This is a genomic window from Pseudomonas sp. ESBL9 (genome assembly GCF_036668715.1).
GTDB lineage: Bacteria > Pseudomonadota > Gammaproteobacteria > Pseudomonadales > Pseudomonadaceae > Aquipseudomonas > Aquipseudomonas lundensis.
Genome location: NZ_JAZEVV010000001.1, coordinates 1,434,169 through 1,475,848 on the forward strand (window position 1 = coordinate 1,434,169; position 41,680 = coordinate 1,475,848).

Consider the following 41,680-nt stretch of genomic DNA (forward strand, 5'->3'; position numbering starts at 1 on the left):
GGAACGGAAAACGCCACGCGTAATCAAGGATTTCGGCCGGGGTAAACACCTGCGCCAGCAACGTGGCGGTCAGGGCGCCCAGCAAATAGCCGAAGGTCAGCCCGGCCTGCAAGAAGCCCAGCGCATACCCGCGTCGGCCTGCCGGGGCATGCTCGGCCACAAACACCCAGGCACTGGGCACTTCGCCCCCCACCGCTGCACCTTGCAGAATGCGCAGCGCCAACAGAATCAACGGTGCGAAATACCCGATGTCGGCATAGGTGGGCATGACCCCGATCAGCAGGCACGGCAGCGCCATCATCAAAATACTGAGGCTGAACACCCGTTTACGCCCCAAATGGTCGGCAAAGTGCGCCATCAGAATTCCGCCCAGCGGACGCGCCAGATAGCCGGTCACAAAAATGCCGAAACTTTGCAGCAGGCGCAGCCACTCGGGCATGTCCGGCGGGAAAAACAGCTGACTGAGGGTCAGGGCGAAAAACACGAAAATGATGAAATCGTAAATTTCCAGCGCCCCGCCCAAGGCCGCCAGGCCAAGGGTCCGGTAGTCGGACCGGGAAAATCGCACCGAAGAGGCTTGAGTATCAGCAGGCATAAATACGCTCAATAGGAAGGGGGCACGCCTCAACAGACGCTGCGCTCAGGGGCGCGAGCATAGCAAATCCACACCCCGGTTCTTCAACCCCGACCTCAGCGCTGCGCCGGGGCCGATGCCTCCCAGCCACCGCCCAGCGAGGCATACACGTCCACCAGCGACAGCGACACCGCCGCGGTGCTGTCCACCCACGCCGCTTCGTTGGCCAACAACGCGTTTTGCACGGTCATCACGTTAAGGAAATCCACCGTGCCCTGTGCGTATTGCTGGTGCACGCTGTCCAGCGCTCGCTGGCTGTGCCGCACGGCCTGCTGCAGACTGTCGCGCCGCTGCTGGCTGGCCTGATACGCCACCAGCGCATCATCCACCTCATGCCAGGCGCGTAGCACGGTGTGCTGATACTGGACCGCCGCCTCTTGCTGACGCCCTTCCTGCAACTGCAACGCCCCCTGCAACCGCCCGCCTTCGAACACCGGCAGACTCAGGCCGGGCCCGAACGCAAAACTGCGCGAGCCCCAACTGCCCAGATCCGACAACTGCAGGGCTTGAAACCCGAGGTTGCCGGATAGCGTGATGCGCGGATAAAAATCGGCCCGGGCCACACCTATGGACGCCGTTGCGGCGTGCAAGTGCGCGTCAGCCCCGCGGATGTCCGGGCGACGTTGCGCCAGCTCGCTCGGCACACCAATGGGTACATCGCCCTGGTACGACGGCACTTGCCCAGGGGGTGCCAATTGCGCCTGCAAGGCACGCGGCGCCTTCCCCAGCAACAGGCTCAGGGCATTGATCAACTGCGCGCTGTTTTGCTGCAACGGCGCCAGGCGCGCTTGCATCTCGGCCACTTGCGAGGCGGCTTCAGACACTTCCAAATCCGTGGCGACGCCCTCCTGCACTTGCAGTTGGGTCAGCTCCAGCGTGCGTTGCGCAATCTTCAGGTTCTGCTCCACCACCGCCTGCGCCTGCTGGGTGCCGCGCAACTGGATGTACTGCTGCGCCGTTTGCCGGATCACCAGCAATTGCACGCCGTGCCGGTCTTCCTCGGCCATGCGCACCGAGGCGTCGGCCGCCTCCACTGAACGTTTGACGCGCCCCCACAGGTCAGCTTCCCAACTGAACCCCAGGCCACTGTTCCACAGGTTGAACGCCTGTTTACCGCTGCGGCCCGACGGGTCGTTCAAGCCCCGCTGACTATTACGGCCGCGGCTGTACTCCAGCCCTGCGTCCACCGCTGGCAGTGAATCGGCCGCAATCTGGCGACGCAGGGCGCGGCTTTGCTCAAGCCGACTGGCGGCCCGTTGCAGGTCGAAATTACTGCGCAGCGCGTCACGCACCAACGCCGACAGGTGCGCATCACCAAAACGGTCCCACCAACGCGGGTCGACCTCCCCTTCAACGGCCCGGCTGTGCCCCGCTTCACCGGGCGTGAGCGCCCAATGGGCGGCCAGCGGCGTGGTCGGAGTCTGATAGTCCGGGCCCATCACGCAACCGGTCAGGTTCAAGGCGCAGTAACCGGCCACGGCGCAGGCCAATCCACCGAGCTTCATCGCGCACTCACCTGTTCGGCCGGGGTCGAGGCCGTGTCGATGGCCGCGTCCACCGACATGCCCAAGCGCAGTTGGCTGGCCAGCGGCTGATGGGGATCCAGGGCGATTTTCACCGGCACCCGTTGCACCACCTTGGTGAAGTTGCCCGTGGCGTTGTCCGGCGCGATGGCCGAAAACGTCACGCCCGTGGCCGGGGCAATGCTCTTTACCGTGCCGAGCAGGGTTTCTCCGGGGAAGGTATCGACGTTGATGGTCACCCGCTGGCCAGGGCTCATGCGGGTCAATTGGTTTTCCAGAAAATTGGCCACCACATAGGCCTGCGCCAGCGGCACCACGGCCATGACCGTGTCGCCGGGCTTCACGTAGGCCCCAAGCCGCAGGCTGCGACGCCCGACCACCCCATCAAAGGGAGCCACCACGCGGGTGTGCGACAAGTCCAGTTCGGCGCGCGCCAACACGGCCTGGGCGTGTTGCACCGAAGCCTGGGCGGCGGTGTGTTCGGCCACCAGCACGCGGGTTTGCTGACGCGCCGCCTCCAGCGCGGCCTTGTGTTGCGCCAACAACGCCCGCGCCGTTTGCGAGCGATTTTTGGCCTGCTGCGAATTTTGCAGCGTCCCGGCGCCCTGCCCGGCCAGGTGTTCGTAGCGCTGCAACTCATGGGCCGCAAACTCCACCTGTGCCAGATCCGCGTCCACCGTGGCGTTGGCCTGTTCGATCAGCGACCGCTGACGCTCCATCATGGCCAGTGCATTGGCCTGTTGCGCCTGCGCTGTGGCCACGTTGGCCCGGGCTGCCTGAACCTCAGCTTGGTAGTCCTGCGGGTCGATGCGCGCCAGTAACTGGCCCGCCTTGACCGGCTGATTGTCCTGCACCAGCACCTCGTCAATAAACCCCGCCACTTTCGGCGCCACCAGCGTGAAGTCAGCACTCACGAAGGCATCATTGGTGCTTTGCACCCCGGTGGTGCCAAACACCAGCCGCCACAGGCCATACAGCACCACGACCGCCAGCAGTCCCAGCCCGGCCTTCAGCACAGGCGTGCGCGCACTTGTTGTACTCATTTCATGACTCCACACAGGTTCAGCGTGCGGCCCGTGGCGGGTAAATCCGCGTCGGGCCGAAAGGGATTAGAACGATCAGCAGCACGGCCAGACCGGCCATGCACAGGTAAAGGTCAGACGAGGTCAGCACCATCGCCTGCTGGTGCACGCGGTGCGCCAGATCGGCGCTGTCGCTGACCCACGGCGAATTGCCGAGCCGGTCCACCAGCATCATCGAGTGAAAGTGTTCGCGGTTGACGGTGAGCACCTGCAACAAACTGCCCGCCGCCATGGCCGCGAACCCTTTGACCGTGTTGAACCAGGCCGACGCAAACGGCCCGTCCGCCGGGTTCAGGCTGCCCGTGGCGAGCATCAACAGCGGGATCACCGCCATGGGCTGGGCAATGATTTGAATCGCTTGCAGCGCGTAGAAATTGTCGCGATTCCACACCGACGTCACCTGTGAACCCAGGCCGCAGGCCAGCGCCAACAAGGCCAGGCCGATGGCCAACACCCATCGGCAATCCACCCGACGCAGGTTGCACAGCGCGACCACCAATGGCAGCGCGATCAATTGCGGCACCGCCACCAGCAGCATCACCGGCGCGGTGTCCAACGGTCGGTAACCCTGGATCTGTGCCAGATACGCAGACGGAATCTTGATCACCGCCAGCAGCACGAACAGCACCCCGCCCAAGGTGATCAACGCATGCGCAAGGTTGCGGATCTTGAGCAACTGCAACTTGAAAAACGGCAGCGGGTGCGACCACTCATTGATGAAAAACAGCACCAGCAGTCCCAGCCCGCCGACGATGAACACCCGGATCATCGACGACTCAAACCAGTTCATCCGCTGACCCAGTTCCAGCCCCAGCACCAGCATGATCAATCCCGGTAGCCCCAACAGCAGGCCGCGCCAGTCAAATTGCTTGAAACGCTCAAGGCGCAGCGGGTCTTGCGGCAAGCCCCAGGCGACACAGGCCATGGCCAGCAGGCTCAACGGAATGATTTGCCAGAACGCCCATTGCCACCCGGCGTATTCCACCCACCAGGCCGACAGCGGCGTGCCAAAACTGGGGCCAAACGTGGCGGTCAGCGCGTAACTGCCCAATCCGTACAGGCGAATCCCCGGCGGCAAAAACCGCAGCGCCACCGACATCAGCATCGGCGGCAGAGCGCCCCCGGCGAAGCCTTGCAGGGTGCGCAACAGCATCAGCACCTCGACATTGGGGGCCAACGGGCAGAGGATGCCCAGCAGCAAAAAAGCACCGATCGCACACAGGGTGAAACGCCTCAGGGAAAACGTGGCCGCGCACCACGGCGCAAAGGCCATGGCGCTGATCGAGGTCGCGGAATAGACCGCCAGCAGCCAGGTGCTGTCGTCATAACTGATGCCCATCGCGCCGCGAATATCCGGCATCGCCACCTTGGTGACGTTTTCGTTGAAGCCTGACACCAGCACCGCCAGCAGCACACCCACCAGCCCGGTGAAAATCCGCAGGCCAAACGCCGCGCTGATGGCCGGGGCCGCTGCCGGGGCGGTGGGCACACCGACGTTCAACGCCGTCACTGTCCAGCTCCCGCCGCGCACACCCGCGCACTGTTAACACCGCCGTACATGGCTGACTCCGTCACCTTTAAAGATGACGAAAAGTTTAATCAGCACAAACCGTTATAAAAATTGATCTCTCGGCACGTCTGGATTGCAGCAAACGCAATCCACCACCGCGATTTACGCCGTGGCGTTATCGCACAGGGTTTTGAGGGTGCGTCGCAGCCAGCGGTGGGCGTGATCGTTATCGAGCCGCGGGTGCCACGCCTGAGTGATTTCGACCGGTTTCAACGGGATGGGCAGCTCAAAGGCCCGCAGCTTGAGGCCAAGGGGCTCGAGGGTTTTGAGCAACAATTGCGGCATCAACGGCAGGATCAGCTCCGAATTGGCCAAGGCAAAAATCGCTGAATAGAACGTCGGCGTGGTGAACAGCACCCGACGCTCAAGGTCCATTTCGGCCAGCACTGCATCAATCGGCCCACGGGCGCGGCCCCGGCGCGAGACGCTGATGTGGTCGTACCCGGCAAATCGCTGCGCGGTGATGGCCTGATCGAAAATCGGATGCCCTTCGCGCGCCAGCCCCACAAACGGGCAGGTAAACAGCCGCTGCACCTTGAGGTCCGCACTCACCGGTAGCGTGGCACCGATGGCCAGATCGATCCGCCCTTCACTCAGGGCTTCATCGTCGGTAAACCCTTCGGGCACCACCCGCAGCGCGGCATTGGGCATCTCCAGCGCCATTTGCCGGCGCAACGCACCGCCATAGACCCCGAAGAACACATCGTTGGCGCGGATGCTGAAGGTGCGGTCCAACTGGCTCAAGTCGCTGTTCTGACTCTGGGTAAACACCCCGTGCGCCAGTTCCACCACGCCACGCACCTGCTCGCGCAACTCCAGTGCACGCGGCGTAGGCACCAGCCCGCGCCCGGAGCGCACCAAAATAGGGTCATTCAGGGCGTCGCGGATGCGCGTCAGGGTGCGGCTCATGGCCGGGGCGCTGAGGTTCATGCGCCGCGCAGCGCCCACCACCGAGCCCTCTTCGAGCAGCACGTTGAGGGCCACCAGTAAATTCATGTCAGGTATGTGCATGGGGCCGAAGGTTAGCGCCTAAGCGTTGACGTGAACAGTTGCAGACCGCCCGCGGTGTCCATCCCGTGCTCGAAAACGCACCATTGTTGCGCATCAGGTAAAACTGTTTCGCGCCTCCTTAGCTAGCTAACTAAGTGGCCCATTGATACATTCTCGTCCGTCAGGTCAGTCCTGACGCTCTCTTTGGTTGAGATAGTTGGCCATTACCGGATCCCCATGATGGTAATGGCCTTTTTTACGCCCGCTTGCTCAGCCTCCCCCTGTCTGCTGGTCTTTTCTGCCGCCTTTGTCGTGCACGGACTTTTCCTGCGCTGAACTTAAACCGCCGATTGTGCGAATCGTCCCACGACCGTAGAGTCCCTTTGCACCTCCCTAAAAAGATGCCTGGCCACGCCCGTGCTCAGGCGCGCGATAACAAAAAAGGGCTTGAGATGAATCACATTCCTGCGCAACACCCTGACCCCGACGATCAGGCACTGGACGGGGCTTATCGTAAAACCGCGTGGCGCGTCATGCCGCTGTTGATGGTCTGCTTTCTGGTGGCCTATCTGGACCGTGTCAACGTGGGGTTTGCCAAGCTGCAAATGCTCGATGACTTGGCGTTCAGCGAGGCCGTGTACGGGTTGGGCGCCGGGATATTTTTCATCGGCTATCTGATGTTTGAAGTGCCCAGCAACATCGCCCTGCACCGCTTCGGCGCCCGGCGCTGGATCGCGCGGATCATGGTGACCTGGGGCTTGCTGTCCGCCGCCATGATGTTCGTACAGACCCCCTGGAGTTTTTACGCGCTGCGCTTTCTGATTGGCGTGGCTGAAGCGGGGTTCTTCCCCGGCATTATTTTCTACCTCACCACCTGGTTTCCCGGACACCGGCGCGGGGTGATGGTGGCGCTGTTTATCTGCGCCCTGCCGATTTCCAACCTGCTGGGGTCGCTGATTTCCGGCTACATCATGCAGTACATGAACGGCGTCGCCGGTTACGCCGGCTGGCAATGGCTGTTCGTGATCGAAGGCTTGCCGGCCGTGTTTCTGGGCATGGCCGTGTTCTGCCTGCTGCGCGACCGGATTGCCGACGCCAGCTGGCTGAGCGAAGCCGAAAAGCGCGGTATGCAAGCCGCGATTGACCGCGACAACCAGAGCAAACAGGGGCACTCGGTGCGCGAGGGGCTGCTTAACCCAAAAATCTGGTTGTTGGGCGCGGTGTATTTTTGCCTGGTGATGGGCCAGTACATCATCAGCTTCTGGATGCCCACCATCATCCGCAACAGCGGCATCGACCAACCGTGGGTGATCGGCCTGTTGTCGGCCATTCCCTTTGCCGCAGCCGCCGTGGCAATGGTGCTGGTGGGCCGCAGTTCAGACCGCCATCACGAGTACCGCTGGCACGTAGCGATCTGCGCGACCCTTGGCGCGGCTGGCGTGCTGTTCGGCACGTTGTTGGGTGACAACCTGTGGCTGGCCATGATCGGCCTGACGGTCGGCACCGCGGCAATGATCAGCAGCCTGCCGGTGTTCTGGGGCATGCCGACCGCCGTGGTAGGCGGCGCGGCGGCGGCCGCCGGGATTGCCTTGATCAACTCGATGGGCAACGTGGCGGGCTTCTTCGCCACCATCGTGGTGGGCTGGATGACCCAGCTCACTGGCAGCACTCAAGCGGCGATGTACATGATGGCGGCCGTGCTGGTGATGGGCGGCGCGCTGGGCTTGTGCGTGCCCAAGGCCAGACTCGACCTGCGCAGCGCAGCACCTGTCGCGGCGGCGCAACGCCCTTGAGCGTCAGGTCGGCCCGTTGCTCAACCGGCGACTGCCGGGCCATTGCCCCTGCTCACCCATGCGGTTGACCACCTCCCCGATCAGCGCGGCCACTGCCTCACGCGCCGGGGTCGGCGGCATGCGGGTCGACACGCAGATGCCCAGCGTGCGATACAGCGCCGGGCAATCGACGCGGTGGGCGGTGAGGCGCCCCTCTTCAAGCTCGCGACGGGCCAGGTTGAGCGGCATCAAGGTCGGGCCCAACCCAGCTTGCACTGCACTTTTGAGGATGTGTACCGAGTTGACTTCCAGCGCGGGAGGCGCCGCACACACGCCATGGCGGGCCGCCACGCGCTCGACAATCGCCCGCGTGCAATGGCCGTGGGCCGCGCCCGGCCAGACCAGCGGCCGGGCAAACGCCTGCTCCAGGTCGAGCACCTGACCGGCAGGCCACGGGTCATCCGCGGGCGCGCACAGCCAGTAGAAGTCTTCTTCGAGCAACGGGGTGAACGCGATCTCGGGCGGCAGCTCGGCATCGGTGAACAGCGCCAGATCGATACGCCCGTACAACAGCTGCTCGAACAGGTTGCCGGTCAGCTCTTCATTGAGGTTCAGCCGCACTTGCGGGTAGCGCGTGGCCACCTCGCGCAGCAACGGCAAGGCCAACGGGCTGGCCACACTCTGCGGCAGCGCTACCACCACCGGGCCGCTGACCGCTTGCGCCGAATCCAGCACCGCGTTGCGGGCGTCCTGCAGGTGCTTGAGGATGCCCTGGGCGTATTCGTAAAACACCTTGCCCGGCGCGGTGGCCGTCACACCGCTGTGGCTGCGGTGCAACAGTTGCACCCCCAGCTCTTTCTCAAGGTCGAGGATCTGCTTGCTCAGGGCGGACTGGGCGACAAACACGTCGCGGGCCGCCCCACTGAGGCTGCCGTTGTCGAGAATGGCGACGAAATACTTGAGCTGACGAATTTCCATGCCGCGGATTCTATACACGCCGCGATTGCAGCGTCACCTGACAATCCCGGCGAGCAGCGCGCCCACGCGTCGTGTTAATCGCGCCGGAAAATCTTGCCGGGGTTCATCAGCCCTTTCGGGTCCAGCGCGTGCTTGATCGACTGCATCACATCCACCGCGTTTTGCCCGTGTTCAACGGCCATGTAATCGCGCTTGGTCAGGCCAATCCCGTGCTCGCCGGTGCAACTGCCTTCACAGGCAATCGCGCGCTCGGCCAAACGATGGGCGACCGCCTCGGCACGGGCCACTTCGTCCGCGTCATGGGGGTCCACCAGTATCAGCGCATGGAAATTGCCATCGCCCACATGGCCAAAAATGGGTGCCAGCAAGCCGTTTGCGTGCAAGTCGGCAGCCGTGGCTTCAATGCACTCGGCCAAGCGCGAGATCGGCACCACCGAATCGGTGGTCAACGAGCGACACCCCGGACGCAGCGCCACCGAGGCGAAGTAGGCATCGTGCCGCGCCTGCCATAAGCGGGTGCGGTCCTCCGGGTTGACGGCCCATTCGAAGTCCTGCCCGCCGTGTTCATCGGCCACCATGCGCACGGTTTCTATCTGTTCCTTGACCCCGGACTCGGAGCCGTGCAGCTCGAAAAACAACGACGGGGCTTCGCGCAAATCGGTGTGGCTGTAGGCGTTGATGGCTCGCACCGTCAGGGCGTCGATCAGCTCAATGCGGGCAATCGGCACCCCGAGCTGGATGGTCTGAATCACCGTGCGCACCGCATCGTCCACCGTGGGGAAGGTGCAAATCGCCGCTGAAATGGCTTCCGGCAAGGGGTGCAGTTTGACGGTCAATTCGGCAAACGTGGCCAGCGTGCCGCCCGAGCCCACCAGCAAATGCGTGAGGTCGTAGCCGGCCGACGACTTGCGTGCCCGGCCGCCGGTTTTAATCACCCGGCCATCGGCCAGCACGGCGGTCATGCCCAGCACGTTCTCGCGCATGGTGCCGTAACGCACCGCATTGGTGCCCGAGGCCCGGGTGGACGCCATGCCCCCCAGCGAGGCATCCGCACCCGGATCAATCGGGAAGAACAAACCGGTGCCATGCAACGCCGCATTCAGCTGTTTGCGGGTGACGCCGGGCTGCACCGTGACATCCATGTCGTCCGGGCGAATTTCAAGCACCTGATTCATCCCCGACACGTCGATGCACACCCCGCCCTGCACCGCTTGCAACCAGCCCTCGAGCGAGGTGCCGCTGCCATACGGAATCATCGGCACGTCATGGGCATGGCACAGCCGGGAAACACTGACGATCTCGTCCAGGCTCTGCACAAACGCCACCGCATCCGGCGGTATTGGGCCCAGAGACGAAATGTCGCTGCCGTGGTGCTCGCGCACGCTGGCAGACGTCGACAAGCGGGGGCCCAACAGCGCCTGCAACGATTGCAGTAACGACGCGGGCAAGGGTGGGCGGGTCAGCGGTGCCTGGACAGCATTCATCAGCACTTCCTCTTTTATTTTTTTGGGTCAGTTGGCGTCATCTTATGCGCTGTACACGCGGCCCCGGCCATAGGAAATACAGAACGTGCCATCTGCAACCGGTATGGCCACGCCCGACGCGTGTGGAGGACTGCCCACCCTTGAACTAGGCTCCCTGCCCATTGCGGATCATGGGTGGGAGGCGACATGCACTTGGGCAAAAAGATCTCGACGCTGGAACAGTTGGCCTGTCGCTATTACCGCTGGATTCACGCGACCCGCATCAGCCTGGCGTTTTTAATCACCTTCGCGGGGATCCGCTGGTTCAAGCTCGAAGACGCCTCCTGGGCCTTGATTACCATGCTGATCGTGATGGGCCCGCTGCCGTACTGGGGCAATGTGTTCTCACGGGCCGTGCAACGAACCGGCGGTACGGTGATCGGCGCCGTGTCGGGGCTGGTGGCGCTGTACCTGGAGATGTATTCATTCCCCGCGATGCTGCTGTGGTGCGCGGTGGTGATGTTCGCGTGCGGCTACCTGACCCTGGGCAAACACCCCTACATGGCGCTGCTGATTGGCGCGACCCTGGCCGTGGTCAGTTGTTCGGCCCCCAATGACATGGACGCCGCCGTGTTGCGCAGCGCTTATGTCATGGCCGGCTCGATACTGGCGCTGATCTTCACCAGCATCTATCCGCAACGGGCCTACACCGACCTGCGCATCAAATTCAGCCAGAGCATGGGCACACTCAACGACCTGTATGAAGCCTACTTTTCGCCGCAGGTGCTGGAGCGCCCCCACCTGGACGACACACTCAAAGATGAGCTGGACGCGGTGGTCAAGTTGCGCAGTTACATCGCCGCCGCAAGCAACGAAAGCCACCTCAAGCAGGACGTTTTCAATGGCCTGCAAACGTTGCACCGCAATGTGGTCTCCACACTGATTCTGATGATCGATGCGTACTGGTCTTCCCGCGAAAATCATTTATTGATTAAAAACGAACCGGCCTTAAGTGACTTGCACCGCCTTATACCGTTGGCCTTGCAATCGTTACAAAACAAATTAGTCAGGGGCATTGGCGATAACGAAATCAGTTCACAGTTACGTAAAAGTTCGCACCAGTTACGCGAGTTGGCACTTAAGAGTATTAGCGGCAAAGAAATAGAAACGCCTTTTTATGCCTATGTATGGCTCAGCCTTGAAATGCTCAAACAACTGGCTGAATTGAACGATCAACTGCACGCGGCGCTTTACCATCCGGGACATAAACACTTGTTTAAAAACAACGAGCCGCCTGCGGACCATTGAGCGTCAGTGCGGCACATCCCAGGGTGAGCACGTCGCGACACATTATCGAATACCGATACAAAGACTACATTCAGACAGGAAAATACCTACAGCTAAATATGAAAAAAGAGCCGCGAACATGAAGATTTTTACCTGCCACATGGCCAAATAACATCTCTAAAACCCACCAAAACCCATAATAAAATCACCATAAACTACTGTTTTTAAAGCAATTATATAAATTTGATACGCTTTTAATATTCGTCAAGTGGTCCTGTGCGGCCTTTTTCCCTGCCTGGTAGTTGTTCATCGCTGCAAAATTATCGACTACGCTCTGATCGCGCCCGTCTTGATGGAACTGAACGGAAGAGCACATGACCACTGAACACACTCATACGTTTAAACACCTGATGCGCCGCCCCGTGGCAACGTGCTCAGTGTACGCGTCACATAACGTGCTCACGTTCAATAGCACCCCGAGAACGGTCGCCCTGCATCAACACTGCAAGACAACCGCCTGCGTGATCCCCGCTGTGTTGAATACAACCATTACCGCGTTAAGAAACCCTGCGCCACATTCAACCCGTTGCATCCTTGCCCGTTACCGAATGTTGAAACAAGGGTTTGTCCGTCTGACCGGCACATTGAAACTTAACGATTAAGCGCACTGTGAATAGGAGGGCTTATGCAGCTCACCCCGAGAGAAATCGACAAATTGATGATTTACACCTTGTCGGACGTGGCACTGCGACGCAAGGCGCGTGGTTTGAAGTTGAACTTTCCCGAGGCCGTTTCAATTATTACCGTCACGGCGCTTGAAGGGGCACGGGATGGCAAGTCGGTGGAAGACGTCATGACCGAGGCAGGCAAAGTACTGACCAAAGATGACGTCATGGAGGGTGTGAGCGACCTGATCCCCAACGTTCAGGTGGAAGCGATTTTTACCGATGGCAGCCGTCTGGTCACGGTTCACGACCCGATCAAATAACGGCCGAGCAGTCAAGCCGGTTAACGCCAAACACACCCGTTTGAGGATTCCGTCATGAGCAGCAAAAAGCCAGCATCCCCCCAACCTTCCCAATCACCGCATCAGGACACCCATCCTGACCACCACATCCCCCACGCCAAAAACCCTGGGGGTGTATCCACCGGCAATGAAAGCAATGTGCCGCTGGGCGGTTGCATCTACGCCAGCACGCCGATCACCTTCAACGAAGACCGTGCGGTGACCAAGGTCAAAGTGCGCAACACCGGCGACCGGCCGATTCAAGTGGGTTCGCACTTTCACTTTTTCGAAGTCAACCGAGCGCTGGAGTTCGACCGCGCTGCCGCGTTCGGCAAGCGTCTGAACATCACCGCCACCACGGCCATCCGTTTCGAGCCGGGCGATGAAATTGAAGTGCCGTTGATCCCCTTCGGCGGCAAACAAACCCTGTACGGCTTCAACAACCTGGTGGACGGCTGGGCCCCCGACAGCACGGTCAGCGGCCATGAACGCCCGGAAAAACTGCAAGCCATCCAGCGTGCAGCCGATCGCGGCTTCAAGTTTTCCAAACCATCCAACTAAGCGCCGCATTTCACATTTTGCCTGCGCGTCGTTGCGCCATTGACGAATGCGCCGCATGAAGGAAGGAGCCACCGATGCCAACTATTTCACGCAAAGAATACGCCGGGCTGTTCGGCCCGACCACGGGCGACAAGATCCGCCTGGGCGACACTGACCTGTTTGTAGAAATCGAAAAGGACCTGCGCGGCTATGGCGAAGAAGCCGTGTACGGCGGCGGCAAATCGCTGCGCGACGGGATGGGCGCCAACAACCACCTGACCCGCGATAACGGCGTGCTCGACCTGGTGATCACCAACGTCACCATCGTTGACGCCATTCAGGGTGTGATCAAGGCCGACGTGGGGATCCGCGACGGCAAGATCTGCGGCATTGGCAAAAGCGGCAACCCCGGCACCATGAGCGGTGTGACCAATAACATGGTGGTGGGCGTGAGCACGGACGCCATTTCCGGCGAGCACCTGATCCTCACCGCCGCCGGGATCGACACCCACATTCACCTGATCTCGCCGCAACAGGCTTACCACGGCCTGTCCAACGGCATCACCACGTTCTTCGGCGGCGGCATCGGCCCTACCGACGGCACCAACGGCACCACCGTGACGCCGGGCCCGTGGAACATCCGCCAGATGCTGCGCTCGCTCGAAGGCTTGCCGATCAACGTCGGCCTGCTGGGCAAGGGCAACTCCTTTTCTCGCGACCCGCTTGCCGAACAAATCATTGCCGGGGTTGCCGGGCTCAAAGTCCACGAAGACTGGGGCGCTACCTCCAACGCCCTGCGCCATGCGCTGCGCACCGCCGATGAAATGGACATTCAGGTCTCGGTGCACACCGACAGCCTCAACGAATGCGGCTACGTCGAAGACACCATCGATGCCTTTGAAGGCCGTACTATTCACACCTTCCACACCGAAGGCGCAGGCGGCGGTCACGCCCCGGACATCATCAAGGTGGCCAGCCAGCTCAACGTCCTGCCGAGCTCGACCAACCCCACCCTGCCCTACGGCGTCAACAGCCAGGCCGAGTTGTTCGACATGATCATGGTCTGTCACAACCTCAACCCCAATGTGCCGGCCGACGTGTCGTTTGCCGAAAGCCGGGTACGCCCGGAAACCATCGCCGCCGAAAACGTGCTGCAAGACATGGGCGTGATCTCCATGTTTTCCAGTGACTCCCAGGCCATGGGCCGGGTCGGTGAAAACTGGCTGCGGGTGATGCAAACCGCCCACGCCATGAAAGTCTCGCGCGGCAAATTGCCGGAAGACAGCGCGGGCAACGACAACTTCCGCGTGCTGCGTTACGTGGCCAAAATCACCATCAACCCGGCCATTGCCCAAGGCGTGAGCCACGTCCTGGGGTCTGTCGAGGTGGGCAAGATGGCCGACCTGGTGCTGTGGGACCCGCGCTTCTTCGGGGCCAAACCAAAACTGGTGATCAAGGGCGGCATGATTAACTGGGCCGCCATGGGTGACCCGAACGCCTCCCTGCCCACGCCGCAGCCGGTGTACTACCGTCCGATGTTCGGCGCCTTCGGCAAAACCATGCAAGACACCTGCGTGACCTTCGTGTCGCAGGCCGCGCTGGAAGACGGGGTCAAGGAAAAGGCCGGGCTGGACCGTCAGGTCATGGCGGTGCGCAACTGCCGCACCATTTCCAAGAAGGACCTGGTGCGCAACGACCAGACGCCGCACATCGAAGTCAACCCTGAAACGTTCGAGGTGAAAGTCGACGGCGTGCACGCCACGTGCAAACCGATCGATGTGGCCACCATGAACCAGCGGTATTTCTTCGGCTAAGGCAGACCGCCCGGCCGCCACCCGTGGGTGGATGGCCGGGCATCATGGAAGGAGTTTGCGACGTGATTTTGATTGAACACATTCTGGGCAATGCCAAGAAAGACCCGGTCTGGCAGCGCAGACTCGAAGGCGCTCACATCGACCTGCTGGTGCTCGATCAGCGCGAAGCGCAGAAAAGCCGCTGCCGCCGCACCAGCCTCGGCGGGCGCGACCTGGGTATTTCGCTGGAACGCAACGTGGTGCTGGCCGACGGCGATGTGCTGATGTGGGATGAGGCCAGCAAAACCGCCGTGGTGGTGCAACTGAACCTGCGCGACGTCATGGTGATTGACCTCAAGGAGCTGAAAAAACAGCCCCTCGATGTCCTGATAAAAACCAGCTTCGAACTCGGCCACGCACTGGGCAACCAGCACTGGAAAGCCGTGACCAAAAACAACGAGGTGTACATCCCGCTCACCGTGGAAACCAAGATGATGGACTCGGTGATGCGCACCCACGGCTTTGAACACCTGCCCTACGCCTTCATCGGCGGCGCCGAAATCCTGCCGCACCTCACCAGCTCCGAAGCCCGCCTGCTGTTCGGCGGCGCCGAAGAAACCGACACCCACGTCCACGTCGCCAGCCCTCAGGACAAGCTGGAGGCCGCGGCACTCAAGATTCACGGCGTGCACAGCCATGGCGACGGCATCAGCCACAGTCATAGCCATGACCATGGGCATACGCACCACGACCATAAGCACTGAACCTTGCAGAAGGCGTGACCATGAAGGCAGCAGATCTCATCCGCATCATGCAGTTTGGCGACTCGGTGTTACCGGTCGGTGCGTTCACGTTCTCCAACGGGGTCGAGTCCGCGATCCAGACCGGCATCGTGCACGATGTGGCAACCCTCAAAGGGTTTGTACTCACGGCGCTCAAGCAGGCCGCCAGTTGTGACGGCATGGGGGTGGTCGCGGCGCACCGCGCGGCCATCGCTGATGACCGTGAAGGCATTTTGCGGGCGGACTGGGCGGTCAATAACCGCAAGCTCAACGAAGAAAGCCGCCTGATGGCCACCCGCATGGGCAAAAAACTCGCGCAGATGTCAATCCATGTGGTGGAAACCCCGTTGGTGCGTTGGTGGCTGGAGCAAATCAAGGCCGGCAACGCCGCAGGCACGTACCCCGTGACCCAGGCCGTGGTGATGTCGACCCAGGGCATCGGCGCCCGCGAGGTGGTGGTGATGCACCAGTACGGGGTGGCGATGACCATCCTCAGCGCCGCCATGCGCCTGATGCGTGTCACGCACCTGGACACCCAGCACATCCTGTTTGAACTCAACCACGACATTGAAGCGTTTTGCGACATCGCTGAAATCGGCGACATCGAGCAGATGTCGTCCTATGTGCCCATTGTCGACGTGCTGGCTGCGGTCCACGTCAAAGCCCATGTGCGGCTGTTTATGAACTGACCCGCTGCACCGCGCCGGCCCCCTGCCGGCGCGGTGCCGGCGCGGTGCCGGCGCGGTGCCGGCGCGGTGCCCGATGAAAAGACTGTTTCAGGAGCAAGTCCCGTGAAAAAAATTACACGTATTGGTATTGGCGGCCCGGTCGGCTCGGGTAAAACCGCAATCATTGAAGTGATCACCCCGATCCTGATCCAGCGCGGTTACAAACCGCTGATCATCACCAATGACATCGTCACCACCGAAGACGCCAAACAGGTCAAGCGCACCCTCAAGGGCATCCTCGACGAAGACAAGATCCTCGGCGTCGAAACCGGCGCCTGCCCGCACACGGCGGTGCGCGAAGACCCGAGCATGAACATTGCCGCAGTCGAGGAAATGGAAGAGAAATTCCCCGACAGCGACCTGATCATGATCGAGAGCGGCGGCGACAACCTGACCCTGACCTTCAGCCCGGCGCTGGCCGACTTCTACATTTATGTGATCGACGTGGCCGAAGGCGAAAAAATCCCGCGCAAAAACGGTCCGGGGCTGGTGCAGGCCGACATCCTGATCATCAACAAGATCGACCTCGCGCCGTACGTGGGCGCCAGCCTGGACGTGATGGAAAGCGACACCAAAGTGGTGCGCGGCAACCGCCCGTACATCCTCACCAACTGCAAAACCGGCCAAGGCATTGAAGAACTGGTGGACATGATTGAACACATGTTCCTGTTCGCCCAGAAACCCGCCACCCACGAGGTCACTGCATGACTGCTCAGAGCCTGAACATCGTGAACACCCCTTCACGGCTTCGCGCTCATGCATTGGGTCAGGACGCGCCGGAGCTGGCGGAGTACCAGAATGAACCGCCGCAGATGCACAGCGGCGCGGTCGGCAAAAGCGGTTACTTGCGCCTGGGGTTTGAGCGGCGCGGGGAGCGCAGCATTTTGGCGGATGTCGAGCGGCGCGTGCCGTCACTGGTGCAGCGGGCCTTGTATTGGGACGAAGAAATGCCCGGTCTGCCCTGCGTGACCATGATTTCGACCTCCGGCTGCGTGCTGCAAGGCGACCGCCTGGCCACCGACGTGAATGTGGGGGTGGGCGCCTGCGGGCACGTGACGACCCAATCGGCCACCAAAGTGCATTCGATGAATGCCAACTATGCCTCGCAGATCCAGCAGTTTCGGGTCGAGGAAAACGGCTACCTGGAGTTCATGCCCGACCCGCTGATCCCGCACCGCGATGCACGGTTTATCACCGACACCCGGATCACGATTCACCCCACGGCCACGGCGATTTACAGCGAAATCCTGATGTCCGGGCGCAAATACCACCACGTGGATGAGCGCTTCGGTTTTGACGTGTTTTCCTCGCGGGTCTGCGCCCAAACCCTTGAGGGCCGGGAGCTGTTTGTCGAGAAATACGTATTGGAGCCCAAAAAGGAAAGCCTCGACGCCATTGGCGTGATGCAGACCTTCGACGTGTTCGGCAACGTGGTGCTGCTCACCCCCAAGGCGCATCACGACCGGATTGTCGAACGCATGCCTGCCCTGTTCGATATCAAGGCCGGGCTGGCCAGTGGCGTGACCCGCCTGCCCAATGACTGCGGGCTGATCTTCAAGGTGCTGGGCAATGACAGCGGTGAGGTCAAGGCTCAGGTCCGCGAGTTCTGGAAAGTCGCCCGTGAGGAAATTCTGGGGGTCACCTTAGCGCCGCCGTTTCTCTGGCGCTAGGCGACTCGCACTGCGCAGTAGTGACCGGGGCCGGCTGCGGCGCCGGTGATTGCACACCCTTTGCAGCCCGAATGGAGAAGCATCTATGGATGTCGCCAAAGCGCCCGGTTCCACATGGACCCAACTGGCAAACGGCAATCGGGGGATCGAGTTCATCGACGTCACCCTGCGCGGTTGTGCCCAAGTCATGTTCCAGAACAACCCGTTGACCGGGCTGTTGTTCTTCGCCGCGATCTTTGTCGGCGCCTATGCCGAAGGCATTCCAGCCGTGGCCTGGGGCTGCGTACTGGGCACGGCGGTGGCGACCCTCGCCGGACTAAGCCTCAAGGACCGCGCCTCGTGGAAGTCCGGGCTGTACGGCTACAACGGTTGTCTGGTGGGCGCGGCGTTGCCGACCTTTCTTGAGGTCACACCGGTGCTGTGGCTGTGCATCATCCTTGCCAGCGTGGTCTCGGTGATCGTCATGCTCTGCATTGCCGACATCCTCAACACTTGGAAAGTCGCCGCCCTGACTGCCCCGTTTGTCTTGGTGACCTGGATGATCCTGCTGGCCAGCTACGCCTTTGGCGGCCTGACCAACACGGCGCTGCCGGTGCCCAACCTGCCCCACGATCTGGTCGCCCACAACAGCAACCTGTTCGACGGTATTCACCTGCTCGACGGGGTGTTCAACGGCATTTCCGAAGTGTTTCTGATCAGCACCCTGATCGGCAGCGTGCTGTTTCTCGCCGGGCTCGCGGTGTCCTCGCTGTGGGCGGCGGTGTTTGCCGTCTGCGGTTCGCTGCTGGCGGTGCTGACGGCTACCGTGCTGCAAGCCGAGCATGCCAGCATCAACAATGGCCTGTACGCGTTCAGCGCCGTACTGACCGCCATTGCGCTGGGCTCAACGTTCAACACGCCCAGTTGGCGGGTGCTGATCTACACCCTGATCGGGGTGATTTTCACGGTGTTTGTGCAAGGGGCTTTGAATACCCTGCTGGCACCGGTGGGCATACCGACCCTGACCATGCCGTTTGTACTGGCGTCGTGGTTATTTCTGGTGCCCAACAAAGACGTTATGCCTGCCCACCGCCAGTAGCCTTCATCCTTTTGCGGAGCCCTTACATGACAGCCATCGTCGAACCTCTGGCCCCAGCAGCGCACTCCACGACCCGACGCAATGCGATCTGTTTGCTGACCGGCCTGATCGTCGCCAACGCACTGGCATGGCTCTGGGCCTTCAGTGAATTCGGCACCAACCCGGTGCTGATGGGCACAGCGCTGCTGGCCTACAGTTTTGGCTTGCGCCACGCGGTGGATGCCGACCACATCGCGGCCATCGACAACGTCACCCGCAAGCTGATGCAACAAGGCAAAACCCCGATTGCCGTGGGCACGTACTTTTCCCTCGGGCATTCCACCATCGTGGTCCTGGCGTCGCTGGCCATCGCCGCCACGGCCATGGCGTTCAAAGACGACATGGCGTGGTTTCACGAAACCGGCGGGCTGATCGGCACGTTGGTATCGGCGGTGTTCCTGCTGTTGTTCGGGGTGCTGAACCTGGTGATCCTGATCTCGGTGTACAAGACGTTCAAGCAGGTCAAGGCCGGCAAAACCTTCACCCCGCACGAGCTGGACGGGCTGGTGAGCAACAACGGCGGCCTGTTGGCACGGGTGTTTCGCCGGGTGTTCAACCTGGTCAACAAAAGCTGGCACATGTACCCGGTGGGGTTTCTGTTCGGGCTGGGGTTCGACACCGCCACTGAAATAGGCCTGTTGGGCATCAGTGCCACCAGCGCCTCCCATGGCATCAGCCTGTGGTCGATCATGGTGTTCCCGGTGCTGTTCGCCGTGGGCATGGCGCTGGTGGATTCGCTGGACAACTTTGTGATGATCGGCGCCTACGGCTGGGCGTTTTCCAAACCGGTGCGCAAGCTGTACTACAACATCACCATCACCGCCGCCTCGGTGGTGGTGGCCCTGTTTATCGGCGGGGTTGAAGCCCTCGGGCTGATTGCCGACAAACTGCAACTGACGGGCGGTATCTGGACCCCGATCAACGCCATCAGCGAGCACTTTGGCGAGATCGGCTACTGGATCATCGGCCTGTTCGTGTTGTGTTGGGTGATTTCTGCCTTGAACTACTACCTGCGCGGTTATGACCATTTAGGAGCCAATGCCTGATGAGCAGATTCAGCAAAAGGACGTGCGCGTTAGCCGCTGACCTACACTCCATCCATTCTTTAACTGAGGCGTCGTAGGAACCATGACTTTAAAAGAGGACGTAAAAGCCAGATTCTCCTTTGCCTACGGGGTCGCCCTGCTGGTGGCCATCAACGGTTTTCTCTTGTTCTTACCGGTGTTGCAACGCGGCGTGGCGCACTCCAACGACGCGTCCGGCCTGTTCAGCTCCTGGAAGGAAGCCCTGAGCTTTCTGGCGCTGCTGGAAATCCCCGGCTTCGTGGTGGGGCTGGTGTTGCTGTTGATGTCCATCGGCCTGCTGATCAAGTCGCGCATCAGTTGGTTCTTTTGCCTGCTGTTGCTGGTGGCCACGGTCTGCGTCGACGTGTTCATCCTGAAGCAACCCGATGGCGTGACGTTGTTCTCGCTGTTCACCATTGCCGTGCTGGTGTACTTCTGGCGCCGCTTCGACCACTACAGCCTGGCCACCGGCAGCTTTTTCGCTGTGGTCAGCATCGCCTCGCTGATCGTCTACAGCATGCTCGGCACGCTGTACATGGGCGAACAGTTCGCGCCGCAGGTCACCGACCTGCCGACCGCGTTCTACTTTGCCATCGTGGTGATGTCCACCGTGGGCTTTGGCGACATCGTCCCGCACACCACCGATGCCCGCATGTTCACCCTGACGGTGATCATCCTGGGCATCACCATCTTCGCGATCTCGGTGGCGTCCATTGCCGGTCCGCTGATCAGCAACAACATCCAACGCATTGTTAAGGGCAGGATTTCTCACATGGCGCGTAAAAATCACTACATCCTGGTGGGCATGGGTTCTCTGGCACAAAACGTCTACAAAGGCCTGACAGAACGGGGCGAACACGTGACCGTGGTCTGCCCCCCTGGCAGCCCGCACGACTTGCCGGAAAAGGCCGACATCATCGAAGGCGACACCTCGGCCGTGTCGACCCTGAAGCTGGCCGGCGCCAACGAAGCGAAATACATCGTGGTGCTGTCGGAAAGTGACGCGGAAAACGTGTTTGTGATTCTGGCCGCCAAGGAAGTGGCCGGTGACGACACGCAAATCATTGCGCTGGTCAACGAAACCCAGAACATGGCCAAGGTCAAACGCGTCAACCCGACCATGGTGCTGTCACTGCCCTTGTTGGGCAGCGAGCTGCTGGTGCGTACCCTGCAGGGGGATGCGATCAACAATGACCTGATCACCGAAATGTTCTTCGGCAAGCGTACGTCGCTGGGCTAAGGCACCTAGGCGCAGGCGCGGACCACCCCCGCGCCTGAGCTCGTGCGTTCAGGCTTGGCTATCGTCCGCCGGCCGGGCAGGCCATTTCGCCCCGGCAATCAACCCCAGTTCGACCGCCGCAAAACCGATCACCAGGCTGGCCACCAGGTAGCAGATGGACACAAAGACCCCGGCCGGGTCTTTCATCATTTCAACCGCGCCAAACACGAAGCTGGAAAAGGTTGAAAGCCCGCCCATGATCCCGGTCCCGATCATCACGTGTACGTACTGGTTGATGCGGTTGCTTTTGAACAACGACGTCGCGACGCCCAACAAAAACGCCGCCACGATGTTGGCCACGAAGATATCCATGGGAAAACCGTCGGCCAGGCGTGGCACCGAGAGCATCACAAACTCGCGGCACATGGCGCCAAACGCGCCGCCGACAAAAATCAACATGATCAGATTCAACATGGTTCCTGCTCCTGATTAACGCGCCAGCCAGGCGCCGAACGCGGCAGCCGCCAACCCCAACACCACCGACACCATCAGATACCCGGCAGCCCAGACACGGTCCTTGGCGCGGGCCAGTTTCGAGGCGTCCAGTTGCATGCTGCTGAAGGTGGTATAGCCACCGAGAATGCCGGTGAGCACGGCCGCGTTGAGAAAATCACCGTAACGATCACGCCAGTCGACGCTGAACAGAATGCTCAGGTAACCGATCACAAACGCACCGCTGACGTTGATCACAAACGTACCCAGCGGCAACGGCCCTTTATACAGTTGGCCAACCCGTAAACCGATCCACCAGCGCAGCAGTGAGCCCAGCCCGCCCCCCAATCCGACCCAAAAAACGTCCAGCGCAGTCATGAAAATCCCTCTTGTGTCTGTCAGTGAGTGGGAAGAACTCTAGTTCATATCTGCGTGCCGGACGTTTTGTTACCTGCCGCCGGATTTGCCGCGTCAGCCCGGCGAAAAAGGAGTACCCTGCCGCCCTGTTTTGCATCCTGCCCACACGGAACACTCATGTACCCCAATGCTGACCGCTACAACCCTGACACCGAATACGCCAACAAACTGGTCGACCGCATCGGCCAGACCCCGGCCTGGATTGCTTCGCGCATCGGCGTGACGGAAAAGCGCATGCGCTACATCCTCGCCGGGTCGCGCACGATCAAAAATGACACCACTGAGATTTTCATGAGTTACGCCGAGCAGTTCTGCATGGAGTGCCTGGCCGTCGAAGCCAAGGCCGCCAAGGACCGGGCCAAGTCCAAAGCCCTGGCTGAGGCGTCGGACAAGGCTTAAAACAGGCCCATCTGCCCGCCCACCAAGGCGCTGAAGTCGTCGTCGACGAACACCAGAATCGCATCGGCCACCGGCTGAAGCTGGCGCGTCAGGTAATGTTCGTAATCCACTGCGCCCGTCAGGTTCTCCAGCGGCTGCGGCCCGGCCACGGTGATGATGTAGCTGATGGTGCCGCCGCGCTGGTATTGGCGGGGTCGTCCGTGACGGTCGTTGTATTCATCGGCCAGCCGCGCGGCCCGCACATGGGGCGGCACATTGCGCTCGTAGTCGCTGAGCGGGCGACGCAGGCGCTTGCGGTAGATGAGCAAGTCGTCATGCTCACCGGCCAGCGTACTGCGCACAAAATCACGCACGTAATCCTGATACGGCTGACGCTTGAAAATGCGTTCATACAAGGCCTGCTGAAACTGCTGCGCCAGCGGCGACCAGTCGCTGCGCACCGTTTCAAGCCCCTTGTAGACCATCTCGAACTGCCCGTCGGGGCGCTCCACCATCCCGGCATAACGCTTTTTGCTGCCCTCCTCGGCCCCACGAATCGTGGGCATCAGGAAGCGCCGGTAATGGGTTTCGTATTGCAATTCGAGCGCGCTCGTCAGCCCGTATTCTTCGCGAACGTGGTCTTGCCACCACTGATTGACGTGCTGCACCAGCTCGCGGCCAATGCGGCTGGCGTCGGCTTCGCTGTGTTCACTGCGCAGCCAGACGAAGGTGGAGTCGGTGTCGCCGTAGATCACGCTGTAGCCCCTGGCTTCAATCAGCGCCCGGGTTTTGAGCATGATGTCGTGCCCGCGCAGGGTGATCGAGGAGGCCAGTCGCGTGTCGAAAAACCGGCAACCGCTGGAACCCAGCACACCATAAAACGCGTTCATGATGATTTTCAGGGCCTGGGACAGCGGCGCGTTCTGCTCGCGCTTGGCGGCTTCGCGGCCATTGGCCACGCGCTCGATGATGGCCGGCAGGCAATGCCGGGTGCGGGAAAAACGGGCGCCACGAAAGCCCGGCACAGACGCGGTATCGCTGGGGTCGCGCAAGCCTTCTACCAGCCCCAGCGGGTCGATCAGAAACGTGCGAATGATCGACGGGTACAGGCTTTTGTAGTCGAGCACCAGCACCGACTCGTACAAACCCGGCTGCGACTCCATGACAAACCCGCCGGGGCTGGCCTGGGGCGGATTCTCCCCCAGGTTCGGCGCCACGAACCCCTGACGGTGCATCAGGGGCATGTACAAGTGGTAGAACGCGGCGACCGAGCCCCCGCTGCGATCGGCCTCCAGCCCCGTGACCGACGCACGTTCCAGCAAGAAGGTCAGAAGTTGCGTTTTCTCGAAGATCCGCGTCACCAGCTCGCAGTCCTTGAGGTTGTAACGCGCCAGCGCCGGTTTGTCCTCGACGAACATGCGGTTGATTTCGTCCATGCGCTGGTACGGGGTGCTGATGTCCTTGCCTTCCCCGAGCAACGTTTGCGCAACGTTCTCCAGACTGAACGAGGGGAACGACCAAGTGGCAGAACGCAGGGACTCGATGCCGTCGATAATCAGCCGCCCGGCCGCGCTGGCAAAAAAGTGGTTGTTGCGCGCGCCGTGTTCGCGCCACTGCATCTCACTGCCGTCGCGCCCCAACGCCAACGGGATGCCAAGGCGGCGCGCATGTTCGTGCAGCACCCGCATGTCGAACTGCACCACGTTCCAGCCGATGATGGCGTCCGGGTCGTGCCGCGCAAACCACTGGTTCAGGCGGTGCAGCAGCTCGGCACGGGTGGCGCAGAACTCAAGGTCAAAATCCACCGGGGCATCGGCGGCCGTGGCCTTGCCCAACATGTACACCTGACGCTGGCCGCAGCCTTCAAGGGCAATTGAATACAGGTCGCCTTGCTCGCTGGTTTCGATGTCCAGCGACACCAGCTTCAAGCGCGGCCGGTAGTCGGGATGGGGTTTGATCTGCGCCTCCAGCCACAGGCCGTCCGGTTGCGGGTGCCCGTGAAAACTGACGGGCGCCGTGATGAAACGCTCCATCAGATAGCGTTCCGGGGGGCGGATATCAGACTCGTAAACGTCTACCCCGGCACGCCGCAGACGCTGGGCGATGTCAGTCAACTGGCCGTATTGCTGGCAGTACAGCCCCACCACCGGGCGCGAATGAAAGTCGCACATCGCCAGTGGCCGACATTCGAGCCCGCGCTCAGCCTGCAACAGCGCTTGCGCCTGCTCGCGCTGCTCGGCGGGGATGAACGCGGTGCACGACTGAAGCGGCAGGCGCAGACGTTGCGGCCCGTTGTCGGTGGCCAGCCAGAACTCGACTTCAATCCCCGACGGGGTGTCGCGCCAGTGGCGGGTCAGCACAAAACCGTGGTGCAGGCTCACACGCGCCCCCTCAACCCCGGGACCGCGTAATTACAGACAAGTGGCCATCGCCGCCATTCGGCGCATGGCCACACTGTCATCGGGTTTGGCGGCGTAGTAACTCACCGAGGTGCCCGTGCCCTGGGGCGTCAGGTCGGCAAACGATTCGGCGCCCCGGGTGTAGACCGTCATGCCGCCGTCTTTGGCGGTGTTCATGTAGCCGCTGGCATCCACGCCGAACACCGCTTCGTCCTGCCACGAAAACTGAATGCACTGTGCCACCAACGGCGTGGCTTTACTGGAGGCCAGCACCCGCACCGGCGTCTGGTGACGCGCCTCATTCATCGCAGAGGAAACACAACCGCCCAGCAGGGCCAGGCTCACAGCGCCAATCAGCATTCGCATCGGATTACCCCTCGGAAAAGGGGTGCACGATAGCACGCGGCCAGCCGGGGTTGATGCCTTAAGGGGCTAAGTAAAGCGTACGCACACACTTTGGATCCAAAAAACGAGCAAGCAAAAAAAAGCCCAAGTAGCTGATGGAAACTTGGGCCTTAAAAAATGCATAAACCGTGGTAGGTGAACGCGGGGCGATCTTACCTCAGCGTTACAACTCGTAACAAGATATTTTGCACGTTTTTTTTCAATTCGTTACTGACCTAAGTCATTAAATAACCACATGTTTTTAATAAGATTAAGCCCATAAGGTTATTCCAAATGGCTACAAGCTGAATCTTTTCAGCCGTGGGCCAAAATGGATCCCATTCCACGCCTCATTTCACTTTGCGGCTCAGGTCTTCAACGCTGCGCTTCAACCCTTCCATTGCGCGCTGCTGATCGCTCACTTCGCGCTTGAGGGAAGACAGGTCGGCGGCACTTGAGTTTGAACCGGCACTGCGTTTCACGTCGTCGAGCTGACGCTCCAGTTTGTCCAGGCTGTTGTGATGACTATCGACTTTGTTTTTGAGTGCAGACCATTCACTGGCACCCGAGCTGGAACTGGAACCGGCATTGCGCTTGAGGTCTTGCACCTCCCTGTCGAGCTTCTCGAGTGTACGGGCCTGGCTGTCGAGCGTGTTTTTGAGCGCCGTTACGTCAGTGGCGCCCGCGTTACGCTTGAGCACTTCCACTTGTTGCGCGAGCCTGTCGAGTTCTTTCTTTTGCTCTTCGGTGGTGCGTGTCAGCCGCGACAGCTCGTTGGCGCCGGTGCTGTGAATCGACCCGGTGTCGCGTTTGAGCGCTTCAATCTGGCGCGCCTGCTCACTCACCGTCTGCTTGAGCGACTGCAGTTCAGCGAGGGCCCGGCTGTTGTCGTCGAGGTTTTTTTTCATCTGTTGCAGGTCATTGACGGTGAAACCCGCACTGCGCACGGTGTAGGTTCTGCCCGCCTCGCTGGCACCCGCCAGAATGGCGTCGTTGTACACGGCACTGAACGGCCCCATGACAATACGCGTCGGCTCACTGGCGGCTTGAGCCCCACTCCCTGGCATCAGCAACGCTGCACCCAGGACGGTCATCGCAAAAAAAGGGTGGCGGGCACTGAACATCGAATGACTCCTTTCCAAAGGGCCGATATGGCACATGGCTACGACTGAGCAATCGAATGCCGGTTCCCGCCGCGCGCATCGATAAATGGATCGACCCGGCACCCGAAAGTGCATTGGTGATGGCCTAACCGCCCGGGATTTCGCTAAGCTCTGGCCCCCAGGGTCTGTTGCCACTTCATCGCCGCCGCGACGAAAGCCCACGGGTGCAGGGCAAGGCGCGAGAGGCGTGGTTGGGTTGCTCCCAACACGCGTCGAGCAACGCCGCACTGCGCTACGCGGACGCTCGTCCCTTAGGGTCGCGTATCACCGTTAGCCAGCGACGCGGCTTGCAATGAAACGGCAACAGACCCGCGTTCAGCCCCTGTTGCGTGAGCCGTGCAATGAGAACCGATATGACCTGCCAGTTTGAGACACACGATGCCTTCTGCCCGACCTCCACAAGTGATGCCAGCCATCATGTCCATGCCTTCGGACCCCAGACGGTGAACGCATGATCGAAGTGACTGAAGTATCGATTGCCCACTTACGCGCCGCGCTGGAATCCGGGCAAACCACCGCCGTGGCGCTGGTGCAGGCTTACCTGCAACGCATCGACGCGTATGACGGCCCGGACACCCCCACCGCCCTGAATGCCGTTGTGGTGCGCAACCCGGATGCACTGGCCCAAGCGCGCGCGTCAGATGAACGCCGCGCCGCAGGCCAAACCCTGGGTCCGCTGGACGGCATCCCCTACACCGCCAAGGACAGTTATCTGGTCAAGGGGCTGACCGCGGCTTCCGGCAGCCCGGCCTTCAAGGACCTGATTGCTTATCGCGATGCGTTCACCATTGAACGGCTGCGGGCGGCGGGCGCCATTTGCCTGGGCAAAACCAACATGCCACCCATGGCAAACGGCGGCATGCAACGCGGCGTATACGGCCGGGCCGAAAGCCCTTACAACGCGCATTACCTGACTGCGCCGTTTGCTTCCGGGTCATCCAATGGTGCGGGCACCGCCACCGCCGCCAGCTTCGCCGCGTTCGGTCTTGCGGAAGAAACCTGGTCGAGCGGCCGCGGGCCTGCGTCAAACAATGGCCTGTGCGCCTATACCCCGTCCCGGGGGGTGATTTCGGTGCGCGGGAACTGGCCCCTGACGCCGACCATGGATGTGGTCGTACCGTTTGCCAGAACCATGGCCGACCTGCTCGAAGTACTCGACATCGTGGTTGCCGACGACCCTGACACCCGTGGCGATCTGTGGCGCTTGCAACCGTGGGTGCCTGTCCCGAGCGCCTCTTCAGTGCGCCCCGAATCGTACCTGCAACTGACGGCCGCGCCACAGGCCCTGGCGGGCAAACGCTTTGGCGTGCCCCGCATGTACATCAATGCCGACCCCGACGCCGGCACGTCCGAAAAACCGGGGATCGGCGGCCCGACCGGGCAAAAGATCATCACCCGCGACTCGATCATCGAGCTGTGGCAGCAGGCGCGCCGGGCGCTGGAAGCGGCAGGCGCTGAAGTGATTGAAGTGGATTTCCCGCTGGTCTCCAACTGCGAAGGCGATCGCCCGGGAGCGCCCACGGTGTTCAACCGCGGTTTGGTGTCCGAAACGTTCTTGCATGACGAATTGTGGGAGCTGTCGGCCTGGGCGTTCGATGATTTTCTGCGTGCCAATGGCGACCCGAAACTCAACTGTCTGGCCGATGTGGATGGCCCGAAAATCTTCCCCCATGACCCCGGCACCCTGCCCAACCGTGAAGACGACCTCGCGGCCGGCATGGACGAGTACGTGAAAATGGCCAAACGCGGCATCACGCCCTGGGATCAGATTGCGTCCTTGCCCGATGGCCTGCGCGGGCTGGAAAAAACCCGAAAAATCGATCTTGAAGACTGGATGGACGACCGCCAACTGGATGCCGTGATTTTCCCGACGGTCGCCGATGTCGGCCCGGCCGATGCCGACGTGAACCCCGAGTCAGCAGATATCGCCTGGAGCAACGGCGTGTGGGTGGCCAACGGTAATCTGGCTATCCGACACTTGGGCGTGCCGACGGTCACAGTGCCGATGGGCATCATGCACGACATCGGCATGCCTGTTGGCTTGACCTTTGCTGGCCGCGCCTACGATGACTCGGCATTGCTGACCTTGGCCAGCGCATTCGAAGCCACCGGCTCGAAACGCAAGGTGCCGCCGCGTACTCCACCGTTCAGCAAACCTTAAGCACTCAGGGGTTGGCGTCACCCTCGCCAACCCCTGTTCGTGTGCAGCCTGCTCAAACGCCAGACACGCCAAATCGCTTCGCACAGACAGGGCAAAGTGAGGATCGGTGGTCACGTTTGAATAAGCTGCTTACGCAGAACGCGCGGCAGAAGGATGCGGGAAACACGATGAGAAATGGCAGGGGCGGCTGGATTCGAACCAACGCATGGCAGGATCAAAACCTGCTGCCTTACCGCTTGGCGACGCCCCTGTATCTGTTGCGATGAGTGCCTGGCACTCGACTCCCGTTCGCTCAGCGCAACGCTCATAAATAGCTTTGTGCTGCAGGCCATGTGGCGACCTGTCCGGGAATGCGCGCAAATTTACCAACATTCGTAACATCTGGAAACCCCCAAACGCACAAATTTATTAAAAAACAGCCACTTAGTAGGAAAATTTGATTTCAACGCCCCAAAAGCGCCACGACGACAGTGCTCGCCACGCAAGAAAAATCCATTGCCCCCCAGCAAAGCTTCAACTGGGGGGCAATGCCTGAGGGGTTAATTCTGTGGAATCACGCGCGCATCACTGCCCGCGCCTTCGATATACACGTGCATCCCCGGTGTGAGGACAGGGTTGATTGGCTGGGTAACCGAAACCAATACACCACTTTTAACCCGCACGATGATTTGCTGAACTTGCCGCGGCTGGTCATAGCGCTGCCGTTCGGTGTAGTTGCCGCCCGCCGCACCGGCCAGTGCGCCCGCCACCATCGCCACATCACGCCCGGTGCCGTGACCGATCAAGCTGCCAATCCCTGCCCCGGCAATCCCGCCCAAAATGGCGCCGACCCCGCTGTCATGGTTGGTCTGTGCCTGCGTCAGTTCAATTTGCTCAATGACCCCGGTGCGGATTTCATACTCATTGGGCCCCGGGTTATTAGCGCCGCCATTCACACACGCGGTCAGAACGAGTGCTGCCAATGCGATTGACAGTGTGGACAGTATTTTTCTCATCGCCGTCTCCATGGTCCAGAAAGGGGTTAATCAAGCTGAAAAGGAGCGTAGCACACGGTTTTTTTGACGCTCGGGAGTCGTGCTTTGCGCGGACACCTGAATGAAAAACCCCGCACTAGGCGGGGTTCAGGCGTGCGGGATTGACCGCTGCGAGATCGACGCCGTTATGACACCGCGTCCAGCTCAGCTTTAAGCGCCTTAGCGCTGGAGCGAGCACGCACCCAGCTAAAAGCAATCGCGAGGATGAGGGCAAAACCTACGTAACCCAGCAGTGGGTAAACCGTACCGACCAGCTTGCTAAAGCCACCCAGGCTCAAGGCCAACCCCACACACACCGCGACAGCACTTGTTACCTTGAAACGGCGCGTTTCAGGTTTGGCGAAGCGGGCGCTGAACGCAAAGAACATCCCTACCGCCGTGCTGTACACCATGCAGACCAGGGCCAGAGACATCACCACTGACAGCATCGGCGAGATGCGGCCAGCCAGTGCCAGCGATGGCATTTCAATGCCCTGCAGTTGGTTGATGTTGGCGAACAGGCCAATGTTCAACAGCAGGATCAGCACGCCCAAGCCCAAACCGCCAAGAATGCCGCCCACCGCCGCAGCCTTGGGTTGCTGGGTCATGCCACCGATCACAGCCAACATCGGGAAACCGACCGCGATATTGAACGAGGCATACAACAGAGCCCCGACAAACCAGTTGCCGGACACCGTCTCGTTGTTTTCACGGGCGACTGCGTCGAGGGTCTCGACGGGGGCGTTGTAGCTGAAGATTGAGTAGGTGGTGATAATCAGCACCATGGCCAACAGAAACGGCATGACCGCGCTGATCAAATCAATAATGCGCTTGACGTTCATGCACAAGGTAACCATCACCAGGACCGTCATCAGTACGCCGCCAAACAAAGGGGGCATGTCGTACTGCTGAGCGAAGATCGAACCGCTGCCTGCCAGCATGACCACACCAACGCCATACAAGAAGAACGACAACACCACATCCACGACCCACCCAATGCGTGCGCCGAACAGGCTGTAGAGAACCTCTTTGTGCGATTTTGCTTGCATCTTCGAGCTCATGCGGGCGATTTGCATGCCCAAAAAAGCAAACATCAGGCCGCTCACCAACGTGCCTGCGATGCCGATTAGCCCATAGCCGGTAAAGAACTGCAGTACCTCCTGCCCGGAGGCAAAGCCACCGCCAATAACGACAGACATATATGCAAGGGCAATCTGGATGGATTGTTTATTCATGACACGTTCTCTTTCTTAGACTTATTAGGTGCACGCCACAGGAGAAGCCGCCAACGCCCTCCTCTGTGCGTAAGCGCATCGACAGAGCAGGTTCTCGAATCAGTCAGATAGGAGGTGCTGCGCAGGTAAATAGATGCCGAGCGCAGTATAGGAAGTGTCTTGTAGTCCTTTTCACCATATACACCGCCATATCTGGTGAAAAATGTGGCCTTACTGACTTTGGCCTCATAAAAGTCTGGATCTGGTGTTTATTAACCCGAAAAACAATTGAAATATATTGATACGAGATATTCTTTACAAATCAGACAGTTAGATTATATGTCGCGCGCAAGGTGATTCAGGCGCTGCGGCATAAGGCCAATGGCTTGAGCGATAGGTGGAACATCCACAGGGTGGCTGACTGAATATTCGGGACAGGTGGGCGCCCGCCGCTACTGTCCTGACGAAGGCGTCGAGTTGTCGGCTTTTGGCTTACTTGGCGCAATATCGCACTGAAGGTCGTGACAGCGTCGACTGCCATCCGGATGCGGTAACCACGCCAGGTGCGGGCGCCAGCGGCAAAAAAACCGGTAACCCAGATTCAGTAAGGGCCTCATCACGGGCCATGACAACGGGGTGACCCAAATGCCGAGACCGGCGGCGCGCCAACTCCACAAGGTTGCGTCCAACCCCATCACCCAGTCCCCATCACTGAACCTGGCATGCAAGGATGACTGCATGGCCTCAAGGGAAAACCCCACAGCGCTGGCGTCAAATCCATCTTCACTGATATCGACAAAAAGAAGCCGGGCCGGTGAGGCTTTGGCGCGCAACAGTTTTATTTCTTGGGCGCAGAGCGGGCATGCGCCATCAAAATAAAGCGTGAGCGGCCACTGCGCATTCTTGTACATAGCCTGATTACCTGTATAAGTTTTTTCACACACTATTCTCAAAAAATCAGGCTGACAACCGGCGTGGTCACTCGCTTGAAGGTGCGCATCCGATCAGGGTTCAAACGCCCCGCAACCGTTGCACGCAGCAGTAGCGCGCACTCAAGGTTTTGCACTGACAGCCGATAAATCAGCACTGAAGGTTCGTCCATATTTTAGGAAACGCATCATGCTCAATCTGTTCCGTAAGAACCGTGTACTGGACGTTATCGAAGCGATTGAGCAAACACAGGCCGTCATTGAGTTCGACATACAGGGCAATATTTTGCGTGCCAACCAACTCTTTCTGGACCTCTTTGGGTATTCCATTGAAGAGGTTCAAGGCCGTGCGCATAGCCTCTTTACCAAGGCCAGTGATGCAGACAGTCAGGCATACAGTGATTTTTGGCGGGACCTTCGAAGCGGAAAACCACAGTCAGGCGAGTTCAAGCGCTACACCAAACACGGCACACCGGTCTGGATTCAGGCGACCTACACCCCTGTTTTTCGTCGCGGCAAACTGCAACGCATTATCAAATTCGCCACAGATGTGACTGCCTCCGTTATTGAACATGCGCGCGCGGACGCTCAGATTGCCGCCATTAACCGTGCACAAGCCATTATCGAGTTCAGCCCTGATGGCACGATTCTCGATGCAAACGATAACTTCCTTAAACTCATGGGTTATTCACTCGACGAAATTCGGGGTGAAAAACACTCTATTTTCGTCCCGCCCGCTCAACGTCAGTCGAAAGCCTATGCTGACTTTTGGCAAAAATTGCGGGCGGGCAACTACGAAACGGCCGAGTATCAACGAATGACCAAGCGTGGAGATTCGGTGTGGATTCACGGTAATTACAACCCGATCATTAATTCTGAAGGCAAGGTTGTCCGGGTGATCAAATTCGCAAATGACATCACGGCAGAAGTCATGCGCAACCGCGAATTCAAATTACTGTCACTGGTTGCCAACGAGACCGATAACGCCATTGTCATTACGGATAAAGACGGGCTTATCCAGTATGTGAATCAGGGGTTTACGAAGTTGACGGAATACAGCCTGGAGGAAGTTCGAGGCAAAAAGCCGGGGCATTTCCTCCAGGGCGCCGCCACGGATCCCCACACCGTGGAGCAGATCCGGGATGCCGTCAGTCATCGCCGCCCGATCTATAACGAAATTCTCAACTATAAAAAATCCGGAGGTCACTACTGGATTTCCTTGGCCATCAATCCTGTTTTCAGTGACGCCGGTGAACTTGAGTATTTCATTTCTATCCAGGCCAACATTACCGACACCAAAGAACTCTCCCTTGAGTCGGACAAGCGCTTTAAAGCCATCAGTGTCAGTAACGGCGTCGCGGAATGGGAAACCAATGGCCAGATGAGCACGGCCAACGACTATCTGGTGCATCACTTGGCTCACACCGATTTACCTGAACTCTTGGCCCGTAAACACAACTTGCGCACTCTCCTGAGCCCGGAAATATTCACGAAACTGCTTAAGGGCGAACAATTCGCGGGCGGTTTCGCCATCCCGTCCAAAGACGGTCGGTCCATCCAATTCAGCGGCGCGCTGTGCCCCATTACCGACTCAATCGGCAATATCAAGCGCATCGTAAGTTATGGCGTGGACGAGCAAACCAAGCACGATGCCTCACAAGTCACTGACCGTGAAATGCGACGCGTACAAGAATCCAGCACACAAATTGCCAATATCATCGGCACGATCAATTCCATCACCGAGAAAACCAACTTGCTCGCCCTCAACGCCGCGATAGAAGCCGCACGCGCGGGCGACTCGGGCCGGGGGTTTGCAGTCGTTGCCGACGAAGTGCGCAAGCTGGCCCAACAGTCTGCCGTTTCGGCTAAAGAAATCACTCAACTGGTGAACGAAAGCAGTGGCCGAATCGATCGCCTGAGTGACTCCCTCAACGCACTTCTCTCTTCGTCATAAACAGACTTTTCAAGTTCTGAAGTGGGCACCCCACTGCCCACAGCGACCATATCCCTCTCCACCAATCAACCAAACCCGGCTGAATAAAAACCATCGTGGCCCTTGAAATCAGGTCCATTTCACAGGCTGGCCGTCTTCGTGCGCCAGGCGCTGGCCTTGCTGCAGAGCGAGGTATTCAAAGCCCTCACAACCGAACATTGAACCTAGATGCGCGCGTGCGCTGGCTCACCTGAAAAGGCGGTCTTCAAGGGCATCCCGATTAATAAACCGACTTCGCGTTCAAGCCAGGTACAACAATCACGTCTATAGTATCGGAACTGTTTTTCATTCACTTTCCCGGCATCCTACTGCACAAACACAATCCTTACTGAAAAGGACTGAGTACTGATCCCACTTACCCGATTGAAAGATGATGTCCTGCTGAGTCTTTACCTGATTAAGCACGCTTACGCTTAGTTGATGCGGCCTACTAGCCGTGCAATAAATAATGCCCAAAAGCACATCATCTTGTTATAACTAATGACATCCAGAACTGCTAATTTACCCAAAAAACAATTTCCAGGGCTGATATTTTTCAAAAGAACGGGGTGTATCATGCTATGGCGACTTAGCAACGAATCACGGAACTCGGTTCATTGTCGTGATCACAGCGGTGAACGACTCGCAGGACAGCCAATTTCGAACTATTTTTGCGAGCTTCTACCACCTTGGTATGTCATCGCATTTTTCTTTTCAGTCGGCAACGCGCATGCTGAGAATGGCGAGGTTGTTTTCCTTAACAATCCAAGCGAGCAGCCCTCATCGGGACCCAAAAATTGGGCCTTACAGGTAACGCCCTATCTTTGGCTAGCTCAACTCAACGGGCATGTTTCGCCGTTCCAGCGAGGCCCCACAATCCGCGTTGAGAAATCATTCTCCGACATAGTGGATAACCTGAACCTGGGCGGATTCATAAATATTTTGGGCTGCAGAGACCGTTTTGTCTTCTCAGGCGACATCATGTATGTCGATACGACAGATATTCATGGTGTAGGTCCGTTGCCAGCACTCTCCGTTCCCGGTGTCGGAATGATACCTTCAGGTGGCAACCTCGATGCAAAGGTCGATACCAAACAATTCACTGCAACACTTATGGGGGGCTACCGGATCATAGATGCGCCTAAGCTCGCTTCGACGTCCTAGCCGGGGCGCGCTTTTGGCACATCTCTAATAGCATAAAGGTTACCGGGAGCCACGGAGATATGACCGGATCTGCAAGCTATGATGAAAGCTTCGGCTGGACTGATCCGCTGATCGGTTTCCGGGCATTCATTCCCATAACGCATCAGTTCTCTGTACAGAGCCAAGCTGATATCGGTGGGTTTGGCGTGGGCTCTGACTTTACATGGTCGACGCTGGTTACCGTTAATTATGCCCTTGAAGATAGTTTTTCAGCCTCAATAGGCTATAAATTGCTCGACGTCAATTACGATTACAATGGTCAGGTCTACGACACGCAACTTAGGGGGCCTGCCATAGGAATGACTTATCGATTCTGAACCAACAAAGATTCCGTAAAGCCTCTTAAAATGAGTACTTGGTATGTCTCGATTTGCACTTGCTCTCGCAACATTAACTTTTGCAGGCCTACTTGGCGCCGAAGTCCATGCCTGTACAAGGGCTGTCTATCATGGACCTGACGGGAGGAATATTACCGGCCGCAACATGGACTTCAAGGACCCGATGGTTAGCAACTTTTGGGTCTTTCCCCGCGGTATCAAGCGCAATGGCGCTAGCGGTTCACGCTCACTTGAATGGACATCGAAGTTTGGCAGTTTAGCCGTTTCTGGCTATGACATTTCTACGGTCGATGGAATGAACGAAGCAGGCCTCAATGCCAGCCTACTCTGGCTCAACGACACCGAATTTCCAGAAGATGACGGACATACACCGCGAATGTCGCTCTCCATTTGGGCACAGTTTTATCTTGATCAGTTCGCAACAGTTTCTGAGGCGGTGGCGTATACGCGTCAGAATCCCGTGGAGGTGGTAAGCGGTGAAGTGCCCGGTCGCCCAGGGAGTCTCGCTCCGCTGCATTTGACGCTCTCCGATGCCTCCGGCGACAGTGCTGTGTTCGAGTGGATCGGCGGAAAGCTAAACATTCATCATGACCGTACCTATCAGGTGGTGACGAACGACCCACCTTATGGATACCAACTCGCCAATAAGAAGTATTGGAGCGGGGTCGACCCCCTAAATTTCCTTCCCGGCAGTGGTCGTTCAGAAGACCGCTTTGTACGCGCTAGCTTTTATATTAATGCAGTGACACAAAGCGACGACCCTCGAATCGCCGCCGCCGCTGTGTTCAGTGTCATCCGTAACTCTTCGGTGCCCTATGGTGTAAGTCTTCCTGAAGCGCCGAACCTTTCAACGACTCGCTGGCGTGTGGTGGCCGATCAGAAAAGCATGCTTTTCTATGGTGAATCCGCAACTTCACCTAATGTTTTTTGGGTCGACTTTAAGAAGCTTGATTTCTCTGAAGGTGCACATGTGCGCAAACTGAACCTCGGGGTAGACATGAACCGCGTGCTTACCGGTGAAGCATCGGGGCAATTTGTGCCTGCAGAGCCGTTCGGGTTCATGGCAGTTGAATGAAATTTTCAAAAGTTCAGTCGTAATTCCAGACTCTAAAAAATCCGGCGTGATTCAAATTGCCGATAACAAAATATCACGTAGCCAAGGAACTCGCGTTTATGCATTTAGAGCGGCTCTATTTAACGGCGGGCCAAGGCCTGGACTGGATTTTTGCAGGGTGAACTGCCGCCTTGGTGTCTTGATTTCTGGAACACTTACCCAAAACGCCCTTTCAGCATCACCCTTTCCCAAACCCCAGAAACGACAAAGCCCGTCTAGGACGGGCTTTGTCGGTGTAGGAATATGGCGGAGGCGTTGGGACTCGACGACGCTAAAAACCAGTGACAGTAAGTTCGCTAATGTCTGATAGCCGTCAGTAGAAGTTAAAAGCTTTTTGCGCTCAAGCGGATCAACTTCGCTAGAGCCTTGCACTCGGGGTCAATCTCAGCCTCAACACAAGCGTCCTTCATGGCCAGCTTGGAAACACCACCCCACTCCAGCACAAAACCTGCACGCCGCGCTAACGCATCCAGGTACTCGCGTTGTGTACGACCGTTACCTTCGCGGAAAGGATGAATATAGTTGATACGACCCAGTGCAACCCCAGCCTCGGCAGCGAAACCTTTCAGATCCCCGTTCAAATCCGAAAGAAAGGCACTTTGCTCAAGGCGTAACCACATATCGTGGAAAGCCACCTCAATATTTTGGTGCGCGAGAAATATGGTGTCGTTCTTGGCGATATCGACTTTGCGGCACTCACCTGCCCAAGGGTAAATATCTTGGAACATGAACCGATGAATAGCTTGCAGGTGCTTTAGCGAGAAATCGCCTTCGATGGGCTCTTCCTGGAGCTGAATGATGCGAACCGACGCAAAGTCAGTCTCAGCCTCACCCAAGGTGGCGGTGTCCTGAATGTTCAGGAGGTTGATCAGAACGCCGTTGGGGTAGACGTAAGGGTCGTCTTCGACTGAATAACCCGCGACGTAGTAGTGATCATCACCCCCATCGTGGGTGAGATCACTGGTCATTTGGAGGCGTAGCGGGCTTTGGTAGCAGCTAACAGCTCTGCTGAAGATATCTTGCCTTCACGGTACTCAGCCATTTTGCTCGCAACGAACGCGCTGGTGCGTGCACCTTCTAGGTTATTTGTGGCGACGACGTGGTCGACATTTGCAGTTCGGGCTGTGGATTGGCTGTTGAGCATGGAGCTACCCTCGGAAGATCTACGGCTTACTGTATAGAAGAACGGTATCGGGCTTCAAGGTGAAACCTTGTCAGCTGGTGCAGACCACCCGAAAAATCAACCTCGTAGATACACTGCGCCAACGTCTGCAAAGGCTAGGGATTCGAACGTTTTCTGCGTGCATTGCGCGCCGCTACAGACCGTGAATGCGGAGTATTTGGTGCACTATCTAAAGCCTAAACTGGCCTGATGAGGCCTCACATTTGCCCTAAGATTGCCCTAATTAACGGCCTTATCAAAGTTTGTTATCCGCCTGCCTGGACAGCGGTTCATGGTCGTCAGAAATCGGCCAAATGCGGACGGTCGGATCAGGTCCAGTTTGGCAGTAAAAAAAGCGGTCGATCGACAAACCTCACCTGGAGCCTTAGGTTCAACTACAACACAAATCTTAAAACAAGCAGCGACTGTCGCCGGTAAAAGAAAAGTCGCTTGCCCCAAGGTATTCCAAGGAGTGTTATGGGCATTTTGGATCGGTTGTTTGGTGGGCGCTTTACCATGCCTCCACCCGAGGAAACTAACCTCAGCGCTTCAGCGATCATGAAAGAATTACGGCCCGGGCCACCCGATCCCGCGCAGAAAAAGGCACTCGAGACTTTTGCCCTGGCGCTGTTAGCGGTGGTTCCAGAAAAAGAAGGCGCCAGACTTGTCAGGCGCGTCATGCGCAGATACGCGAAGGGAGATGACGCATGCAGTGCTTTCACAGATGGATTATTGGATGGTTCAAAGGCGCAAAAACTTGAACACCTCGTTTTAATGAGCCTGGATTGGAAAGGTTTTGATGTGTTTGAATATCAAGTTCCTTATCTGGTTAGCGCCAACCAATTGAAAGAGCCCTACGTCTACGTGCGAAACGGTGCCTCATCCATGCCAGAGGTGCTTGATGAATTCGACCGTTGGTTGGTTCGGTTTGGTAAACGTTATCTTCACTTGGACACCGGTAGTGATAATTACGATGGTTTTATTGTTGACGCTGACCGGGTGGAAGAGACCATTGAGTTGGCCAGCCGTGCGGGCATTAAAGTCAGTCTCGAGAACTTCTGATATTGAGCAGTGCATAAGCGAAAATGGGCGGTGTGACGACCGTGGTGTCAGTGTTTACTAAAGGCCGCTGTAGGACGTTTTCAGCCGGTCGCGATAAGCTGAAATCCAGCCAGTAGCACCCGCTCGCAATCGGTAGTTTCCATACCACAGCCGTCAGCCGTCAGCCGTCAGCCGTCGATCTGTAGTGGTCAACTTATCCCGGACACGACTTTAAGTTTTTCCTCGGCCCGCGCTGGGGCCAACCCATCGTTGAATTGATGAGGCCTAATCCAGTTGTAGCGATGCATCAAAAAATGGCTGATATCGCGCTGTGCTTCCTGCGCAGTTCGATAGCCCACGGTCGGTATCCATTCTGTTTTCAAGCTGCGAAATACGCGCTCCATCGGTGCGTTATCCCAGCAGTTTCCTCGTCGGCTCATGCTCTGGCGCATGCGGTATCGCCACAACCGCTGGCGAAAGAGTCGGCTTGCATATTGCGATCCCTGGTCCGAGTGGAATGTAAGCGCTCCATAAACCCCACTTGGCTAAAGATGGGTAAAGCGTTTAGCTGTGAAGTCGAGGTTCGCAGTTCCACGGCAGCAAGGCTTCGTAATCCTCTACCGATGTCGCCGTTGGCAAACGTTCAAGTGCGTGGCGCAGCCACGCATAAGGTTCCTGGCCGTTGGCTTTGGCAGTCTCGACCAGGCTGTACAGTTGAGCACTGGCCGTGGCGCCCTTGAGCGTGTCGCTAAACAGCCAGTTCTTTCTTCCGATCACGAAGGGGCGGATCGCGCGTTCTGCCGCGTTGTTGTCCATCGGCAAATACCCTTCCTCGACGTATCGCTCCAGCTTGCTCAAATTACTTGCGAGGTAACTGATGGCTTTGCCCAAGGCATTCTGAGCGGTGACCTGTGGCTGCGTCTTTTCGATCCAGCTTTTCAACTGAGCCAGTATCGGCAGGCTATGTTCGTGACGGCCGATTTTACGATCAGCGTCGCTACTGGCCTTCAAGTCGCGTTCGATCCCATACAGCTTGTTGATCAGGTTCAGCGCGATATCGGCACGCCCCGTTTTACCTTTGGGCTGCACTTTCTGTGCTTCAACAAACTTGCGTCGAGCATGCGCCCAGCAGCTTAGACGCTCGACTCCGGTTTGGGCGCCCAAGGCGTTGTAACCGGCGTAATCATCGGTCATTACGTAACCGCGATAACCCTCGAGCAGGCGTATTGGCACCTCCTGCGCCCGGCTGGTGGAGTAGTCAAAAAGGATTACCGGCCTATCCGGTGGGCCGCCGGTTTGCACCCACATCCAGGACTGGCTGCTCGGTTCTCGATCTGGTTCTTTCAGCACTTGCACGCGTGTTTCGTCGCAGTGGATGACGCGGCTTTCCAGTAGCCGGTCGCGCATCAAATTCAGCAGCGGCTGGAAGTGTTCGCCGCACTGGATAACCCAGCGCGCCAAGGTCTGGCGTGGGATATCGATACCGTGGCGACCCAACACTTTTTCAAATCGATGAAGCGGTAAACCGTCAACGTATTTGGTAGTCAGCAACATCGCCAGAACGCTGGGGCTGGCCATGCTCTTTTCAATCAGTTGAGCTGGCTTGTCTGCTGTGACGGGTGCCGTTTCGCAGTCGCGGCAGCCATAGACTTTACGAACATGCTTGATGACCCGGATCTGCATCGGCACGATTTCAAGCTGCTCGCTGACTTCCTCGCCAATGGCGTGTTTGCGGCAGCCGCAGACGCAAGTCAGTTCATGCTCGGGAAGTTCGTGGATGACTTCGATGCGCGGCAGGTCGGCAGGCAGTGGCTTGCGTTTGCCACGGCGCTTAGCGGGGGTGACAACCTCTTCTTCAGCATTTTCGTCGATAGCTTCGACGACGCTTTCGGCTTCGTTGAAGAGCGCCAACTGCGGTGTGGCCGGATCGGCTGTTTGCTCGGACTTGCGTCCGAACAAGCGCTGGCGCAGCAATGCGTTCTCTTCTTCTAGAAAACCGACCCGCGACTGCATCTTCGCAAGCATTTGCTTGAGCAGTTGGAGATCGTCGGGAAGGTTATCGGGCATGGATTTCATGCCCTGAATTATACCGAATCAAGCCACGAATCGCGGCGTCAAAACCTGATGGGGACGGTTACGCCAGAGGTCAAAACCGTCGAGCAGCCAGTTCAGTTCCTGAACGTTCAGGACAATCGCCTCGTCGGTGGCATCGGGCGATGTTTTGAATCGCTCCGATTCCAGGCGTTTGAGCCAAAGGCAGAAGCCGTTGCGCTCCCAGTACAAGATTTTCACTCGGTTGCGCGGCTTGTTGAGGAAAACGAAAAGTACCGGGTCGAACACGGCAACCTTGATATCCAGTTCGACCTGAGCAGCCAGTCCGTCGATGGATTTTCGAAAGTCCACAGGTTTGGGGTAGAGGTACACTTTTTCGACTTTGGCGTCGGGTCGCATCATGATCTCAGGGCTCCTGAGAGAATCGGGAGCCCAGCATCTGGCATTAGCTTAGTGCTTTGAATGTGGGGTTCATGGAGCGGTTACCGTACTGCAGGTCGTCGCCATAGCGCACAAACTCCAAGGTAAAGCCCTGCTATCGCGGGATCCCGCCTTGCAGCAGGGCGCTTTGTTCTTCTTCGATATTTTTCAAACACCAGTTGCCACGCACGTCGCCATAGCCGGTGGTCAGGCCCAATGGTTGAAGCTGGGCGCCGATGCCGCGCAGGGTGTCGAGTTGTTTGATGCCGCCTCGCTGGCTGATAGTGGCCGAGCGTACGCGTCGGTTCAGTTCGGTATGTTCTTCTGGTGTAAGGACGATCTTGGTAGTGTTCATCGGCGCTTCTCTGAACGTTGGATGACACTGCAAGTGTAGTCAAAATCGGTGAAGGGTTATTTCGAAAACAGCACACTAGGCATGTGATACTTCGTTAAGTCTGAACACTACCATTTCCACTTCCATCTCTAAGGATGGTCTGAAGTAGGCCGCTATTTTTCGACTGCTGAGCCATAGGTGCTTTCAAAAAACGGCAGCCGTTCAAAACCGATCACGTCTGCCGCCTATTCCATCCATTTTTTCCGCTGAACGCTC

Annotated in this window: 38 protein-coding genes, 1 tRNA gene and 3 pseudogenes (1 of these 42 cut by a window edge); 19 read left to right on the forward strand and 23 right to left on the reverse strand. The window is 58.7% G+C overall.

Translation table 11 applies throughout. The features are described 5' to 3' along the window. The 5 genes from V6F78_RS06255 to V6F78_RS06275 all read right to left on the reverse strand — a co-directional run. On the reverse strand, positions 1-595 hold the start of the coding sequence (locus V6F78_RS06255) for an MFS transporter (RefSeq protein ID WP_169859367.1). Its footprint begins 725 nt before the window's first position; only the first 595 of its 1,320 coding nucleotides appear in the window; its start codon is at positions 593-595; its stop codon lies off the left edge, out of view. Positions 596-690: 95 nt separating this feature from the next. Then, positions 691-2,139, reverse strand: coding sequence for an efflux transporter outer membrane subunit (locus V6F78_RS06260; protein WP_169859368.1), 1,449 nt, complete (start codon positions 2,137-2,139; stop codon positions 691-693). Continuing rightward, on the reverse strand, positions 2,136-3,200 hold the full coding sequence (locus V6F78_RS06265) for an HlyD family secretion protein (protein WP_332726832.1): 1,065 nt from the start codon (positions 3,198-3,200) through the stop codon (positions 2,136-2,138). Before V6F78_RS06265 ends, V6F78_RS06260 begins: the two co-directional genes overlap by 4 nt. Before the next feature lie 19 nt (positions 3,201-3,219). After that, positions 3,220-4,749 carry an MFS transporter gene (locus V6F78_RS06270; protein WP_047276326.1) on the reverse strand — a complete coding sequence of 510 codons (1,530 nt, stop codon included), beginning with the start codon at positions 4,747-4,749 and terminating at the stop codon, positions 3,220-3,222. Between the two features lie 162 nt (positions 4,750-4,911). After that, positions 4,912-5,820 carry a LysR family transcriptional regulator gene (locus V6F78_RS06275; protein WP_047275712.1) on the reverse strand — a complete coding sequence of 303 codons (909 nt, stop codon included), beginning with the start codon at positions 5,818-5,820 and terminating at the stop codon, positions 4,912-4,914. A 431-nt stretch (positions 5,821-6,251) separates the two neighbouring features. Between V6F78_RS06275 and V6F78_RS06280 the strand changes: the two genes are divergently transcribed. Further along, a complete protein-coding gene (locus V6F78_RS06280) occupies positions 6,252-7,592 on the forward strand; it encodes an MFS transporter (protein WP_047294436.1) in 1,341 nt (446 codons plus the stop codon). A gap of 3 nt (positions 7,593-7,595) precedes the next feature. Here the strand turns inward: V6F78_RS06280 and V6F78_RS06285 are convergent, their stop codons facing one another. Beyond that, positions 7,596-8,549, reverse strand: coding sequence for a LysR family transcriptional regulator (locus V6F78_RS06285; RefSeq protein WP_047275713.1), 954 nt, complete (start codon positions 8,547-8,549; stop codon positions 7,596-7,598). A 74-nt stretch (positions 8,550-8,623) separates the two neighbouring features. Beyond that, the gene (locus tag V6F78_RS06290) at positions 8,624-10,033 is read right to left on the reverse strand and encodes an FAD-binding oxidoreductase (RefSeq protein ID WP_047275715.1); all 1,410 of its coding nucleotides are present in this window, start codon (positions 10,031-10,033) and stop codon (positions 8,624-8,626) included. Between the two features lie 186 nt (positions 10,034-10,219). Here V6F78_RS06290 and V6F78_RS06295 point away from each other — a divergent pair, with 186 nt between their 5' ends. The 11 genes and pseudogenes from V6F78_RS06295 to kch all read left to right on the forward strand — a co-directional run bounded on the left by V6F78_RS06295 (position 10,220) and on the right by kch (position 21,239). Beyond that, entirely contained in the window at positions 10,220-11,320 is a 1,101-nt protein-coding gene (locus tag V6F78_RS06295) for an FUSC family protein (protein WP_332726833.1), read from the forward strand. 664 nt (positions 11,321-11,984) lie between these two features. After that, complete coding sequence (locus tag V6F78_RS06300) at positions 11,985-12,287, forward strand: urease subunit gamma (protein WP_047275719.1); 303 nt, start codon at positions 11,985-11,987, stop codon at positions 12,285-12,287. 54 nt (positions 12,288-12,341) lie between these two features. Further along, a pseudogene (locus V6F78_RS06305) lies at positions 12,342-12,761 on the forward strand (urease subunit beta); the annotation flags it as partial. 179 nt (positions 12,762-12,940) lie between these two features. Then, positions 12,941-14,659, forward strand: a complete 1,719-nt coding sequence (locus V6F78_RS06310; protein WP_047294397.1) for an urease subunit alpha — start codon at positions 12,941-12,943, stop codon at positions 14,657-14,659. Positions 14,660-14,721: 62 nt separating this feature from the next. Continuing rightward, positions 14,722-15,402 (forward strand): urease accessory protein UreE, encoded by a 681-nt coding sequence (gene ureE / locus V6F78_RS06315; RefSeq protein ID WP_047276317.1) that lies wholly within the window; start codon positions 14,722-14,724, stop codon positions 15,400-15,402. Between the two features lie 20 nt (positions 15,403-15,422). Further along, positions 15,423-16,109, forward strand: coding sequence for an urease accessory protein UreF (locus V6F78_RS06320; protein ID WP_047294398.1), 687 nt, complete (start codon positions 15,423-15,425; stop codon positions 16,107-16,109). Between the two features lie 102 nt (positions 16,110-16,211). Continuing rightward, positions 16,212-16,856: an urease accessory protein UreG gene (ureG, locus tag V6F78_RS06325; protein ID WP_047276312.1), complete on the forward strand. Its 645-nt coding sequence runs from the start codon at positions 16,212-16,214 to the stop codon at positions 16,854-16,856. After that, positions 16,853-17,818 carry an urease accessory protein UreD gene (locus tag V6F78_RS06330; protein WP_047276311.1) on the forward strand — a complete coding sequence of 322 codons (966 nt, stop codon included), beginning with the start codon at positions 16,853-16,855 and terminating at the stop codon, positions 17,816-17,818. The genes ureG and V6F78_RS06330 overlap by 4 nt, the downstream gene beginning before the upstream one ends. An 85-nt stretch (positions 17,819-17,903) precedes the next feature. Then, a complete protein-coding gene (yut, locus tag V6F78_RS06335; RefSeq protein ID WP_094991341.1) occupies positions 17,904-18,896 on the forward strand; it encodes an urea transporter in 993 nt (330 codons plus the stop codon). A 26-nt stretch (positions 18,897-18,922) separates the two neighbouring features. Further along, positions 18,923-19,981 carry a HoxN/HupN/NixA family nickel/cobalt transporter gene (locus V6F78_RS06340; protein ID WP_047294399.1) on the forward strand — a complete coding sequence of 353 codons (1,059 nt, stop codon included), beginning with the start codon at positions 18,923-18,925 and terminating at the stop codon, positions 19,979-19,981. Between the two features lie 82 nt (positions 19,982-20,063). Beyond that, the gene (gene kch / locus V6F78_RS06345) at positions 20,064-21,239 is read left to right on the forward strand and encodes a voltage-gated potassium channel protein (protein ID WP_047294400.1); all 1,176 of its coding nucleotides are present in this window, start codon (positions 20,064-20,066) and stop codon (positions 21,237-21,239) included. Positions 21,240-21,287: 48 nt separating this feature from the next. Here kch and crcB (V6F78_RS06350) read toward each other — a convergent pair whose 3' ends face one another. Continuing rightward, entirely contained in the window at positions 21,288-21,692 is a 405-nt protein-coding gene (gene crcB, locus V6F78_RS06350) for a fluoride efflux transporter CrcB (RefSeq protein ID WP_047294402.1), read from the reverse strand. Positions 21,693-21,707: 15 nt separating this feature from the next. Next, positions 21,708-22,088, reverse strand: a complete 381-nt coding sequence (crcB, locus tag V6F78_RS06355) for a fluoride efflux transporter CrcB (protein WP_094991343.1) — start codon at positions 22,086-22,088, stop codon at positions 21,708-21,710. A 156-nt stretch (positions 22,089-22,244) separates the two neighbouring features. On the opposite strand from crcB (V6F78_RS06355), the gene V6F78_RS06360 reads away from it, so the two are divergent. Then, complete coding sequence (locus tag V6F78_RS06360) at positions 22,245-22,526, forward strand: hypothetical protein (protein ID WP_047275741.1); 282 nt, start codon at positions 22,245-22,247, stop codon at positions 22,524-22,526. On the opposite strand, the gene V6F78_RS06365 is transcribed toward V6F78_RS06360, so the two are convergent. The 3 genes from V6F78_RS06365 to V6F78_RS06375 form a co-directional block, all read right to left on the reverse strand. After that, on the reverse strand, positions 22,523-24,886 hold the full coding sequence (locus V6F78_RS06365) for a DNA polymerase II (protein WP_332726834.1): 2,364 nt from the start codon (positions 24,884-24,886) through the stop codon (positions 22,523-22,525). The two genes, V6F78_RS06360 and V6F78_RS06365, sit on opposite strands and share 4 nt — an antisense overlap. 30 nt (positions 24,887-24,916) lie before the next feature. Then, on the reverse strand, positions 24,917-25,270 hold the full coding sequence (locus V6F78_RS06370; RefSeq protein ID WP_047276297.1) for a hypothetical protein: 354 nt from the start codon (positions 25,268-25,270) through the stop codon (positions 24,917-24,919). A gap of 368 nt (positions 25,271-25,638) precedes the next feature. Beyond that, positions 25,639-26,412: a hypothetical protein gene (locus V6F78_RS06375; protein ID WP_314400989.1), complete on the reverse strand. Its 774-nt coding sequence runs from the start codon at positions 26,410-26,412 to the stop codon at positions 25,639-25,641. Positions 26,413-26,902: 490 nt separating this feature from the next. Between V6F78_RS06375 and V6F78_RS06380 the strand changes: the two genes are divergently transcribed. Continuing rightward, complete coding sequence (locus V6F78_RS06380) at positions 26,903-28,612, forward strand: amidase (RefSeq protein ID WP_047294410.1); 1,710 nt, start codon at positions 26,903-26,905, stop codon at positions 28,610-28,612. Between the two features lie 175 nt (positions 28,613-28,787). Here V6F78_RS06380 and V6F78_RS06385 read toward each other — a convergent pair. From V6F78_RS06385 to V6F78_RS06405, 5 genes are all read right to left on the reverse strand, one after another. Continuing rightward, positions 28,788-28,862, reverse strand: a tRNA-Gln gene (locus tag V6F78_RS06385). 289 nt (positions 28,863-29,151) lie between these two features. Beyond that, positions 29,152-29,607 carry a glycine zipper 2TM domain-containing protein gene (locus V6F78_RS06390; protein ID WP_047275750.1) on the reverse strand — a complete coding sequence of 152 codons (456 nt, stop codon included), beginning with the start codon at positions 29,605-29,607 and terminating at the stop codon, positions 29,152-29,154. Between the two features lie 164 nt (positions 29,608-29,771). Beyond that, complete coding sequence (locus tag V6F78_RS06395) at positions 29,772-30,860, reverse strand: YkvI family membrane protein (RefSeq protein WP_047294412.1); 1,089 nt, start codon at positions 30,858-30,860, stop codon at positions 29,772-29,774. A 431-nt stretch (positions 30,861-31,291) separates the two neighbouring features. Beyond that, the gene (locus tag V6F78_RS06400; protein WP_047280839.1) at positions 31,292-31,750 is read right to left on the reverse strand and encodes a thiol-disulfide oxidoreductase DCC family protein; all 459 of its coding nucleotides are present in this window, start codon (positions 31,748-31,750) and stop codon (positions 31,292-31,294) included. 38 nt (positions 31,751-31,788) lie between these two features. Then, the gene (locus tag V6F78_RS06405; RefSeq protein WP_169862299.1) at positions 31,789-31,941 is read right to left on the reverse strand and encodes a hypothetical protein; all 153 of its coding nucleotides are present in this window, start codon (positions 31,939-31,941) and stop codon (positions 31,789-31,791) included. A gap of 17 nt (positions 31,942-31,958) precedes the next feature. Between V6F78_RS06405 and V6F78_RS06410 the strand changes: the two genes are divergently transcribed. From V6F78_RS06410 to V6F78_RS06425, 4 genes are all read left to right on the forward strand, one after another. After that, a complete protein-coding gene (locus tag V6F78_RS06410; protein ID WP_047294414.1) occupies positions 31,959-33,722 on the forward strand; it encodes a methyl-accepting chemotaxis protein in 1,764 nt (587 codons plus the stop codon). A gap of 594 nt (positions 33,723-34,316) precedes the next feature. Then, positions 34,317-34,904 carry a hypothetical protein gene (locus V6F78_RS06415; RefSeq protein WP_186350562.1) on the forward strand — a complete coding sequence of 196 codons (588 nt, stop codon included), beginning with the start codon at positions 34,317-34,319 and terminating at the stop codon, positions 34,902-34,904. A gap of 59 nt (positions 34,905-34,963) precedes the next feature. Beyond that, on the forward strand, positions 34,964-35,260 hold the full coding sequence (locus V6F78_RS06420) for a hypothetical protein (RefSeq protein WP_186350561.1): 297 nt from the start codon (positions 34,964-34,966) through the stop codon (positions 35,258-35,260). A gap of 43 nt (positions 35,261-35,303) precedes the next feature. Then, positions 35,304-36,356, forward strand: a complete 1,053-nt coding sequence (locus V6F78_RS06425) for a linear amide C-N hydrolase (protein ID WP_048377456.1) — start codon at positions 35,304-35,306, stop codon at positions 36,354-36,356. Between the two features lie 362 nt (positions 36,357-36,718). Here the strand turns inward: V6F78_RS06425 and V6F78_RS06430 are convergent, their stop codons facing one another. Further along, positions 36,719-37,363: a Fic/DOC family protein gene (locus V6F78_RS06430; RefSeq protein WP_332726835.1), complete on the reverse strand. Its 645-nt coding sequence runs from the start codon at positions 37,361-37,363 to the stop codon at positions 36,719-36,721. Further along, entirely contained in the window at positions 37,360-37,539 is a 180-nt protein-coding gene (locus tag V6F78_RS06435; RefSeq protein ID WP_139145719.1) for a hypothetical protein, read from the reverse strand. The genes V6F78_RS06430 and V6F78_RS06435 overlap by 4 nt, the downstream gene beginning before the upstream one ends. A gap of 495 nt (positions 37,540-38,034) precedes the next feature. On the opposite strand from V6F78_RS06435, the gene V6F78_RS06440 reads away from it, so the two are divergent. Then, complete coding sequence (locus V6F78_RS06440; RefSeq protein WP_070414432.1) at positions 38,035-38,619, forward strand: DUF6630 family protein; 585 nt, start codon at positions 38,035-38,037, stop codon at positions 38,617-38,619. 188 nt (positions 38,620-38,807) lie between these two features. Here V6F78_RS06440 and V6F78_RS06445 read toward each other — a convergent pair. From V6F78_RS06445 to V6F78_RS06460, 4 genes and pseudogenes are all read right to left on the reverse strand, one after another. Beyond that, positions 38,808-39,143: pseudogene (locus tag V6F78_RS06445) on the reverse strand (integrase core domain-containing protein); the annotation flags it as partial. A gap of 19 nt (positions 39,144-39,162) precedes the next feature. Beyond that, positions 39,163-40,674 (reverse strand): IS66 family transposase, encoded by a 1,512-nt coding sequence (gene tnpC / locus V6F78_RS06450; RefSeq protein ID WP_332726836.1) that lies wholly within the window; start codon positions 40,672-40,674, stop codon positions 39,163-39,165. Between the two features lie 18 nt (positions 40,675-40,692). Continuing rightward, entirely contained in the window at positions 40,693-41,052 is a 360-nt protein-coding gene (gene tnpB / locus V6F78_RS06455; protein WP_332726837.1) for an IS66 family insertion sequence element accessory protein TnpB, read from the reverse strand. 133 nt (positions 41,053-41,185) lie between these two features. After that, a pseudogene (locus V6F78_RS06460) lies at positions 41,186-41,344 on the reverse strand (phage tail protein); the annotation flags it as partial. Positions 41,345-41,680: the final 336 nt, after the last annotated feature.

What these genes read in the sequence shown, in the direction of transcription:
- V6F78_RS06260 (WP_169859368.1), bottom strand. Translation starts at nt 2,139, where the DNA reads ATGAAGCTCGGTGGATTGGCCTGCGCCGTGGCCGGTTACTGCGCCTTG.
- V6F78_RS06265 (WP_332726832.1), bottom strand. Translation starts at nt 3,200, where the DNA reads ATGAGTACAACAAGTGCGCGCACGCCTGTGCTGAAGGCCGGGCTGGGA.
- V6F78_RS06275 (WP_047275712.1), bottom strand. Translation starts at nt 5,820, where the DNA reads ATGCACATACCTGACATGAATTTACTGGTGGCCCTCAACGTGCTGCTC.
- V6F78_RS06280 (WP_047294436.1), top strand. Translation starts at nt 6,252, where the DNA reads ATGAATCACATTCCTGCGCAACACCCTGACCCCGACGATCAGGCACTG.
- V6F78_RS06285 (WP_047275713.1), bottom strand. Translation starts at nt 8,549, where the DNA reads ATGGAAATTCGTCAGCTCAAGTATTTCGTCGCCATTCTCGACAACGGC.
- V6F78_RS06290 (WP_047275715.1), bottom strand. Translation starts at nt 10,033, where the DNA reads ATGAATGCTGTCCAGGCACCGCTGACCCGCCCACCCTTGCCCGCGTCG.
- V6F78_RS06295 (WP_332726833.1), top strand. Translation starts at nt 10,220, where the DNA reads ATGCACTTGGGCAAAAAGATCTCGACGCTGGAACAGTTGGCCTGTCGC.
- V6F78_RS06300 (WP_047275719.1), top strand. Translation starts at nt 11,985, where the DNA reads ATGCAGCTCACCCCGAGAGAAATCGACAAATTGATGATTTACACCTTG.
- V6F78_RS06310 (WP_047294397.1), top strand. Translation starts at nt 12,941, where the DNA reads ATGCCAACTATTTCACGCAAAGAATACGCCGGGCTGTTCGGCCCGACC.
- V6F78_RS06320 (WP_047294398.1), top strand. Translation starts at nt 15,423, where the DNA reads ATGAAGGCAGCAGATCTCATCCGCATCATGCAGTTTGGCGACTCGGTG.
- V6F78_RS06330 (WP_047276311.1), top strand. Translation starts at nt 16,853, where the DNA reads ATGACTGCTCAGAGCCTGAACATCGTGAACACCCCTTCACGGCTTCGC.
- yut (WP_094991341.1), top strand. Translation starts at nt 17,904, where the DNA reads ATGGATGTCGCCAAAGCGCCCGGTTCCACATGGACCCAACTGGCAAAC.
- V6F78_RS06340 (WP_047294399.1), top strand. Translation starts at nt 18,923, where the DNA reads ATGACAGCCATCGTCGAACCTCTGGCCCCAGCAGCGCACTCCACGACC.
- kch (WP_047294400.1), top strand. Translation starts at nt 20,064, where the DNA reads ATGACTTTAAAAGAGGACGTAAAAGCCAGATTCTCCTTTGCCTACGGG.
- crcB (WP_047294402.1), bottom strand. Translation starts at nt 21,692, where the DNA reads ATGTTGAATCTGATCATGTTGATTTTTGTCGGCGGCGCGTTTGGCGCC.
- crcB (WP_094991343.1), bottom strand. Translation starts at nt 22,088, where the DNA reads ATGACTGCGCTGGACGTTTTTTGGGTCGGATTGGGGGGCGGGCTGGGC.
- V6F78_RS06360 (WP_047275741.1), top strand. Translation starts at nt 22,245, where the DNA reads ATGTACCCCAATGCTGACCGCTACAACCCTGACACCGAATACGCCAAC.
- V6F78_RS06370 (WP_047276297.1), bottom strand. Translation starts at nt 25,270, where the DNA reads ATGCGAATGCTGATTGGCGCTGTGAGCCTGGCCCTGCTGGGCGGTTGT.
- V6F78_RS06375 (WP_314400989.1), bottom strand. Translation starts at nt 26,412, where the DNA reads ATGTTCAGTGCCCGCCACCCTTTTTTTGCGATGACCGTCCTGGGTGCA.
- V6F78_RS06380 (WP_047294410.1), top strand. Translation starts at nt 26,903, where the DNA reads ATGATCGAAGTGACTGAAGTATCGATTGCCCACTTACGCGCCGCGCTG.
- V6F78_RS06390 (WP_047275750.1), bottom strand. Translation starts at nt 29,607, where the DNA reads ATGAGAAAAATACTGTCCACACTGTCAATCGCATTGGCAGCACTCGTT.
- V6F78_RS06395 (WP_047294412.1), bottom strand. Translation starts at nt 30,860, where the DNA reads ATGAATAAACAATCCATCCAGATTGCCCTTGCATATATGTCTGTCGTT.
- V6F78_RS06400 (WP_047280839.1), bottom strand. Translation starts at nt 31,750, where the DNA reads ATGTACAAGAATGCGCAGTGGCCGCTCACGCTTTATTTTGATGGCGCA.
- V6F78_RS06405 (WP_169862299.1), bottom strand. Translation starts at nt 31,941, where the DNA reads ATGGACGAACCTTCAGTGCTGATTTATCGGCTGTCAGTGCAAAACCTT.
- V6F78_RS06410 (WP_047294414.1), top strand. Translation starts at nt 31,959, where the DNA reads ATGCTCAATCTGTTCCGTAAGAACCGTGTACTGGACGTTATCGAAGCG.
- V6F78_RS06415 (WP_186350562.1), top strand. Translation starts at nt 34,317, where the DNA reads ATGCTATGGCGACTTAGCAACGAATCACGGAACTCGGTTCATTGTCGT.
- V6F78_RS06420 (WP_186350561.1), top strand. Translation starts at nt 34,964, where the DNA reads ATGACCGGATCTGCAAGCTATGATGAAAGCTTCGGCTGGACTGATCCG.
- V6F78_RS06425 (WP_048377456.1), top strand. Translation starts at nt 35,304, where the DNA reads ATGTCTCGATTTGCACTTGCTCTCGCAACATTAACTTTTGCAGGCCTA.
- V6F78_RS06430 (WP_332726835.1), bottom strand. Translation starts at nt 37,363, where the DNA reads ATGACCAGTGATCTCACCCACGATGGGGGTGATGATCACTACTACGTC.
- V6F78_RS06435 (WP_139145719.1), bottom strand. Translation starts at nt 37,539, where the DNA reads ATGCTCAACAGCCAATCCACAGCCCGAACTGCAAATGTCGACCACGTC.
- V6F78_RS06440 (WP_070414432.1), top strand. Translation starts at nt 38,035, where the DNA reads ATGGGCATTTTGGATCGGTTGTTTGGTGGGCGCTTTACCATGCCTCCA.
- tnpC (WP_332726836.1), bottom strand. Translation starts at nt 40,674, where the DNA reads ATGAAATCCATGCCCGATAACCTTCCCGACGATCTCCAACTGCTCAAG.
- tnpB (WP_332726837.1), bottom strand. Translation starts at nt 41,052, where the DNA reads ATGATGCGACCCGACGCCAAAGTCGAAAAAGTGTACCTCTACCCCAAA.